Raw genomic sequence first — 57,671 nt, 5'->3', positions numbered from 1 at the left:
AACGCTTGGGGATCGCTGTGTGGGCCAGCTGGGAACTCACACCCTTCTGGGCAGCCTGGGCCAGCGCTGGCACTGGCGGTGTGCCCTTGCCCTGCAGCTTCTGTTGCTCGGCGCGGACGGCGGGCCACAGCAGGGCTGCGTAGAGGAAGGCGGGGGTGACGCGTTTGTCCTCGCGGATGCGCAGATCGGTATTGCGTAGCGCCAGCCGGGTCAGCTCGAGTGCGGTCGGGTCTTTGAGGGCTGCGGCATTGTCCGGAAACAGGTGTTCCCACAGCCGGTACTGGCGCAGCAGCTCGAAAGTCCGCTCCCCGTGGCCGGCCATGAGCAGCTTGAGTATTTCGTCGAACAGGCGCGCCGGTGCAATGTTGCGCAGCAGCGGCGCCAGCTCCTGAAGCGGTGCGGCGGTGCGCTCCTCAATTTCGAAGTCCAGCTTGGCGGCAAAACGGACGGCGCGCAGCATGCGAACCGGGTCTTCCTTATAGCGGGTGGCGGGGTCGCCGATCATGCGGATCAGGCGGTCGTGGATATCCTTTACCCCACCGGTATAGTCGTGGACCTCAAAACCCTTGATGGTGTAGTAGAGGGCGTTGACGGTGAAGTCGCGGCGAGCGGCATCGCTGGCCAGGTCGCCATAGACGTTATCCCGCAGCAGCATGCCGTGTTCCGACTGCTGGGCCTCGTGCTCCTCACCCTCGCTGTGGTGACCGCGGAAAGTGGTGACCTCAATGATCTCGCGACCAATGCGGGCATGGAGGATGCGGAAGCGGCGGCCGACGATGCGTGCACCGCGGAATAGCTTTTTGGCCTCTTCCGGTGTGGCGTCTGTCGCAACGTCAAAATCCTTCGGGTGCCCGCCGAGCATCAGGTCGCGGACACCGCCACCAACTATATAGGCCTGGAAGCCCGCATCCTGAAGCCGCTTCATCACCGTGAGCGCGGCCCGGCTGATTTCTTTGCGGGAAATATTGTGGTCACCGCGCGGCACGATCCGGGGACCGCTCGGTTCTGCCGGCTTGCGCCAGCGTTTGATAGTACTGATCAGGGAGTTGAGCATACGGCTGTCTGTCTTGACTGCTGCCAGCGCGATGTGGCGTAGAGGTCCCAATGAGGGCGGATTCTACCACAGCTGTGGACAGAGTCAGATTTTGACAGCAGTTGCGAGGTCCCGATAGGGAAGAAAGAAGGAAGGGAGGGAATTATTCTTATTTGGATGAAGGCAGCGGCTTCCTTGCGCTCTCAATTTGCTTCTAGCAAACACCCTCTCCCAGGTACAAAACAGTCAGTTTGTAACGCGCTTGTTATTCTTGTTCTCTTCTTGCTCTTATTGTTATTTTTTATTGTTATTGTTCTTCTCGGCTTGGTCCCTGTTTGCTTTTATTTACGACCGCGCCGTCATTTTTATTCTTATTGTGTGTCGCCCGCTTATTGTTGAATGTTATTAGGGCGCAGGTTGCCATTTATTTTTATTCTTGGCTGTTCTTGTTGTTTGCACTAGAGATAAAGCACTAAGCGTGCCAACTTTTAAAAACCCCTTAAAATCAATAGGTTAGAATTTTAAAGAATTGTAAGGCGCCAAATAACAAGTCTCTGGCGTTACGGATAGCGCGTCAGTTGTTACTCGTGGTGAGACCCGGGTAACACTTTGGGTACCCCTCAAGTGGGGCTGCCAATCACAGGTGCTAGGAGTAAAGTCAGTTTGGGCGTGTGGGGCATGGTGCCGTCATCCAAGCCGCAGGCGGCGGCAATAGGCGGTGACAGGAGTTGTGGTGACCGTAGCCACGGTGACCGTAGTCGTGGGAAGAGCCGGAGGTTGCCACCGGCAGGGACTGCCGATGGCCTCTGGGCTGGAGTCGGAGTGGCGGATCAGGCCTCGGCGGCGGTGCGACTCTTTTTCTTGCGTGGAATGCCCAGTTTCTGGCGACGCTCCCACAGACACTTGCGGCTGACACCCAGTTTCTTGGCCAGCTCGGTTTCGCTCATGGTGTCCTGGTGTTCCAGAACAAAGCGGGCGAAGTAGTCCTCCAGGGAGAGGTCTTCGCGGGGATCGGTGTGCAGGCTGCGCGGGCGGCGCTCGGGGTCCGCCTCGTCTACCGGTACCAGGTCCAGGTCGATATCCAGAGTGCGGTGATCGATTTCGGTGCAGTCGTCTTCGGTGAGAATGACGGAGCGCTGGATGGCATTTTCCAGTTCGCGCACGTTACCTGGCCAGGTGTAGGTGGTCACTGCCTGGATGGCTTCCGGCGACAGTTTCAGCGTTGGGCGTTCGACGCGGGCGCAGAACTTTTCCAGCAGGTGCTCGGCGATGGAAAGGACGTCCTTGCCGCGTTCGCGCAATGGCGGCAGGGTCATCTGCACCACATTGATGCGGTAATAAAGGTCTTCACGGAACTTATGCTCGCTGGCCAGCTGGCGCAGGTTGCGATGGGTCGCCGCCACCAGGCGCACATCCACCTTGCGGGATTCCACTGCACCAATGGGGCGCACTTCGCCCTCCTGCAGCACCCGCAGCAGCCGGGCCTGCGCCTCCAGCGGCAATTCGCCGATTTCGTCGAGGAACAGGGTGCCGCCATCGGCGGCGGCCACCAGGCCTTCCCGGGCGGTCTGGGCACCGGTAAAGGCGCCTTTCTCATGGCCGAAAAGCTCCGCTTCGATCAGCGTCTCCGGGATGGCAGCGCAGTTGACCGAAATCAGGGGTTTGCCGGCGCGCCGGCTCTGCTCGTGAATGGCCCGGGCAACAAGCTCCTTACCGGTACCGGTTTCACCATGGACCAGTACGGTGGCATCCGTGGGAGCCACCTTCTTGATGCGGGCATAGAGTTCCCGCATGACAGGGCTGTCACCGATCATACCGGCAATAGCGCCCCCCTGCTGACGAGCGGTGGGCGCCTGGGCGCGACTCTGTTCAGCCTTGCCGATAACACGCCGTACGGTGGCAATCATCTCGTCGTGATCAAAGGGTTTGGCGATATAGTCGGCGGCGCCCATGCGCATGGAGTCCACCGCGGAGCGCAGGCTGGCGTAACTGGTCATGATCAGCACTGGCACATCCCCTGCGAGCTTCAGCAGGTCGGTGCCGGGCGCGCCGGGCAGGCGCAGGTCGGAGATGATCAGATCCATGTCGCTGAGACGGTACTTGGTGGTCGCCTCGCGCACAGAACCAGCCTCGCTGACCCGGTAGCGGTGCCGCTCGAGGAGCTTGCGCAGCGCCGTCCGGATAATGGCTTCATCTTCGACGATCAGGATGTGGCTCATGTGTTACGCCTGGTTACAAAACACTCAATGAACGCCTAGTTTTACCTGCCGGGCGTTTCGATGCAACCCGTTTGGCGGACTGAAACCCCTGCACCGTGTCACCAGATTTCTCTGCAGGCGCCATGGGGCGGGGGCTGTCGGCAGGTCACTGGCCAGTCACAGAGGCAGCTGCACCACGAATTTGGCACCGCGACCGGTTTCCGGGTTGGCCGGACTGACCAGTTCCAGCTGGCCACCGTGCTCCTCCACGATGCTGTATACCATCGCCAGGCCCAGTCCGGTGCCCTCGCCGGGTTCCTTGGTGGTAAAGAAGGGCTCCAGGATCCGCTCCCGGTGCTGCGGCGAGATGCCGGGGCCATCGTCGATGACGGCGACGCAGGCGCAGCCTGCAAACCGGTAGCCATCAATCTGGATGTTGCCGCCGTCGGGGCTGGCATCGCGGGCGTTGCTGAGCAGGTTGATAAACACCTGGATCAGGCGCTGGTTGTCCCCCGGGGCGATCAGGTCCTCAGGCACCGCATTGGTGAAGGTGACCTGGGTCTTGTCCCGCTGCAGCGAGAGCAATTGCACCGCTTCCTCGACACAGGAGTAGAGATCGACCGGGGCGCGCTCGCTCTCCTGGCTGCCGCTGTGGGAGAAGTTCACCAGCGAATGCACGATGCGGCTGATGCGCTGGGTCTGGCTGAGGATCTGGTCCGCCGTTTCTCGCACTTCCTCTGGTTCGGATTCAAAGTGCAGGTTCTGCGCCAGGCAGGCGATGCCGGTGACCGGATTGCCTACCTCGTGGGCGACACCGGCGGCCAGTCGACCCACCGAGGCGAGGCGCTCGCTGTGCATGAGCTCCTGCTCCAGGATCTGGGTTTCGGTGATGTCCTCAATCAGCAGCATCTGGCCGTCGCCGCGTTCGCCCCGATTGCGGCCGCCGCGGGTGCTCTTCATGCGGGTCTTGTGCAGGTTGAGCCAGTGGCTGTTGCCTTCGAGGTTTACTTGACGCTTGAACAGGCTGTCTTCCATTGAGCCGGCAAACTCCGTCAACAATCCACGCCAGGGTTCCGCCAGGTAGTCCAGCTTCGAGCCGATGACCTCACTGCCGGCGACACCGGTGAGATCCTGCATGGCGTAATTCCACAGCAGAATCTCGCCATCGCGGCCCAGTGAGCAGGCAGCCATGGGCAGTTCTTCCAGCATCTGCCGGTGGTAGAGGCGCAGGTTGTTGAGTTCCGCCGCCAGGCCGGTGAGCTGGTTTTTGTACCGGCTGAGACGCGACTCGATCAGGTGGATATCCTTGTGTGCCGGCTGGCCGCTGTCCTTGAAGGGGAAGTGGCGGTCGATGATCTGGCCTGCCAGCACCCGTCCCAGCAGGCCCGAGAGGTTGGCCTCCAGCTTGTCCCGCAGCTGGCGCAGTGCCAGCGGGCGCCGCTCGTCCGCCGGCAGGCTGAGCTGGCGCAGGGCGCGGTTCACTTCCTGGCTGGCGGTGGTGGCGCCGAGGCTTTCCGCGAGGCGCAGGCGAAAATCCGCAGCGGAAGTCACATCCAGCTGCAGGCGCAAGGCCTGGCTGAGGCTGTCGTCACTGCAGAGATCAGCTGCGTATTGTTCCAGGCTGCTGGTTTCCGTGGTCAGTGAGATACCTACAAACAGCAGGACATTGACGGCTAGCGAGAGCGTGGTGATCTGGGTCCAGATGGCCATGCCCAGCGGAATCTGGATTTCCGTGCCCGGCAGTGTGAATCCGCTCAAGCCGAGGATCGACGGCAGCAGTAGACCGCAGGCCCAGATCACCATGCCCGCGACCAGGCCGGCAATGAACCCGCGCCGGTTGCCCGGTGGCCAGTGAATGACCGCGAAAATTCCCGGCAGAAACTGCAGTGAGGCGATAAAGGCCAGCAGAGCCAGGTCGGACAGGGACAGGCGGTTGTTCAGCAACAGGTAGAAGGCGAATCCGGCCAAGAACAGCGCTGCTACCAGAGCGCGGCGCAGCCACACCAGCTGCCGGTACATGTTGTCCTCTGAATGCCAGCGGGTGCCGGGCAGCAACCAGTGGTTCATCACCATGGTGGACAGCGCCAGGGTCATCATGATCAGTGCCCCCGTGGCGGCGGACAGGCCGCCCACAAAGGCGATCGTGGTCAGCAGGGCGGAGCCGCTGGCGCGGGGCACGGCCAGGGCAAAGTATTGCACCGGCTCGGCCACATCCAGTGCGAAGCCAGCCCACATGATGGGGAAGATGGGCAGAGCCATCAGCAGCAGGAACAGTGGAAAGCCCCAGCTGGCCACCCGCAGGTTTTTGGATGCCGGCTGCTCGGCGATGCTCAGATAGAAGATGTGTGGCATGGCCACCGCCGTGGCGATAAACACCAGCAGCAGGGTGTGGGAGGAACCCTGCTGGATGGGGGCGTACAGCAGTTGCTGCATGTCGGGGTTTTCCCGCAGCCACTGATCGAGTCCCCCGAAGCCGTCAAACACCCCGTAAATGGCGTAGCCGCCGACCGCCAGCAGAGCCACCAGTTTGACCAGGGATTCCAGGGCCATTGCGCTGGCCAGACCGGCCCGGCGCTTGCGGGTGGCGCCGTACATGCTGGTGAACAGCGCAAGCAGCACGCAGTAGAAGAAGGCGATCAGGTTTTTGCTGTTGATGCCCGCCTCGGGCAGTCCCAGTGCCGCCACACTGTCCCGGGACAGCAACGCCAGTGTCTCCGCAACCGCCTGAATCTGCAGGGCGATCAGGGGTAACAGGCCCAGCAGCATGAACAGTGTGGCCAGGGTGCCCGCCTGACGGCTGTGGTAGCGGAACACCAGCAGGTCCGCCGGTGAGGTCAGCTGGTAACGCTGCGCCAGCCTCGCCAGGGGTTCCAGTGCCACCGGGGCAAACAGGAACATGGCCCCGGTGCCCAGGTAGTAGGCGAGGACGCCGTAACCGTATTGCCAGGCCAGGTCGACGATGCCGTAAAAGGTCCATGCCGACAGGGACACACCGAGGGAGAGTACAAACACCAGCGGGTGGCGCACCCAGCGGGACGGCAGCCACCCCTTGGAGGTGGCAAAGGCGACGAAGAACAGCGCGGCAATATAAGCCACGCCGATCAGGGCGATTTGCGCGATCTCAAAGCTCATCGTTCTTCCGCCGCATCTGCACAATGACCGCCAACAGGATCAGGGCGATCCACAAGATGAAGGGCCGGTACCAGGCGCCAGCGGGATTGATCATCCAGGTAAAAACAGTGGGGGAGAATACATAGCCCACCAGTACCAGCAGAATCAGAAGGGTGCGATTGCTCATAGGGTCACTCGGGACCCGGTCGAATTTCACCGTGCACAAGCGCGATGGTGAAGCTGATCCGGGTGAAGGTCGCGCCAGGCGACAGTTGTCGCCGGCGCCGAGATGTTAACGGCCGCGCCGGGTCACTGCAATTGCCGGTCCCGGCGATCCACCTGGTGGCGCTGCCAGCGGGCAGTGGCCCAGTGCAGGATGGCGGCGGTGGATTCACCTTCGAGTTCGGAGGGCACACGAAAGCCGAGAAAGCGCAGTGCCGTGCAGAGGTTTTCCGACGGCCGGCGGTCGTCGATGGCCGGGGCGTGATTCTGTTTGCTGAGCTTTTGCCCGGCGGGACCCATGACCAGGGGCAGGTGCCCGAATAGCGGAGGCTCTGTACCGAGCAGGCGGAACAGTCGTTGCTGGGCACCAGTGGTTTCCAGCAGGTCGGCACCGCGCACAACATGGGTCACTCCCTGATCGATATCGTCCACCACCACGGCCAGTTGGTAGGCGTAGAGGCCGTCGCGACGCTTGAGAATGGTGTCTTCGTGGATCTGCTGGTGCTGCTGGCCCTGCCAGATATCGTCGAACGATTCGGTTCCACCGGCGCAGCGCAAGCGCAGGGCGTTTGGCTGCTCGGGGTTGAGTCGCTCCCGGGGGGTGTCGCGGCAGCCCTCGTTGTCATGGCCACCGCGTTTGCGAATCTGTGCCCGGGAGCACTGGCACGGATAGAGCAGGCCCTGCCCGGCGAGTGTGTCCAGGGTCTCTTCATACAGGGCGTGTCGGTGACTCTGCCATTCCAGCGGGCCATGCCAGTGCAGGCCGTGGGCCTCGAGGGATCTGATGATGCGATCAGCGGCACCTGGTTCTTCCCGTGGTGGATCCAGGTTTTCCATCCGTACCAGCCAGCGGCCGCGGTGGGCGATGGCATCGAGATAGCTACCCAGTGCACAGACGAGTGAACCAAAGTGCAGGGGGCCGGTGGGAGAGGGCGCGAATCGGCCGATGTAAGGAGTGACGTTACTCAATGGTACTGAGCGGGTCTGGTGGCGGTTTCGTTCCAGGAGCCTTCTTTATGCAGTGGGGCCCCGGCAATCGTCCCAGGAGTGGCGCCCGGCCCGGCCTTCCCTGGCCGGGCGTGAGCCCGAGTAGCGAGCGGTGCTCGCCAGACACCCGGTCTCAACCGGAAATCTGCTTTTCCTTGATTTCCGCCAGGGTCTTGCAGTCTACACACAGCGTGGCGGTGGGGCGGGCTTCCAGTCGGCGGATGCCGATTTCAACACCGCAGGCCTCGCAGTAGCCATAGTCGTCCTGGTCGATCAGCTCGAGAGTCGCATCGATTTTTTTGATCAGCTTGCGCTCGCGGTCGCGGGTGCGCAGTTCCAGGCTGAATTCCTCTTCCTGGCTGGCACGGTCTGCCGGGTCCGGGAAGTTCGCTGCCTCATCCTTCATGTGGGAAACGGTGCGGTCCACTTCCGCCATTAGCTCGGCCTTCCAGGCCAGCAGCAAGTTGCGGAAATGCTCCTGCTGCTTCTCATTCATGTACTCTTCGCCCTTCTTCTCCTTGTAGGGCTCCAAGCCGTGCAGAGATTCGGTGCTCGCAGCAGTTTTGGGCATAGTCGTTGCCTCTCTTTACTAATCGGGCCCCCGAATATGGGGCCGCTACCACCAAAATCAACGTGTGCTATTCAAACCACGTGAATCAGCACACTAGCCTAGACCGGATTTTTCCGGCGCGGTACGTTTTCTGACCGGTATCGGCGGAAAACCGCAACAGGCTCTTCCCTCCCCGGCGCCAAACCCCCTGGCGACCGAGAGCGAGGAAGCTATCAAATCTCTGCGGTTCGCGCCACAAAATGTTGTCTGGTATGTTCTGGCGCTCAAATTATCCGCAAAGGTTGCGCTGTGAAGTTTAATCCTCCACTGCAGCAGGGGACTCTGCTGCGCCGCTACAAGCGTTTTCTCGCCGATATCGAGACTGCCACTGGTGAATTATTGACCATCCACTGTCCAAACACCGGCTCCATGAAGAATTGCTGGGCAGAGTCCACGCCCTGCTGGTATTCGGATTCCGGTAATCCAAAAAGAAAATACCGCCACACCCTGGAGGTTACCACCACCCCCGAGTCGGCCCTGGCGGGTGTGAATACCGGACGCGCCAACGCACTGGTTGAAGAGGCCATCGCAAGCGGGATTATCAGCGAGCTGCAGGGTTACGAAAACGTGCGCCGGGAGGTGCGTTACGGCGAGGAAAACAGTCGCATCGACCTGTTGCTGAGTGGCGAGCCGGGCGACTGTTACGTGGAAGTCAAAAACGTGACGCTGGCTGAGGGCGCGCGGGGACTGTTCCCTGACGCCGTCAGCGCAAGAGGTTCAAAGCACCTGCGGGAATTACAGAAAATGGCCGGGAGCGGCGCGCGGGCCGTGTTGTTCTATTGCGTGCAGCACTCGGGCATCGAGACCGTCGAGGCGGCGCGGGATATTGACCCCGCCTATGCCGCGGCCCTGGACGAGGCCGTCGCCGCCGGGGTTGAGGTGCTGGCCTATCGGGCGGCGATCAGTGCCGGGGAGATCCGGCTGGAGCGGGCGCTGCCATTTCTCGGCGGCGCCTGAACCTTTCTGGCCCGGCGCTCACTCCGCCAAGAGAACGTAAAGCCCTTCTTGCGTATGTTCGATGGGGACCGGGGTCAGGGCCTCACCGGCACAGGGCCCCGCAATGCATTCACCGGACTCAATGACGAACAGGGCGCCGTGGGACGCGCACTGGATCAGGGCGCCGTCCGGGTCCAGAAACTGGTCTTCCTGCCAGTCCAGGTTGATGCCCCGGTGCGGGCAGGAGTTCTTGTAGGCGTAAATCTCACCATCTTTCATTACCGCGAACACATTGTCCGTGCCCGCTGCAGTGTCGCCGAGGGAGAAGCCCCTGGATTGCCCCTCGGTCAGTTCGTCATATCGGCAAAGAAAATATTTCTGCATAACTGCACCAGCTCTGGAATCGGTGTTACTTGGCGCCACCTGTTTCGGCGCGCATTTATTCCGGAGCGGCGAGTGTAATGGAAGTTTCCCGCGTTTGCCCATCGCGGACGTAGCTGAGGCTGACTTCATCCCCGGCGCGGTGGTTCTCCAGCGCATTGAGCAGATCGTCGTAATTGCGCACTGGCTGACGGCCGATGCCGACAATCACGTCGCCCAGCTGCCAGCCCCCATTGGGTGCGCGGTAGATGCCGCGCAGCCCGGCTTGTTCTGCCGGCATACCCGGCGCGGTTCGCAGCACCGCCACACCCTCGAACCCATAGCGGCTGGCCCACTGGTCCGGCGCGGACTCGATACCCAGTACCGGCCGCACCAGGCGGCCGTGGGCAATGAGCTCTGGCACGATCTTCTTCACGGTATCCACGGGGATGGCAAAACCAATGCCGACACTGGCGCCGCTGGGGCTGTAGATGGCGGTGTTGACGCCGATCAACCGTCCGCGGCTGTCCAGCAGCGGACCACCGGAGTTGCCGGGGTTGATGGCCGCATCCGTCTGGATCACGTTGCGAATGGTGCGGTTATTGGCCGCCTGGATCTCCCGGCCGAGGGCGCTGACCACACCGGTGGTCAGGGTGGTATCGAGGCCGAAGGGGTTGCCGATCGCCAGCACCTTGCGGCCTACCGCCAGGTCGCGGGAGGAGCCAGCGACCAGTGGTTTCAGCAGTTCAATCGGAGCGTCGATACGCAACACGGCCAGGTCTTTTTCCGGGGCCGTGCCCACCAGCAGCGCGGGCCACTCGCTGCGATCCTGCAGGGTGATAGTGACCTGACGCGCGCCCTCGATGACATGGAAGTTGGTGACAACATGGCCCTGTTCGTCCCAGATAAAACCGCTGCCGGCGCCGCGGGGCACCGATTGCACACGCAGGCTCCAGCGGTCCCGCACCAGCGTCTCATTGGTAACGTACACCACCGACGGACTGGCGAAATTGAACACCTCCATGGTGTTGCGTTCGTCGTCAGTGGAAAAGTCCGGCAGGGGGCTGGCGTCGGCTCTGGCGGATAGCGCCACGAGCAACAGGATCAGCAGCAGGGGGGAGAAAGCGAGGCGCAGGATTTTCAGTCTGTTCATGGTCGGACAGGTCAGCTTGTTAGTACGAGATGGGCCCTGGTTGCCCGATGCCAGCCTGTGAGGTCAGCGTGGGCGCACGGGCCCACGCTCACTTTTATGTCGGTCGCGAATTAGCCGCGGGGGTTCTGCAGGGCGAGGATGCGATCCTCCAGCGGCGGATGGCTGGCGAGCAGTGCACCCATGTTGCCATAGATGCCAAATGCCTTCATGTTGCTGGGCAGGGGTTCCTCGCGGCCCACTTCGGACTCCGCCTTGATTCGAGCCAGTGCGGCGGCCATGCCCTCGCGGCTGGCGAGATGGGCGCCGGCGGCGTCCGCACGAAATTCGCGTCGGCGGCTGAACCAGGCCACCACCATCATCGCCAGCACGCCGAAGATCATGTCCATGATGATGGAGGTGATGAAGTAGCCGATCCCCAGCCCCTGCTCGTTTTTCAGCAGTACCCGATCCACAAAGAAACCGACCAGGCGCGCGAAGAACATTACGAAGGTGTTGAGCACACCCTGGATCAGCGCCAGCGTGACCATGTCACCGTTGGCCACGTGGCCGATCTCGTGCCCGATGACCGCGCGGGCCTCCTCGCGGGGAAAGCGCTGCAGCAGGCCGGCGCTTACGGACACGAGCGCGCTGTTACGGTTCCAGCCTGTGGCAAAGGCGTTGGCCTGGGGCATGGGGAAGATACCCACATCCGGCATGCCGATACCGGCCTTGTCTGCCAGTTCGCGCACGGTGTCCACCAGCCACTTTTCATCCGCGTTCTGCGGTTGCGTGATCACTCGGGTGCGGGTGCTCATCCGGGCGATTGTCTTGGAAAGCAGCAGGGATATGAGGGCGCCGCCAAAACCGAAGATGGCGCACATCAGCAGTAATGCGGACATATTGAGATCGACGCCGTTGGCGGCGAGGATTCCGGGAATGCCCAGCAGGTTGAAAACAATACCAACCAGAACCAGAACGGCCAGGTTAGTCATCAGAAACAGACCAATGCGCAACATCGGCACTCTCCATTGTGTGTTCTATCAGAGAGAGTGTAGATAGGGCCGCCCGGCCCGGTTTCAAGCCCGGCGGCAAAAGGCGGCGGGTAGTTTTTGCCTCGGGTTAGCGCCTGCCCATGGAAGACAGGTGGCGGTCGGCCTCACTGGCCAGCCTGGCCTTCAGGTCCGGATCCAGGTCATTCCAGTGCACGTCCAGCAGGGCGCCTTGAAGGGCGTAGAGGAGCACCCGGGAGGCGTTGATGCCGCGGCTGCGGATACTGATAAATGCTTCCACCGGCCCGACGCGGTGCAGGTCATCGCGGGAGCGTATCCCGACCGAATGCAGAATATTGACGGAGGCGAGGCCCAGGTTCTTGAGCTGCAGGAGTTCAGACTGGTTCGTGTGCATGAGTGATATCCCTATCCTGATTCCACGGGCAACCGGTTGCACGGTTTCGCTCGGTCACATCCTGTGTCCGGCGAGCCAACATAACATACTTGTTTGAAAGGCTAAAACTCCACCGTTTTTGCAATTAAAAAACATTCTCAAATCGATTTAGGGTTCGGCTCCTGCGGCATTTCCGGCGCGCCGGGGTGATTGATTTGTTACAGTAAACGGCATTGAGCCTGTGTACTGAAGAATAGGTTTTACCCTACATCTGGCAAGTCTGGAGCCGCTGATGTTAACCGCACCCCTTGAACGCATGTTGTTCGGACTCAGCGACGATCATGTGATCCTGGAGCCCGGCTCAGGCCAGCTGATGCACCCGGAAGCTCTGGTCGCCTTTCAGCGGCTCGGTGAAGATGCGCGCGATGTCGGCTTTGATCCACAGGTGGTGTCGGGTTTTCGCAGTTTTGATCGCCAGCAGACCATCTGGAATCGCAAGGCGCGCGGCGAGCGGCCGCTGCTGGACAGTGCCGGGGAGCCTCTCGATTTCGAAAAACTCGCTGCCGAGGACGTGGTGTTTGCCATTCTGCGCTGGTCGGCGCTGCCCGGTGGTTCACGGCACCACTGGGGAACGGACTTTGATGTGGTCGATGTCGCCGCCATGCCGGATAATTACCAGCCTCAGCTGACACCACAGGAAGTCTGCGACGAGGGACTTTTTGGTCCTTTCCACTGCTGGCTCGACGAACGTATCGCCGCCGGCGAAAGCTACGGCCTGTTCCGACCCTACGCAGAGGATCGCGGCGGTGTGGCACCGGAGCGCTGGCACCTGAGTTACGCACCGGCGGCGCTGGAACTGCAGGCGCTGCTGACTGTGGAGCGACTGGGAGAACGGGTTCGCAAGAGCAGCCTGGAGCTGGGCGAAACCGTCCTTGAGCATCTGGATGCTATCTTTGAGCGTTTCGTGCAGGTGCCGCTACAGTGCTATCCACCACAGAATTCATAGAGCGAGGATCGCTTATCAACGGCGATATTGAACAGCGGGATATCTGGAATGCCATGCGTGCCGAGGCCAGCGAGGTGGCCGCGGGTGAGCCGGTGCTGGCCAGCTATTTCCACAACACTATCCTGCGCCACAAGTCCCTGAATGACGCGCTCGCCTATCAGCTGGCGTCGGTTCTGGACCACAACGCCCTGACGGCGACGGCGCTGCAGGAGGTGATCGCCGAGGCGCTGTCGCAGGATGTCAGTATCGGCCGCTGCATGCAGGCGGATATCTGTGCCTGGTACGACCGGGACCCGGCCTGCGACCAGTACATAACGCCCTTTCTTTACTTCAAAGGCTTCCACGCGCTGCAGTCGCACCGCATCGCCCACTGGCTCTGGCAGCAGGGCCGGCGCACGCTGGCGCTGTATTTCCAGAGTCGTGTATCGGAGCAGTTTGCCGTTGATATCCACCCGGCCGCCCGTTTTGGTTGCGGTATCATGATCGACCACGCGACCGGCCTGGTGGTGGGGGAGACCTGTGTCGTGGAGGATGACGTGTCGATCCTGCACTCCGTGACCCTGGGTGGCAGTGGCAGTGGTGGTGGCGACCGCCATCCGAAAATTGGACGCGGGGTGATGATCGGTGCCGGTGCCAAGATTCTGGGGCCGGTGCGCATCGGCACTGGAGTGAAAGTTGCCGCAGGCAGCCTGGTGCTGTCGGATGTGGCGGAACACAGCACCGTGGCCGGTGTGCCCGCCCGCCAGGTGGGCGGACTCACGGCCGCCGCCCCCGCTTACACCATGGACCAGACACTGGATGCCAGCGATTCGGATGAAAGCACTGATGAGCACCGCTGAGCGCTGGGCAGCGCTCACGGATAGGCCGAAAAATTACGAGAACAATAAAACGCCCCACCAGGGGTAAGGAGAGGAGAGCCCATGTCGGAGCTTCGCTACAGCGTGATCTTTCGCGGGGACCTGGAACCGGGTTATACCGCAACTGATGTTCGAGCCAACCTCGCCCGCCTGTTCAAGGCCGGGCCGGAGACTATCGAAAAACTGTTCAGCGGCCGCCCGCTGGCGATCAAGAAAAACCTCACTGACAGCCAGGCCCGGCAGCTCCAGGCGACGCTGGCAAAAAACGGTGCCCAGTCGACCCTGAAACCAGAAGGGCAGCCCGCCACAGCGGCTGCCTCCCAGCCCGCGGCGCCCGCACCCCAGTCTGAGCCGCCAGCGGCACCGGCAGAGCCAGCGCCGGCTGCGGCCAGTGGGCCCGACTGGTCCATCGCGCCAATGGAGGGCAATCTGGTGAAGGATCATGAGCGGGAGAAAAAGGAGGCGGTGCAAGTCGAGGTGAACCACCTGAGCCTGAAGCCCGCCGAAGGGGACCTGCTGGAAGAAGGGGAGCGGGAGCGCAAGCCTGCAGCGGCGGTTGCTGTGCCGGACTGGCAGCTGGACTGAACGACGGGCGGGCTCGTCCAGATCATCACCCATAAAAAAACCGGCCTCAGGCCGGTTTTTTTATGGGTTGGCTGACAGTTGCGATCAGCCTTCCTCTTTCAGGTAGCGCTCGCGGGAGGCCATCACTTCCTTGCGTGCCGCTTCAGCATCGGCCCAGCCGTCTACTTTCACCCACTTGCCTGCTTCCAGGGCTTTGTAGTTCTCGAAGTAGTGCTCGATCTGCTTGACCAGCAGCTCCGGCAGGTCGCCGATTTCCTGTACGTGGTCGTACAGTTTGGTCAGCTTGGTGTGCGGTACCGCCAGCAGCTTGGCGTCAACGCCTGATTCGTCGGTCATGTTCAGGACACCGATCACGCGGGAGCGGATCACGGAGCCGACCATTACCGGGTAGGGCGCAACAACCAGCACGTCCAGGGGGTCGCCGTCTTCAGACAGGGTCTGCGGCACGTAGCCGTAGTTGGCCGGGTAGAACATGGGGGTGGCGACGAAACGGTCTACGAATACAGCGTCGGAATCCTTGTCCACCTCGTACTTGATCGGGTCGTGGTTGGCCGGGATTTCGATGATGACGTTGATGTCGCTGGGCAGGTCGTTACCTGCGGGGATCTTGTCGAAGCTCATTGCTGGTCCTGACTGAAAGGGTGGTCGAAATTTGGGAGCGCGGATTATAAACCCTGCGCCGCGCCCCGGAAAGCCGCCCCATTGACGGGAGTTCATTCACTCAAACGCGGTTTTGGCGGCAGTTTGTTGTCTTTTGGTGTCTCTTCGCGCATTGCCGCGGGTGGTCGCGTCTATCCTGTACCGGGTCGATAACAACAAAAGAGGCACGGACGGCCATGCTCGATCCGCGATCCATCCGCACTGCCAGTGAGGCCCGCGCCATCGTCGAGGAGCGCAACCTCACCCACATCAAGGTGGGGCTGTTTGATAACGACGGCGTCATGCGCGGCAAATATATGAGCCGCGAGAAGTTCTTCTCCTCCCTGGAGCACGGCTTTTCCTTCTGCGATGTGGTGTTGGGCTGGGATGTAAAGGACCAGCTCTACGACAATACCCAGTACACCGGTTGGCACACCGGCTATCCGGATGCCCCGGTTCGTATCCTGCCGGAGACCTGTCGCGATGTGCCCTTTGAAGGCGGCATGCTGCTGTTTCTGGCAGAGTTCGACCTGCAGGCTGAGGCTGTGTGCCCCCGGGCGACGCTGCGCCGCATCATCGAACGCTGCCAGAGCGCCGGCTTCGAGCCCTTCGGCGCACTGGAATATGAGTTCTTCCTGTTCGATGAAACCCCGGACAGCGCCCGTGAGAAAGGTTTCCGCAACCTGAAGCCCTTCACGCCGGACTGGTTCGGCTACTCGATGATCCGCAATTCTGTCCACGCAGAGCTCTACCGGCAGATCCTCGATGTGGCGGAGCGCATGGATTTCCCCATCGAGGGCCTGCACACCGAGACGGGCCCCGGGGTGCTGGAGGCGGCGATTGCCGTGGATGGCGCTGCCGCAGCCGCGGACAAAGCGGCGCTGTTCAAGACCTTTATCAAGGTGCTGGCGCAGCGCAACGGCTTGATGGCCACGTTTATGGCCAAGTGGTCCGGGGACTATCCCGGCCAGAGCGGGCACATCCACCTGTCCCTGCGAGATCGCGACAGCGGCCACTCCGCCTTCTTCGACCCAGAACATCCGCAGAACATGAGCGCCGTGCAGCGGCATTTCGTTGCCGGGCAGCAGCGCCTGATGCCGGAGTTCCTCAGCATGATGGCCCCAACGGTCAACAGCTATCGCCGCCTGGTGCCGGGGTTCTGGGCGCCAACAGACGCCACCTGGGGTATCGAAAACCGCACCACCGCCCTGCGGGTCATTCCGGGCAGCGACAAGTCACAAAGGGTGGAATACCGCCTCGGCGCCGCCGATGCCAACCCTTACCTGGCGCTGGCGGCCGCACTGGGCTCCGGTCTTTACGGCGTATTACAGCAGTGGGAGCCGGCAGAGCCGGTGGCTGGTAACGCCTATGCCCTGGAGCAACCGGAAGAGATTGCACTTCCGCGCACGCTGTGGGAATCCGCCCAGGCATTGCGTGGCTCCGATGCCGCCCGCGAGCTGTTTGGGGGCGCCTTCGTCGACCACTTCGCGGCCAGCCGCGAGTGGGAAGAGCGGGAGTATCGCCGTCATGTGAGCGATTGGGAGCTGGATCGCTACTTCGAGATTATCTGATCACCCGCGAGGCCCCTCCATGACCACCCTGCAATGCCTGTCGCCGGTTGATGGTTCCCTTTACGTCGAGCGCCCCCTGGCTGCGGAGGGGGATATCCGCCAGGCACTGGATGCTGCCGTCCGTGCCCAGCCTTTCTGGCGTAACACGCCGCTGGCGGATCGGGTGGCACTGGTGCGCAGGGCGGTGGAAATTTTTGTCGACCGCAAGGAAGAGCTGGGGCCGGAACTCACCTGGATGATGGGGCGGCCGATTCGGTTTGCCAGTGGCGAGATACTCGGCTTTGCCGAGCGCGCTCACTATATGGCGGACATTGCCGAAGCTGCGCTGGCGGATATCCGGCTGCCGGAAAAAGAGGGCTTCGAGCGCTTTATCCGCCGCGAACCACTGGGCATTTCGCTGGTGATTGCACCGTGGAATTACCCCTACCTGACTGCAGTGAATGCGGTGGTGCCCGCTCTGCTGGCCGGTAATGCGGTGATACTCAAGCACTCGGCCCAGACGCCGCTTTGTGCCGAGCGGATGGTGGAAGCGTTCATCGAGGCCGGTTTGCCAGCCGGGGTTATCCAGTATTTACACCTGAGTCACGGCAACACAGAACGCCTTATCAGTGCGCCGGAAATCAACCACGTCGCTTTTACTGGCTCGGTGCCCGGCGGTGCCATGGTTGAGCGTGTAGCTGCCGGGCGTTTCATCCATGTGGGGCTCGAACTGGGAGGCAAGGATCCCGCCTACGTTCGCGCGGATGCTGATCTGGAGGCTTCCGTGGCCAGTGTGGTGGATGGGGCCTATTTCAATTCCGGGCAGTCCTGCTGCGGCATCGAGCGGCTCTATGTGCACGAGAGCCTTTTTGACGACTTCGTGCAACGGGCCGTGGCGCTGGTAAAGGATTATCGTCTTGGCCGCCCGGATGAAGCGGATACCACACTGGGGCCGCTAGTGCGCACTGCCGCCGCAGACTTTGTGCGCGGGCAGATCGACGAGGCGCTTTCCGCCGGCGCACGCGCCCATATCGATCCGGTGGCTTTTCCCGCGGATCGCCCGGGTACGCCCTACCTGGCGCCGCAGCTTCTGACCGAAGTGAATCACGAGATGCGGGTGATGCGGGAGGAATCCTTTGGCCCGGTGCTGGGGGTGCAGCCGGTGCGAGATGATGAAGAGGCGATTGCACTGATGAATGACAGTGACTTCGGCCTTACCAGCGCCATCTACAGTCGGGACATCGATGCTGCGAGGACCATCGGTGAGCGCTTGCAAACCGGTACCGTGTTACTGAACCGCTGCGACTATCTGGACCCGGCTCTGGCCTGGACGGGCGTCAAACAGTCCGGCCGCGGTTGCACACTTTCCACTGTTGGTTACGAACATCTGACCCGTCCCAAATCTTTCCACCTGAAGAAGCGGCCCTAGGCCTCTGATAGCTATGGATACTCAACGTTTTCACAATAACTGGAACTACCCGACGGCGATGCGCGTCGGGCCGGGCCGCATCACCGACCTCGCCGATACCTGTGTGGCGCTGGGTATTCGCGCCCCCCTGTTGGTGACGGACCCGGGGCTCGCAGATCTGCCGATGGTGGAACGGGCGATGGGGCTCTGCTCAGCGGCTGGCCTGAAGGTGGGGCTTTTCAGCAGTGTCAAAGGTAATCCCAACGGGAAAAATGTCGCGGATGGTGTCGAGGCGCTGCGGGTCGGGTGGCACGATGGCGTCATTGCCATGGGCGGTGGCTCGGCACTGGATGCGGGCAAGGCCATCGCGCTGATGGTGGGGCAGCGTCGGCCCATCTGGGACTTTGAGGATGTGGGGGACAATTTCCTGCGAGTTGACGAGTCCGGCATGGTGCCGGTGGTCGCCGTGCCAACGACAGCAGGCACCGGATCCGAGGTGGGGCGCTCGTCCGTGATCACCGATGAGGAAGCGCAGCTCAAGCGCATCATCTTTCATCCCAAGATGCTCCCGGCCACCGTGATCCTGGACCCGGAGCTGACGCTGGGACTTCCCTCTGCCATCACTGCCGCTACTGGCATGGATGCCCTGTCACACAACCTGGAGGCCTTCTGCGCACCCGCATTTCACCCCATGGCGGAAGGTATCGCCCTCGAGGGTATCCGGTTGGTCAAGGAATACCTGCCGAGGGCTGTGGCGGATGGCAGTGACCTGGAGGCTCGGCAGCAAATGCTGGTGGCCTCGAGTATGGGCGCTACTGCTTTCCAGCGCGGCCTCGGTGCAATGCACGCACTGGCCCATCCGATCGGCGCCCTGTACGACAAGCATCACGGCACCATCAACGCGATATTGATGCCCTATGTGCTGCAGGCCAATCGTGAAGTTATCGGTGAGCCCATGGTGCGTCTGGCCCGTTACCTGGATCTGGACGGATCGGGGGTGGATGCCGTTCTGCACTGGGTGCTGGCGTTGCGGGAGATGATCGGTATTCCCAACAGCCTCGGGGAAATCGACATCGATAGTGCGCAGGCGCAAAGAGTGGGGGAGATGGCGGCAGTCGATCCCTCCGCTGGCAGTAACCCGATCCCTTTCGATGCCGCGGCTTATCGGGATATCTTTTCCCGTGCCTGCAGTGGCGCACTGAACCTGTAACAATTCTGCGCGTATACAGACAAACAGGAAAAGAGCGAACTGGAGGTGAAGATGCGCAGGCTGATTGCAATTGGGCTGCTAACCATGGCGGCGCTGGTCAGTGCCCAGGAGTCGGACGGGAATATTCAGACCGCCGTTTTTGCCGGCGGCTGTTTCTGGTGCATGGAACCGCCCTACGACAAACTCGATGGTGTGCTCAAGACTACCTCTGGCTACAGCGGCGGCAAGGTGCCTAACCCAACCTATGAGCAGGTCTCCGGTGGTGGTACCGGTCACGCCGAGGTGGTGCAGATCACCTATGACGCCGACAAAATCAGTTACCAGCAGTTGCTGGATGTGTTCTGGAAAAATGTGGATCCGCTGGATGGCGGCGGCCAGTTCTGTGATCGCGGTGACCATTACCGGAGTGCGGTTTTTTACGGCAATGCCGAAGAGAAGCGGCTGGCGGAGGCGAGCAAGCAGCGAGTAGCACAGCAGCTGGGCAAGTCCATCGCCACTCAGGTCGTGCCAGAGGCGACCTTCTATCCGGCAGAGCGCTATCACCAGGATTACTACCAGCGCAATCCGGTCCGTTACAAGTACTACCGGTACCGCTGTGGGCGGGACCAGAGGTTAGAGGAAGTATGGGGCAGTCAGGACTCGTAACCTCCGATCTCACCGAAAGTACGAAAACGAGTCAACAGGCTCGTTTTTTTTACGTGCCCTGTTGTGGGGAGTGGCATTCCGATAGGTGGCTCTTTTTCTGAAAGCCCGCGGTTGGGTTCCCTGGCGGTGTGTTTTCCGTTGTCTTTGAAATTGAGGTGCCCGGCAAGTTAGCCTGTATTGCCCGCTTTATCTGCCTTCAGGGATTCTCTTCAAGCCGCCGGGAGCTCTTGTGCAAACTTATTCCCTCCTCGATCTGTCCCCAATCACCGAAGATGGAGATGCGAGTCGCGCTCTGCGCAATTCCCTCGAGCTGGCACAGCATGCAGAGCGCTTCGGCTATCGGCGCTTCTGGATGGCGGAGCACCACAATATGGCGGGTGTTGCCAGTGCGGCTACGGCGGTGGCGCTGGGTTATATCGCGGCGGGCACAGAGAGAATTCGTGTCGCTGCCGGCGGTGTGATGTTGCCCAATCACGCACCGCTGGTGATCGCCGAGCAGTTCGGGACCCTCGCCGCTGTCTATCCGGGTCGGGTGGACCTTGGTCTGGGTCGGGCACCCGGTACTGACGGTGCCACCATGATGGCGCTTCGGCGCGATCCCACTACCGCTGCCGATCATTTTCCCGAGGATGTGCAGGAGCTGCTGCACTATTTTGCGCCCGCACAACCCGGGCAAAAGGTGCAGGCAGTACCCGGTGAAGGATTGAAAGTACCGGTCTGGCTATTGGGTTCCAGTCTTTACAGTGCCCAATTGGCAGCGGCACTGGGCCTGCCGTTCGCATTTGCCTCGCATTTTGCCCCGGCGATGCTGGATCAGGCCCTGCACCTGTACCGCGAGCGTTTCGAACCCTCGGAATATCTGCAGAAACCCTACGCGGCGGCGGCGATCAATGTGTTTGCCGCGGAAACGGGTGCAGAAGCGCGGCGGCTGATGACATCTATCGAGCAGCAGTTTATCGCCCTGCGTCGCGGTACTCCGGGGCCGCTCAAGCCGCCAGTGGATGACCCGGAAAGCATCGGTCCGGCAATGGAGCGAAAGCAGGTGGCACAGGCCCTGGCAGAGACTGCGGTGGGGGATCGGGAGAGCGTGGCGGCGTGGATCGATCGATTTCTCGCGCGGACCGGGGTCGACGAGCTTATCGTGACCGGGGCCATGTACGATCACGCCGCGCGGTTAAAATCGTTCCGTATCGCCGGGGAAATCCTGGCAGAGCGCGTGGGCGAGGAGCGCTAAAGTTAAAAGAAATCGCAGAGAGCACAATGTTGTTGGGTCAGTTGAACCTCCCGCGAAGGTGGCGATGCCGGGTATAGCTTTGTGAGACCTTCACCGCCACGGATGGCGGTGCAGAGCCCCCAGGGAGGGGTTTACGGCGTGTCTCACAAAGCTATACCCGGTAGCGGCACCGCCCACCAGGTTCGTTAGGCGGGCAACGGTACGCGACGGCAGCTTTTGAAAGATCGAGAGGACCTGTCGCTTAACCCTTGAAGGTGTCTTGCAGTTTCTTGTCCACCAGCACCTTCTTCAACTTCGCATACTGCGGCACACCATTCTTGAATGGCGGGTAGTCCTCGCCCTGGATCAGCGGCAGCAAGTAGTCGCGGCCAGCCTGGGTGATGCCGAATCCATCTTCGCTGATGTATTCCTTCGGCATCATCTTTTCCACATTGGCCACCTCGGACAGCGGTGCTTCGCCCACTGACCAGCCGTATTCCGGCCCCTGGTCGCGGACGATACAGGGCATGATGGCATTTTTGCCATCTAGGGCCATTTCGACTGCGGCGCGGCCAACGGCATAGGCCTGGGAGACGTCAGTGGCGGAGGCAATATGGCGGGCGGCGCGCTGCAGGTAGTCGGCCAGTGCCCAGTGATATTTCAGACCCAGCTCATCCTTGACCATGTTGGCCAGGGTCGGGGCAACGCCACCCAGCTGCTTGTGACCGAAGGCGTCGGTGGTGCCGGCGTCGGCCAGGAAAGTGCCGTCGGCGTACTGGGCACCCTCCGAAGCCACGATCACGCAATAGCCCTTTTCGGCCACGGTGTCCTGTACTTTCTTCAGGAACTTCTCTTTGTCGAACGCCACTTCCGGGAACAGGATGATGTGGGGCGCATCCCCTTCCTGCTGCTGGGCCAGTGCGCCCGCGGCCGCGATCCAGCCGGCATGGCGACCCATGACCTCGAGAATGAATACCTTGGTGGAGGTGGCGCACATGGAGGCCACGTCCAGTGCTGCTTCCATGGTGGAGACCGCCACATACTTGGCCACGGAGCCAAAGCCCGGGCAGTTGTCGGTGTGGGGCAGGTCATTATCGACGGTCTTGGGGATGTGGATCGCCTGGATCGGGTAGCCCATGGTTTCGGAGAGCTGGGAAACCTTCAGGCAGGTGTCGGCGGAGTCGCCGCCGCCGTTATAGAAGAAATAGCCGATATCGTGGGCCTTGAACACCTCGATCAGGCGCTCGTATTCTGCGCGGTTTTCTTCAAGGCTTTTCAGCTTGTAGCGGCAGGAACCAAATGCGCCGGAAGGGGTGTGGCGCAGGGCCGCAATGGTCTCGACGTCCTCCTGGTTCACATCGATCAGCTCTTCGTGCAGGGCGCCCAGGATACCGTTGCGCCCGGCATACACGTGACCGATTTTGTCGCTGTGTTCGCGAGCTGCTTCGATCACGCCACAGGCAGAGGCGTTGATAACGGCGGTAACGCCGCCGGATTGGGCGTAAAAGGCGTTCTTTTTCGACATGGTCATCCTGCAGGGGGGTTGAGGCTGGCAATTTCGGGGGCGGAGTCTAATGGAATCAGGGCGTAAATGCACCGACTCTGCACGCTCGGGGTGTGCCTGTTCCGGGTCTAATATGTGGCCACATGGTAAGCTTGCGGCCATTGAGAGGAGCTTTCGACACCCCTATGCATATTCACATTCTAGGTATCTGCGGCACTTTTATGGGCAGTCTCGCCCAGTTGGCGGTCGCGGAGGGCCACAAGGTCACCGGCAGCGACGCCAATGTCTATCCGCCCATGAGCACCCAGCTGGAACAGGCGGGTATCGCGCTGACCGAGGGTTACGACCCCACGCAGCTGGAGCCGGCCCCGGACCTGGTGATCATCGGCAATGCCCTGTCGCGGGGGAACCCGGCAGTGGAGGCGGTCTTGGAGCAGGGCCTGCCGTACACTTCTGGTGCCCAGTGGCTGTGCGACCACTTCCTGGGCGGGCGCTGGGTGCTGGCGGTCTCCGGTACCCACGGCAAGACCACCACGGCCAGCATGCTGGCCTGGGTTCTCGAGCATGCCGGCATGAAACCCGGCTTCCTGATCGGCGGCGTGCCGCGCAATTTCGACGTCTCGGCCCGCCTTGGGGAAAGCTCCTTTTTCGTAGTGGAGGCGGACGAATACGACACCGCCTTCTTCGACAAGCGCTCCAAGTTTGTCCACTACCGGCCGCGGACCCTGGTTATCAACAACCTGGAGTTCGATCACGCGGACATTTTCCCCGACCTTGCTGCGATCCAGCGGCAGTTCCACCACCTGGTGCGCACGGTACCGGGCAATGGCCTGATCGTCGCCGCTGCCGAAGACAACGTGGAGCAGGTGCTGGAGCAGGGCTGCTGGACCGAAGTGCAGCGTTTCGCTACCGAGGCGGAGGATGGCGTGCGCCTGGGTGACTGGTGTGCGGTGGATGTGGCCGCTGATGGCAGTTCCTTTGCGGTGCAGTTCCGCGGCGCGGAGATCGCGCGTGTCCAGTGGGCGCACACGGGTATGCACAATGTGCGCAATGGCCTGGCCGCCATGGCGGCGGCCCGCCACGTGGGGGTGGACCCGGAGGTGGCGGCCGAGGCGCTGGCCAGCTTTGAGGGAGTCAAGCGGCGGATGGAATGCCTGGGAGAGGTCGGTGGCGTGCGGGTCTATGACGATTTTGCCCACCACCCCACCGCCATCGAGTCCACCCTCAACGGCCTGCGGGCTAGGGTGGGGCAGGACAAGATCATTGCCCTGATTGAACCGCGCTCCAACACCATGCGTATGGGTATCCACCAGAATCAGCTGTCACGGGCCTGTGCCGGCGCCGACCTGGTGCTCTGGTATCAGCCGGAGGGCATGAACTGGTCCCTCGGCGATGTGGTTAACCATTCCAGTGTACCGGCAAAGATTTTCGACAACATCGACGCTGGGGTAGAATCCGCGGTCAATCTGGCCGAGCCCGGTACCCATATCGTTGTTATGAGTAACGGCGGCTTTGGCGGAATCCACCAGCGGCTGCTGGCCGTGCTGGAGCAGAAGCGCGATCCGTCCGGGGCCTGATGAGCCCGGGGAGGCTGTTATAAACCCCGGGTTGTAATACCAGGGCTTTTGATTGAGGGGCACAACAGGCTCCCGGGTAGAGACAGAATTGGCCGAAGCAGCTTTTTCCAAGACCGTCACACTCGCCATGACCGGCGCCTCCGGGGCTCAGTACGGCCTGCGCCTGCTGCAGTGTCTGCTGGCTGCCGATGTGCGTGTGTGGCTGTTGTTATCCGATGCCGCGCGGGTGGTGATCGACACCGAGACGGACTGCCAGTTGCCACAGCACGATGACGACACTGCGGTCGTGGCTTTCCTGGCGGACCGCTTCAATGCGAAAGAAGGCCAGCTGAAACTATTCGGCAAGCGGGACTGGTTCTCGCCGGTGGCCTCCGGCACGGGCAGTCCGGCCAGCATGGTGATCTGCCCCGCGAGCGGTGGCACCCTGTCCGCGATTGCCTGTGGGGCCTCCAACAACCTGATCGAGCGGGCCGCTGACGTGGCCCTGAAAGAGCGCCGCCAGCTGATACTGGTCCCCCGTGAGGCTCCTTATTCAGAGATTCACCTGGAGAACATGCTCAAGTTGACCCGTATGGGTGCAATGGTACTGCCGGCAAGCCCCGGGTTTTACCAGCGGCCGCGGACCCTGGAGGACCTGGTGGATTTCGTGGTCGCACGGCTGCTGGATCAGCTGGGTGTCGAACAGGGCCTGCTGCCCCGCTGGGGTGAGCCGGGCTCGGTTGGTGAGGCACCGCAGCGGTGAAACCCTCGGTCACCATCCGCTACTGCAGCCAGTGCAACTGGATGCTGCGGGCGACCTGGATGGCCCAGGAGCTGCTGCATACGTTTGCCGGGGATCTCCGCGGTGTGACCCTGGAGCCCGTGACCGGCGGAGCCTTCGAGATTCTCGTCAATGACGAGTTGCTGTGGGAGCGCAAACGGGATGGTGGATTTCCATCCGCAAAGGAACTAAAACGCCGCCTGCGGGATCTGTTGTTCCCGGATCGCGAGTTGGGGCACCTGGACAGGCCCTGATACCTTGACCCATTGGAGACCGGCGGCCAGTTTGCCGCGATTGCACCTTTCTGCCTGCCCGGCGGGACGGTGATAAGAATTCTTACCGTAAGCGAATCTTTATGCTGTCTGCTTTCAAGACCACCTATGAGAACCTGGTCACCCGGCACCCGAAAGGCGTGCTGGTGTTCGTTGCGCTGCTGACCATTGCAGCGGCTTTCGGCCTGCCGCGGTTCAAAATCGACGCTTCCGCCGACTCCCTCACGCTGGAGGCGGATGAGGCCCTGGATTACTACCGTGAGATCGCCGAGCGGTACGCCAGTGGCGATTTCCTGGTAGTGACATACCGCTACAAGCAGGGCGACCTGTTCGATGAGGCTTCCCTCAACACCCTGCGCAAGTTGCGCGATGAGCTGGCCCAGGTGCAGGGGGTCGAGAGTGTTCAGACCATCCTCGATGTGCCGCTACTGTACAGCCCGAAACCGGAAATCTCCGAGCTGGCCGATGGTATCCGCACGCTCTCCACGCCCGGAACCGACAAAGACGAAGCCAGGCAGGAGTTTCTCTCCAGCCCCATTTACCGGGACCTGATCCTGAGCCCGGATGGCCAGACCACCGCCCTGCTGGTGAACCTGGAGCTGGATCGTCGTGGCCTGGAACTGGTGCGCGAACGGGATGCCCTGCGCCGCCAGCGCGACAGCGAGGGGCTGACTGAATCCGAGGCTGCGCGACTCGAGGAGGTGAGCGCAACCTACCTTAAGCACCGCACCGAGCAGGACCTGATCTCCCGGGAGCGGGTGGAAGTGGTGCGCGGTATCCTCGACAGCTACAAGGGCGAAGCAGAACTCTTCCTCGGCGGTGTGTCCATGATCACCGCCGACATGATTGCCTTCATCAAGAGCGACCTGGTGGTGTTCGGAGCGGGTATTCTGCTGTTTATCATCATCACGTTGCTGATTATCTTCCGGCAGGTACGCTGGGTTCTGCTGCCGCTCAGTACCTGTATCGTTACCGCGGTGGTGATGTTGGGGCTGTTGAGCTGGCTGGACTGGCGCCTGACGGTCATCTCTGCCAACTTCGTGGCGCTGCTGCTGATTATCACCCTGGCGATCACCATTCACCTTTCGGTACGTTACCGGGAGTTCGCCGCCCAGAACCCCGAGTGGGATCGGCGTCGCCTGGCGCTGGAGGCAGTGCGCTTCATGGCCAAGCCGTGCCTGTACACAGCGCTGACCACGATTGTGGCTTTCGCTTCCCTGGTGGTGAGCGGTATCCGGCCGGTAATCGACTTCGGCTGGATGATGACCATCGGTGTGGCGCTGGCGCTGGTGTTGTCGTTCCTGATTATCCCGACGGTTCTGATGCTGCTGCCCAAGCGTACCGAGGGGCTCGGCCAGGACAATTCCCACGCGTTTACCCTGTTGTTTTCCCGTGTTGCCGAGCGCCGTCGTGCGCTGGTGTTGCTGGTGGCCGCAGCTGCCGCCGTCATCGGAGCCGTGGGTGCGACGCAACTCAAGGTGGAAAACCGCTTCATCGATTACTTCGACAGTTCCACGGAAATTTACCAGGGCATGCTGGTGATTGACCGGCGCCTGGGCGGAACCGTAACCCTGGACATCATTCTCGATAAGCCCCAGGTGGACGAGCCCGCTTTTGAAGGGGAAGAGGATCCGTTCGCCATGGATGCCGAAGGCGAGGGCGGAGAAGCGGGAGATCCGTTTGCGGCTGAAGATCCCTTTGCGTCTGATGACCCCTTCGCCGCGGAATCCGAAACCGTGGAACCCAGCTACTGGTTCACCGTCGCCGGTCTGTCAAAGATTGAGCGGTTGCACAATTTCCTCGAGCGCCAGCCGGAAATTGGCAAGGTGCAGTCGCTGGCGACTCTGTACAAGGTGGCCCGCGACCTGAATGGCGGTGCGCTCAATGATTTCGAGCTGGCCGTTGCCCGCACCGGCCTGCCGGCAGAAATTAATGAAGTGCTGGTGGAGCCGTACCTCTCCATTGAACACAGCCAGGCCCGAATTACCCTGCGGGTGATGGAGACTGACCCCAATCTGCGCCGGGATGAGTTGATCCAGCGCATCTACGATTACGCCCACGACGACATGGGCATTGCGCCGGAAAATATCCGTCAAACCGGTCTGCTGGTGCTGTACAACAACATGCTGCAGAGCCTGTTCAAGTCGCAGATCCTGACTCTGGGGGCTGTGTTTGTCGGTATCCTGCTGATGTTCCTGGTGCTGTTCCGCTCGCTGTCGATCGCGATCATCGCCCTGGTTCCCAATATGCTGGCGGCGGCAGTGGTGCTTGGGGGCATGGGGCTGGCCGGTATTCCGCTGGATATGATGACCATCACCATTGCGGCTATTACCGTAGGCATCGGCGTGGACCATGCGATTCACTACCTGTACCGGTTCCGCAGTGAATTTGCCAAGGACGGGGACTACGTGGCGACCATGCATCGCAGTCATGCGACGATCGGCCGCGCGATGTTTTACACCGCCATTACGATTATTGCCGGCTTCTCCATTCTGGCGCTGTCCAAGTTCGTGCCGTCGATTTATTTCGGTCTGCTGACAGCCCTGGCCATGTCCGCAGCGCTGCTGGGTTCACTGACCCTGCTGCCGCTACTACTGCTGATCTTCAAGCCTCTGAGATCCCCGGAGGCGCCGGGAAAGCCTGAACTGGTGGGCGAGGGGCTCGCCAGAGCCTGATCGCCCGAGCCTTTTCTTCGGGGAACTGAAGGACGGCGGCTGCGGGGCACAGGAAGGCGCCCCTCAACGCAGCTCTGTCTCCCTCAAGCTAAGCGGGCTCGGCTTCTTGCCGTGCCAGCGACAGCTGATCCAGCTGCGCCTGATGTGAACGGAATCGGTTCAGGTTGCCGGTGCAGAAGCGCCGCACCTCCTCGCTTTCCTGCTGAAGGCCTGTGTCGGCCCGGCGCAGATTTTTCGGAAAGCGCCCCATCCCGGCCAGCAGCGAATACCAGCTGGCCCTCGAGTACACCAGCTCCTCCCCTGCTTGATCCAGCATGTGGTCGACATCGCTGTTTTTGTCCCAGCAATCGATCAGCGCCCGGAGCCGGTCAGAGATCACAATCTCTTCGCGGGCGGCACGCCAGTAGGGCGTATCGTCACGGCTGTTGAGTTTGTAGTGCCCGGCCACGTAATCGAGCACACCGTCAAAGAGGCGGTTGATGCGCTGGTTGAAGACCTTTTCCCGAGACGCATGATCGACCTCGGGCCTCCCCGGGCTGAATGCCTCCAGAAAATGCTCGATGGTGAACTGCACCAGCATCAGTGCAGTGGCTTCCAGCGGCTCGATAAAACCCTGTGAAAGCCCGACACCGAGGCAGTTACCTTGCCAGTGCTCTTCCACCCGGCCCACTTTCATTCGCAGGTGATTGACCTGTGCTGAGTCGGGCAAGGCGAGGGTTTTACGCAGTTCGCTTTCGGCGCCATCGGCGGACAGGAACCGGTCGCTGTAGACATAACCACAGCCAGTGCGATTCTGCAGCGGGATACGCCACATCCAGCCACTGGATAGCCCCTCTGAGATCGTTTCCGAGAGCAGGGGTGCGTGGTCATCCCGCGGGATCTGAACCGTGACAGCCGCATTATTGAATAGCGTTTCGTGGAATGGGCGGAACTGGTAGCCGGGTGCGCTCCCGAGAAGCAGGGCACGAAAACCGGAACAGTCGACAAAGAAGTCGGCGGGGTGGCGGCCGGTATCCTCTGCTGTAACGGCTTCAATCGTTTCGCCTTTTCTTTCCACGCTGGAGATGGTGTCGACGATATGTCTTACGCCCGCGGACTTGGCCCTGTCGCGCAGAAAGCGTCCCAGCAATCCGGCATCAAAGTGGTAGCCATAGTCCAGTTCAAACGGTAGTGGCTGCTCCGGCAGCGGGGCGTAAGCATTTGATGACAAAAATGGCGCATGGAAAAAATCTGTTGGGTTGGCGGGAGCATCGAGGCCACTCCGCCGCAGGCTGGCATTGTTGAAAAACACCTGTCCGATTTCGCGATCCAGTGGCGAAAAGAAGGGGTGATAGTAAGACTCATAGCCAGGAACCGTCGACCAGTGTGGAAAGCGGATACCACACTTGTAAGTCGCATTGCAGGCGGGCATCCACTCCGACTCGGCAATACCCAGCGTCTTGAAAAAGCCCTTCAGGTAGGGGGTGCTGCCCTCACCGACGCCGATTGTGCCAATGGCGTCCGACTCCAGCAGGGTAATGGAGACTTTCCGGTCACCCCATTTATGGGCCATCAGGTTTGCAGCCATCCAGCCCGCGGTTCCGCCCCCGACGATCAAAATAGAAAATGGCTTTTTCAACTCGGTTTCCCCCGGGGAGCGACGGTTCCCACTGTTGCGTAACAGTGGCAAACTTAACAACGAAAGTAGGGCTTTCCTGGGTGCAGTGCCCGACAACAAGAACAAATTACAACACCAGTTTGTTGCTGGTACAACGCCACATCGGGGGCAGTTTTGGACACAATAAGAAATATAGTCATTGTCGGCGGTGGAACGGCCGGCTGGCTGGTGGCGGCCTCCCTGGCGAAGCAGCTCAATATCCTTGCAGACCCCGAGACCACGATTACATTGGTAGAGTCGCCGGATACGCCGACAATTGGCGTTGGCGAGGGCACCTGGCCCACCATGCGCAATACACTGAAGCGCATCGGAATCGACGAAACGGATTTTATTCGCGAGTGCGACGTGTCTTTCAAACAGGGCACCCAGTTTGTGAATTGGCACAAGCTGAATCGGGATGGCTCCGATGCAGCCTACTATCATTCTTTCGAACTGCCACATACGCAGTGGCGTACCGCACCGGGGCCCTACTGGCACTATCTGCAGTCAGAGATCGGCCTGCCATATGCCGATGCCATTTCGGTGCAGCCAGAGGCCTGCCGCGGAAACTTCGCCCCCAAGACGATGGCAACACCGACCTATGAGGGTCTGCTCAATTACGCTTACCATCTGGACGCGGGGAAATTCGCCCGCATGTTGCAGCGCGTGGCCACCTCAGATCTCGGTGTGCAGCATGTCTCCGCGCATATAGAGCGCGCTAACCTCAGCAAAGATGGTTACATCGCGTCACTCTCGACCCGGGAAGCGGGGGATATCGATGGCGATTTCTTTGTGGATTGCAGCGGTTTTACCGCTTTATTGATAGATGGCACCTACGACATTCCCTTTCGCTCAGTGAGCGACAAGCTGTTCGTCAATAGTGCCATCGCCATACAGATGCCCTACCAATCAGCGGCAGAACCGATTGCCAGCCCCACGATTTCCACTGCCCAGCAGGCAGGATGGATCTGGGATATTGGCCTGCATTCGCGGCGTGGCACCGGTCATGTCTACAGTGATGATTTCATCAGTGATGACGAGGCGGAGGACCAACTCCGCCGTTACCTGGGGCCCGGAAGTGAGCAGCTGGATGCTAAACGGATCAAGATGCGCTTGGGTTACCGGGAGAAAGTCTTTCACAAGAACTGTGTGGCCGTTGGCCTGTCGGCAGCTTTTCTCGAGCCGTTGGAGGCGAGTGCGATCTTCCTGATCGAGGCCTCCTGCAATATGCTCGGTGAGCTGTTTCCCCGTAATCGAGCCATGCTGGAGTTACTGGAAAAGAGGTACAACGCCTCCTTTATCAGCCGCTGGAACAGCGTGGTCGATTTCATCAAACTGCACTACTTCCTGAGTGGGCGCACTGACTCCGAGTTCTGGATCGAAAACACCAGACCTGAAACCGCACCAGATTCCCTGAAAGAATACCTGGAGTTCTGGCGCTACTACCCACCGAGCCGTTTTGACCTATCGAGCAGTCTCGAGCCGTTTGTGCGGGAGAGCTATGAATTTATTCTGTTCGGTATGGGGTACGGCCACTACCAGCAGTCGAACCCCGCTCGCCTGCCGCATCTCGAATATGCCCGAGAGAACTTTGCCCGTATCGCGCAGATGCGCAGTGAGGTTCCCTCACAACTGGTGACCAATCGCCGGCTTCTGGACCAGCTCAAGGATTTCCGTTTCCAGAGTATCTGAAGTGGAAACGCAGCCATAAAAAAACCGGCGCTGTGCGCCGGTTTTTTTTGGCTGGAATCCGGCTCCGGTGAGGAGCCGGGAAATACCCCTTAGAACTTCATCGAGGCATTCATGAACCAGCGAGTGCCGCCGTCGTTGATCAGCTGGAAGATGCCGTCCCAGGAATCCTGCGAATTCTTGGTGCGGTACAGCTCACCGGTCAGGTTGACGCCTTGCAGGCTCAGTGTCACGTTGTCAGTGACATCTGCAGAGAAGGCCACGTCCACAGAGGTGAACGCTTCAGTCTCGGAGGCGGTACCGATGCGGAAACCATTAAAGAACTCACCGCGATGGTTGGCCATCAGGCGGGCACTGTAGCGGTCATTCTCCCAGTAACCGGTGACGTTCCACAGGTCTTCGGAGTTGCCCGGCAGGTTCAGACCATCCTGCCCCTGGTTATCGACAACTTCAGCGTCAGTGAAAGTGTAGTTGGCGCTGACACCGAAGCCGTAAGCGATCTCGGACTGAACCTGAAGCTCTAGACCCTGCAGCTTCGCCTCACCACCATTTTTGGTTCGGGAGACCTCGAGAGGGAAGTCTTCAACGATTTCGGTCGTGCCCTCGAGAACCACGTCTCGGGGTTCGATCTCTGAAACAGAGAACAGGAAGGAATCAATATCTTTGCGGAAGTAAGTGGCACTTGCCAGTGCACCTTCAGCGAAATACCACTCCACGCCTAAATCCAGTTGAGTTGCCAGCCACGGGTCTAGCAGTGGGTTACCCGCAGAGCCCTTACCTGTGGTGCTGTTATAGCTAAAGGTGTTACGAAGGTCCTGGTAATTGGGCAGAGACATAACCCGTGCAGCAGCACCACGAATCAGCAGGTCTTCCTGAAGCTCATAAACAACGTTCAAGCTGGGCAGGGCCTCAGCATAATCGTTGGTGACGGGGACATTTAGATTCCAGACATCCACGCCATCAATCTTACCAATGGACTGGTTGGCGATGGACTCCAGTTCATAATCGACATAGCGGACACCAAAGTTGCCGCTTAGTTTGTCATATTCGAACTCTGCCATGGCGTACAGCGCCAGCTTATCCTCGTTAATTTGGTAGAAATCGCCGAGGCTTTCGTCTTGACGTGTATTCCCAGGAGTCAGGCGAGCAGAGAGACTTCGAATCCCATCAAGGTCCAGGGTTGGGAGGCAAGTCAGAGTGTTACTCTTAGCGGTCTCTTCATATTGGCCACAGCCAGTATTGACGGGAAGGTCTGCGTAGGTTGCATTGCCGAGCGCAAGATCCTGAGGAATCTGGGCGTCAAAGTTGTACAAGTGACGCTCGTTGGTGTGATCCTGATACTTTAAGCCAGTTTTTACAGAGGTAATATATCCGCCATTGTCGATCGGCACCGTCAGATCAAACTGTGCATAAGTTTCCTCGTCGGAGTCTTCAATGTGCGGGTTCCGGCCGCGAATCTCCAGTGGGTAGTTGCCCGGATTGCTCGGATCAAAGCCCTGGAAGTCGACGCCCAGCTTGTTGCCGGTCAGGTCGAGGGTCAGAACTTCGTCACCGGTCAGGCCGGCCACGTCGGCATTAGCGGCGTTGATCTTGCCGAAGTAACCAATGACGATAATGTCACCCTGTGCTTCGGTGTGGCCAACCTGCGCATGAGCTTCAAACAGGTCGTGGGTGTAGGTTACGTCCAAGTCGAACGCTTGGGCTTCCGGGTTAGTGTTACGGAAGAAAGAGTCGGGGCCGAACCAGTAATCATCACCAAGATCGCCCGATACGTTACCCAGCACGGAGTCATGCTTCAGGATGCCGTTGCCCGCGGGGAATTCTTTGGACGCAGTGACATTGTTGATGTCATTGGTGCGACCCGGGACCACCAGGTAGTTGGAGTTGACGTTGTCAGCAGAGAGCTCGAAGTTTAGGTAGTTGGCGACGATATTCAGCTGTTCGGTCGGCTGGTACTGTGCAGTGAAGTTGTAAGCGGTACGCTCACGCTGCTGCTGGAAGATCGCGTGACCGGCGCCCCAAGTGGCGTGAGTAAAGTTGCCGGCGGGTTCTACATTTTTCTCGGCTACACCCGTGCCATAGTAGTTTTCCATGGCGTCGTAAGTGGTGAAACGCTCCTGGTGGGAGGCGCTGACCAGCACGCCGAACTTCTCGTCATCAGATTTCCAGCTGTAGAGACCGGAGTAGGCCGGATCCCAGCGCTCTGCATTTTCAGAGTACTGGTACTCGACGGAACCGCGGGCGGTTCCGCTATCCAGGTCCAGCGGTCGGGCTGTCTTGATGTTCACGATACCGCCAACAGATCCATCGGGCAGGTCGGCGCGCGGTGACTTGTACACTTCCAGGCTGGAGACCAGCTCGGCGGCCAGCATATCGGAGCGGAAGCCACGGGTCGGGCGGTAGCCCTCGAACCACTGGGCGGTAGAGATGGACTGGCCGTTGAGATAAGTCAGGCTCAGGGCAGGGTCCAGGCCGCGGATGCTGACGCCGTCGGCTTCGCCGAAGCGACGCTCAATGCCCACACCCGGAATGCGCATCAGGGCATCACCGATGTTCTTGTCGGGGAACTTGCCGATATCCTCAGAGGTGATGCTGTCCATCACCATAGTGGCGTAGCGCTTGGCATCGATGGCTCTTTCCAGAGACGCCTTGAAGCCCACTACCTCGACTTCTTCAATCTGGGTGGATTTCTTTTCTTTTTTCTCTTCTTCCTGGGCGAATGCCAGGGGCGCAGCGGCGCCGGCGAGTGCCAGTGCGATACCGCTTGCCAGCAGTTTTTTGTGGAACACGTTTGATGACATAGGTTTTCCCCGGTCTTATCGTTATGCGATTTTCTATGCCCCGGCGCACCCCAAGTGTCAAAGCTGACACTAATGCCAAGACTCACTCTCCTTGCGCCTTGGTATCCTCAACGTGACATCGCTGTCATTTTTTGTCCAAGGCCCTGTCCATCTTAAAAGGTGTTCAGACACCGAACGGGAGGACGGTTTGAGTCTAATTTATAAATTCTGGCAAGGCTACAGCATGGGAATAAATTATTTCCCTTTGTCGCGATTTTGCAAAAATTCAAACAGGCGGAGTAGAAAAATGCGCCATTTGCTGTAGTCGAAAAAGGATTGGGCGCCACAACAGCCTGTCGGGGCCTCTCGGCGTGGGTGAAAACAGTGAGTCTAGTGAACTTCATCTGCGAGTGATGTTTAAAAACGCTCAAAGTTTGTGCATGAATGATTGGCGCCAGCAATAACGGGAACGGACCGACAGTGGATCTGCTGGGTGCGTGCGCAGATATGCAGGTAGGGGGGAAGGGGTTTTGGAGGCAGGGCGGCTACCGCGGTCTGTCACCGCGGCGCCACACATCACGGCATCATGAGGGGAAACCGTGATTCTTCTTCGGACTTTAGGCGCGGGCGCTAGTCACTACGGCTGGTGATTTCCAGCAGGTGGTAGCCAAATTGCGTTTTGATGGGCCCGTGCACTTTGTTGAGCTCATCTGAAAATACGACTTGGTCGAATTCCGGCACCATCTGGCCCTGGCTGAACTCGCCCAGATCGCCACCGTTGCGCCCGGACGGGCATTTGGAGTGTTCCTGGGCGATCACACCGAAGTCGGCTCCACCTTCAATTTCCTTTTTCAGTTCCTGACACTTCTCTTCGCTCTCTACCAGAATATGGCGTGCAGTCGCTTTTGGCATAAGGTTGTCTCCGTCAAAAATGCGGGGAAGTTTTAAGGCTGCTGCTTCATCTTAGAGGTTTTGCCTGCGGCTTGCAGTGCGCTGTCTCACTGCCCGGACAGCGCGGCAAAGGTGTTGCACTGGGTGACGTCGCCGCTCTCGAAGCCGCGGCGGAACCAGTAGGCACGCTGTTCTGCGCTGCCATGGGTGAAGCTGTCGGGTGATACCGCGCGGCCGGACTTTCGCTGCAGCCGGTCGTCACCGACGGCGGCTGCGGCGTTGATTCCTTCCTCTATATCGCCGGGCTCCAGAAGCTGCCGGTCGCGATGGGCATAGAAGGCCCAGACGCCAGCAAAGCAGTCCGCTTGCAGCTCCAGCATCACCGAGAGCCGGTTAGCGGTTACCTTATCCGACTGCATGCGGGCCTGCTGAACCTTTTGTGAAGTGCCCAGCAGGTTCTGAACATGGTGGCCCACTTCATGGGCGATAACATAGGCGAAAGCGAAGTCGCCGGGGGCGCCGAGGCGCTTCAGTTCATTGAGAAATCCCAGGTCCAGGTACACCTTGCCGTCTCCCGGGCAGTAAAACGGGCCCACCGCCGCACTGTTCAGGCCGCAGGCAGAGCGGATCATGTCGTCATACAGGACCAGTTTCGGCGGGGTGTACTGCGAGCCTGCGGTGGCAAACAGCTGGGTCCAGGTGTCCTCGGTGTCCGCCAGTACTACCGAGACGAAATCCGCGACAATATCGTCAGGCTGTGCGGGCTGGCGGCTTGCCGAGTCAGGTACCTGCGCCTGCTGCGTCCCGCTCTGGAACAGGTTGCCATTGCCAAAAAAAAGATAGAACGCCGCGATGGCTGCGAGGATCAGCCAGCCTTTCTTACTGCGTAGCAGAAAGGGAGCGATGGCGAGCAGGTTGCCCAGTCCGCCGAAACCGCCGCCGCCGGATTCTCCCCGGCGGTCCTCGATATTCTTGCTTCTGCGACCCTTTTTCCAGCGCATGGGTGTCTCCAAGAAATTGTCTCTGTAGAGCATAGACCAGCTGGCATGAAATTCTTTTTTCTGCCCTTTCGGCGGTAGGGTGTCGGCGATAGGTGTTATCTTTGGGGGTATCCCCCGGATGCGAGAAACCCTGTGTCCCAGATTCCAATCTTCCCACTGCGGGTAGCCCTGTTTCCTGGCGTTGCGATGCCACTGCGGATCTTCGAGCAGCGTTACCTGCGCCTGATCACCGATAGCCTGAAGGCCGACGATGGGTTCGGTATTGTTCTGATCCGCGCTGGCGGAGAGGTCGGGCGTTCGGATGTCTGGCCGGTCGGTGTTTTCGTCAACATCGTCGACTGGAGCCAGGGTGAGGAGGGGCTGCTGCACATTATGGTGCAGGGGCAGCGTCGCTTCCGCATAGAAAGTACCAGTCGCAATGAAGATGGTTTGATGATTGCGGAGGTCAACTGGCTACCCGAGCAGCCGCCGCGGCCCGTTCCGGCTGAATGCGATGGCCTGCTGGCGGTGCTCGATGAACTCAAGGAGCATGCCGCCATGCTGTCACTCCGGTTTGAGCCGGTTGAGACGGCTGATGCGCTCTCCTGGCAGCTGGCGCAACTGTTGCCGCTGGATGACAAGGTTCGCATCGATCTTCTGGCGACCGAGGACCCGCTGGAGCGGCTGGCGACGATCGCTTCCAGTCTGGATCAGTGGGCCAAGCAATAGTTGGCGAATTTCAATTGTCGGTAAAGTTGCCGGATTTTTCCGCGCTTTCCAACCGCGCCGGGGCTCTGCGGTATACTGCGCGGCCAATTGCCCAGCACGGAGAGCCTCAGTGACCACCACCAGCGCCGCAGATACCAGCGATCAGCAGTCCACCCAGCAGAAAATTGAGGCCATGGGGCGCCGTGCCCGCGAGGCTGCGCGCACCATTGCTCGCGCGGATACGAGCACCAAGAACAGTGCTTTGCAGGCCATCGGTCGTGAACTGGACCGGCGCCGGTCCGAAGTTCTGGAGGCCAACGGCAGGGACATGGATGCCGGGCGCAAAAACGGCCTGGATGCGGCGCTGCTGGATCGACTGGAGCTCAACGACGAGCGTATCGATGCCATGATCGAGGGGCTGCACCAGGTGGCGGAACTGCCGGACCCGGTGGGCGAGATCGACGATCTCAAGTTTCGGCCGAGTGGAATCCAGGTGGGCAAAATGCGTGTGCCCCTGGGGGTGGTGGGCATCATTTACGAGTCCCGCCCTAATGTGACCATCGATGCCGCCAGTCTCTGTCTGAAGTCCGGCAATGCCACCATTCTGCGCGGAGGCAGCGAGGCCCTGCATTCCAATGGCGCGATCGCCGCCTGTATTGCTGCCGGGCTCGAAGAGGCCGGTCTGCCGCAGTCTGCGGTTCAGGTAGTGGATACCACCGACCGTGCGGCGGTCGGTGCGCTGATCGCCATGCCGGACTATGTGGATGTGATCGTGCCACGGGGCGGCACCGGCCTGATCGAGCGCGTCAGCCGCGATGCGCGGGTGCCGGTGATCAAGCATCTGCACGGGGTATGCCATGTCTATCTCGATGACCGTGCCGACCGGGAAAAGGCCTTCAATATCGCCCTGAACGCAAAGACCCATCGGTTTGGTGTCTGTAATGCCATGGAGACCCTGCTGGTGGCAGAGGGGATTGCCGACGAGATTCTCCCGCGCCTCGCTGCCGCTTACCGGGAAAGAGAGGTTGAGCTTCGCGGCTGTGAGCGTACACTGCGCATCCTCTCCAACTGCGAGGCTGCGACGGACGCGGACTGGAGCGAGGAATACCTGGCGCCGGTGCTGGCGATCCGGGTGGTGGCCAACATGGATGCCGCCATGGATCACATCGCCCAGTATGGCTCCGGGCACACGGAATCCATTGTGACCGAGGATTACAGCCGGGCGCGGCGTTTTCTCGCCGAGGTGGATTCCAGTTCGGTGATGGTCAATGCATCCACGCGGTTTGCCGACGGGTTCGAGTATGGTCTCGGCGCGGAAATTGGCATCAGCACCGACAAGATCCATGCCCGCGGACCAGTGGGGCTGGAGGGACTGACGTCCCAGAAGTGGATCGTGCTGGGGGATGGGCACGTACGGCAGTAAAGCTTCTTGCTTCCGGGGGTTGTAAGGCTCGAAGTGCAGGGGCTATCAGTGATGACTGAAACCGGAAGTGTATGGAGTTTTGTGGGCGCAATCTGGTGCGGGGCGCTGTCAGCGGTGCTCCCAGCCGGGACACGCTGTGAATACTTCCCTGTACGCTCGTAATCGGCATCCATGCCTCATACGGTCCCGGCTGGGAGCACCCCTGACAGCTTGGCATTGGAAGTAAACAGCAAAGCCGACGCCTTGAAGCAGATGAATAGCTTGAGAAGAACCATCGCCCTGTTCGGCGGCACTTTTGATCCGGTGCACTTTGGCCATTTGCGGATGGCCCTGGAGCTGAAGGTGGCGCTGGAGTTTGACGAGATGCGGCTACTGCCCAGTCACCAGCCGCGCCACCGCCAGACCCCCGGGGTTTCCTCTGAACACCGGCGGCAGATGCTGGCGCTGGCAATTCGTGACTGTCCGCAACTGGCAATGGACGACCGGGAGTTGCGGCGCGGCGGCGCTACCTACACGGTGGATACCCTGGAGGAGTTGCGCGCGGAACTGGGCGATTCAGTCTCCATCAGCTTCTGCATGGGGCTCGACTCCCTGCTCACGCTGACCACCTGGCACCGCTGGCAGCGCCTGCTGGAACTCGCGCACCTGGTGGTGGTGACCCGTCCAGGGTGGCATCTGCCCGGGGAGGGCGAAGTGGCGGAATTGCTGAGCAAGCATAGCGGTGAGCAACACCATCTGCGGGAACAGGCGTCGGGACGGATTGTGGTGCGGGAACAGACCTTGCTTCCCATTTCTGCGACCCGTATCCGCGAGCTGATAGCGCGGGGCCATTCCCCCCGTTTTCTGCTGCCGGATGCGGTATTGGAATATATTGAAGACAAACGACTCTATCGGACGGCCGCTGAGGGCGGCTGCTAAACAAGGTGTTATGACAGATATCAAGAAAATCGCCATCGAGGCACTGGAAGACCTGAAGGGTAAGGACATCGTCTCCATGGACGTGTCGGAACTCAGTGATGTGATGGACACGCTCATCATCTGTACCGGTACTTCCAACCGGCAGGTAAAGTCCCTGGCCAACAATGTGGTCGAAGATGGCAAGAAGGCGGGCGTTCGCCCGATCGGAGTCGAGGGGCTCGACCAGGGCGAGTGGGTGCTGGTGGATTACGGCGACGTCGTTGTGCACGTGATGCTGGCCGATGTGCGCAGTTTCTACGATCTGGAAAAGCTCTGGTCCATGACCCCGGCGAGTCGGGAGGAGTAAGCCGCTTTGTGCGGTGGCCTTCGTGTACGCCTGCGCAGAGCATGATTCCCTATGAAGATTCGTATCCTTGCCGCCGGCGGGCGCATGCCCGGGTGGGTCCAAGAGGGCTATAACGAGTATGCCAAGCGGTTGCCCCGGGAGATCAGCCTGGAGATGGTCGAGATCCCCCTCGGGCAGCGCGGCCAGAAAAGCTCTCCCGCACTGGTGGAAAAGGCCCGCCAGAAAGAGGGCGAGGCGATGCTGTCGGCCCTGAATCCGCGGGACCATGTGGTCGCGCTGGATGTAAAGGGTAAGCCCTGGAGTACGGAGCAGCTCTCGCAACAGCTCGAAGGCTGGCAGATGCAGGGGGATAATGTGGCCCTGCTGATCGGTGGGCCCGATGGTCTGGCCCCGGACTGCCTGGCCCGGGCGCGCCAGCGCTGGTCCCTCTCGCCACTGACCCTGCCGCATCCACTGGTACGTGTGGTTTTGGCGGAGCAGCTCTACCGGGCCTGGACGCTGCTGGCGGGGCACCCCTACCATAAGTGACCAGTTGGCCGCGCGCTGTCCGGCTGTCAACAGCTGTGCCTACGCAGCTTCCCGCACAGGGCTCTGTAGTGCTCCAGTGACCTACCCCGGGGGGAACATCGGGCTGTCTGGGTGGTCTGATGGGACTTGATGCCGCGATGCGGTCAGCGAATGCGGCGTATTTCGCGAATCTCCATTAAATTTCGCTGTTTGCATTCATCAAAAGGCCGCCGAAGTGTACACTTCGTGGTCAATTTTCGCGCCAGCCCCAAGTGACCAATGGCCCACGACCTTCACCTGAAAGACCCCCTTCTCGAGCAGCGGCTGTTTCGCAACCGTATGCTGGTGGCGCTCGTGGGCGTAGTGGTGCTGCTGGGCGTGCTGGTGGCGCGCTTCTACAACCTTCAGGTGGTCAATCACGACGACTACCGCACCCAATCCGATGAAAACCGCATTCAGGTGCGGCCGGTGCCAGCCACCCGCGGCCTGATCTACGACCGCAACGGCGCTCTGCTGGCCGACAATCGCCCCAGTTACACCCTCTCTATTGTTCGGGAGCGGGTCCGGGATATGGATGGCACCCTGGAGCTGATCGGCCGCCTGGTGCAGCTGGACGACGCCGATGTGGAGAAATTCCGCCAGCGCCTGCAGCGCCGTCGACCGTTTGAACCGGTGCCACTGCGCTACCGGCTTAGCGAGAGGGAAATTGCCCGCGTCAGTGTCAACGAGTTCCGCCTGCCCGGGGTCTCGGTGGAGGCGGAGCTGGTGCGCTACTACCCGATGACGGACCTGTTTGCCCACAGTGTCGGCTATGTGGGCCGGATCAGCGAGCGGGAGCTGGCGGCGTTCTCCGAGGAGGACGTGCGTCGCTATCGGGGTATGCAGAGTATCGGCAAGGTGGGGCTGGAGAAGTCCTACGAGGAAGTGCTGCTGGGTGAAGTGGGATTTGAGAACGTGGAGACCAATGCCCGCGGCCGTGTTTTGCGGGTGCTGGAGCGGCATGATCCGCAACCCGGCTCCGAGCTGATGCTTCATATGGATGCCCGCCTGCAGAAGGTGGCGACCGAGGCGCTCGGGGACAATCGCGGTTCCGTGGTCGCCATCGATGTGAAGACTGGTGGTGTGCTGGCCTTTGTCAGCAAACCGTCGTTCGACCCGAATCTGTTTGTGACCGGCATCAGCTTCAAGGATTACAAGGCACTGCGGGATTCCATCGATGTCCCCCTGTTCAACCGCGCCGTCCAGGGCCAGTATCCGCCCGGTTCGACCCTCAAACCGCTGATGGGGCTTGGCGGCCTCGCCGCCGGCGTGATTGATCGCCAGACCAAGATCAAGGACCCGGGCTGGTACAAACTGCCCAACGACACTCGCCTGTACCGCGACTGGAAACGCTGGGGCCACGGCAAGAAAGTGGACCTGATCCAGGCGCTGGCCGAGAGCTGTGACGTGTATTTCTATGACATGGCGCACCGCTGGAGCATCGACGGCATGCACGACATTGCTACCCGCTTCGGCCTCGGTGCCAAGACCGGTATCGATCTGCCGGTCGAGCGTCCCGGCCTGTATCCCTCGCGGGCCTGGAAACGCGGTGCCCGCGGCATGCCCTGGTTCCCGGGGGACAACCTCAACGCGGTCCTCGGCCAGGGCTTCGTGCTCGCTACCCCGCTGCAGCTGGCGGTCATGACCGCGACCATCGCCAACCGCGGCACGCATTACAAGCCGCAGGTGGTGATGGCCATCGACGGCGTGGAGCAGCCACCGGAAGTGCTTCACCACATCGAAGCAAGGCCGGAGCACTGGGACCTGGTGTTCGAGGGGATGGAGGCGGTCGTCTACGACCTGAACGGCACCGGCAAAAAGGCCGGTGCCGATTTGGACTTTCGTGTTGCCGGCAAGACCGGCACCGCGCAGGTGGTAGGCATTGCCCAGGGTGAGGAGTACGACTCCGAGGCGCTGAAAGAGCGTCACCGGGATCACGCCCTGTTCGTGTCCTTCGCACCCATGGACGATCCACAGATCGCGGTGGCGGTGCTGGTGGAAAATGGTGAGAGTGGAGGTGGCGTAGCTGCGCCCGTGGCTCGCGAGGTGTTCGCTGAATGGCTCTCACGGCCGCTCGAAGAGACCGCCAGCGTTCTGCCGGGACCTGTCCAGATACAAGTAGGGGGTGCCCGTGGCTAGTCGCGATTACATGCACCGGTTGCCGGATTCAGGTGGCAGTCTCAGCCGCCCGGTGAGTTTTTCCCGGCGCTGGCATATTGACGTGCCGCTTCTGGCGCTATTGATTCTGCTCTGCGGCGTAGGGTTGACCGTGCTTTACAGTGCCTCCGGTGGCGAGACACATTACGTGCGCCGTCAGGCTGTTTTCCTCTGCATCGCCTTTGTCGCCATGTTCGTCGCCGCCCAGGTACCCCTGGATATGTACCGGCGCTGGTCGCCTTGGTTGTACGTGGCCGGGTGCGGGATGCTCGTGGCGGTATTGTTCGTCGGGGTGGGCGCCAAAGGCGCGCAGCGCTGGCTGGAAATCGGGGGTTTCCGGTTCCAGCCCTCTGAAGCCCTGAAGCTTGCGGTTCCCATGTCGGTGGCTGCCTTCCTGCACCGGCGCACCCTGCCGCCATCCTTTATTACGGTTGTCGGTGCCCTGGTGATTGTTGCCGTACCCGCAGCGCTCATCGTTCGCCAGCCGGACCTGGGCACCTCGATCCTGATTGCAGCTTCGGGGCTCTTCGCCCTGTATTTGGCCGGCCTCAGTTGGAAGATGATCGGCGGTGCGGCGGTGGCGCTAGTGGCTTCCGCCTGGCCAATCTGGGAGTGGGGACTGCGGGAATACCAGAAGCAGCGGATCCTGACTCTCTTCGACCCGGATGCCGACCGACTGGGTGCCGGCTGGAATATCTTCCAGTCCAAGGCCGCCATCGGTTCTGGTGGAGTTTATGGCAAGGGCTACATGCAGGGCACCCAGTCCCAGCTGGACTTTCTGCCCGAGAGCCACACTGACTTTATCATCGCCGTGCTCTCCGAAGAGTGGGGTATGCGCGGTGCGCTGTTACTGCTTTTGCTGTATGTGCTGATCATTGCACGAGGCATCTATATTAGTTTCATGGCCCAGCAAGTGTTCGGGCGGCTGTTGGCGGGGAGTATTACGCTGACTTTCTTTGTCTATGTGTTTGTGAATATCGGAATGGTCACCGGGCTTTTGCCTGTGGTGGGGGTTCCTCTGCCACTTGTCAGTCATGGTGGGACATCTGCCATTACTCTTATGGCTGGTTTCGGTATTCTCATGGCAATTGGCACAGAGCAGCGCCGTGTGACTTTCTAGAGCCCCTAGAGCCCGCGTGGCGTACAAAACTTCGATGTACTTGGATGTAGAGACGCACTATGAGAACAGGAGTGGTAGTTTTGAAGTGGACCACGGGACTATTGATGGGGCTGGGGATGATGCTCTCCGCCTGCGCGCAGGAACCCGGCCACGGCGACAATCCGGATGCGCAGGCATTCGTCAACTATATGGTGGAGAAGTACGACTTTGATCGTGAAGAAATGCTGGCCCTGATGCGCGAGGCCAAGCGCAAGGACTCCATTCTCAAGGCAATCCAGCGCCCCGCTGAGAAGGCCAAACCCTGGTACGAGTACCGCACCTTATTTGTCACGCCGCAGAGCATTGCCGGCGGTGTGGATTTCTGGGACAAAAACAAGAAAGCCCTGGAAGAGGCCGAGAAAAAGTATGGTGTGCCGGCAGAGCTGATCGTTGCCATCATCGGTGTCGAGACCCGCTACGGCGGCAACATGGGCAGCTTCCGGGTGCTGGATGCACTGGCAACCCTGGCTTTCAACTATCCCCGTCGTTCTGAGTTCTTTACCAAGGAGCTGGAGAACTTCCTTTTGCTGGCCCGGGATCAGGGCTTCCAGCCCACCGACCTGAAGGGTTCCTATGCCGGCGCCATGGGATTCGGCCAGTTCATGCCATCCAGTTATCGCGCTTACGCGGTGGATTTCAACAATGACGGCCGGGTGGATATCTGGGAGGACACTGAGGATGCCATCGGCAGTGTGGGCAACTACCTGGCCCGGCACGGCTGGTTGCCCCTGGACCCGGTTGTTGTGCTGGCCACTCCGCGCCCGAATGCCGACATGACCATCGTAAACGACTCGCTGAAGCCTCAGTGGACTGTGGGGCAGCTGGAAGAGAAGGGCTTTGCAACCACCGCGCAGGTTGATCCGGACATGACCGCCAATGTTTTCTCCCTGCAGACGCAGCAAGGTAAAGAATTCTGGATCGGTCTCAAGAATTTTTCCGTAATTACCAGTTACAATCGCAGCCGCCTGTACGCGATGGCGGTATACGACCTGGCGCAGGAAATCGTCAAAGCCCGCGGTGGCCGCTCGTAATCAGCCCGCTCTGGCGAAAAAATAGCGTGTATTGAGGGCACCTTCCGGGGAACCAACGGGGGTGCCGTTCATCAAAAATTCGAATGTAATAGTCAATACCAGATAAAAACGGTTTGGGTGTGCGGCCGGTTGACGCCACCCGTCGGGGGATCTCATGCTGACAAATAACAAGCGTCTGGCTGCCGCGGCAGCCGTTCTGTTGCTGGCTGCCTGCAGTAGCCAGCCCCAAAAGCCCGCTGAGCCCGCCTGGGACGAAATCAAAGACAGCGGTCCGGCGACGCCGGTGGACATGCTCGCCACACCAGAGCCGACGCCGGTGCGCGAACCCATTGGCAAGGCGGGAAACAAGTCCCCCTACGTCGTCAATGGCGTGAAATACAGCATTATGAAGGGAGTGAAGGGCTATAAGGACACTGGCTATGCCTCCTGGTATGGCACCAAGTTTCACGGCCGACGTACCGCAAATGGCGAGATTTACAACATGTACGCCATGTCCGCCGCTCACAAAACACTTCCACTGCCCAGCTACGCCAAGGTTACCAATCTGGACAATGGCCGCAGTGTTATCGTGCGGGTCAACGACCGCGGCCCCTTTGTGCCCGGGCGGATCATCGACCTGAGCTATACAGCGGCACAGAAGCTGGGCTATATCGATAAAGGGGTGGCCCGCGTAGAGGTAGTGGCGCTGGACCCGGACACGCTGCCATCGGCCACGGATACCCTGGTCGCTGAAAAAGATGTCACCGCGCGGGAAGCGCTGGCGCAGGATGCGAGCTTCAAGCTGCCCTCGAATACCTATCTGCAGGTGGGCGCCTTTAGCGATCGCAGTCAGGCGAACCGTGTGCGGGGGCAGGTCGCCTCAGTGGTCGACTATCCTGTATCCGTCAGTCCGGTGTTCAATGGCGCGAAGACCCTGTACCGCGTGAGGATTGGGCCGCTCGCCCAGCAGCGTTCCCTGGTGGCCGCGCGCGAGTCGGTGGAACAGAACCGCCTCGGCACCCCGCTTGTCGTCTACGACTGAGGGAAGCCAGCCGGTTGGCAAAGCCGGTTACGTGAAACTTTGCGCTCAGGAATCGACGAACACGAGGAATAAAGAGACAACAACCCATGATCAAACGCTTTCTTGCCTGCCTGGTTCTGCTGTCCAGCGCCGTTTCTGCCCAAGCCGAGCAGCCCCTGATCCCGGCGCCGCCGCAATTGTCGGCCACCGCCTATCTGCTGATGGACGCCCATACCGGTCAGATCCTGGTGGAAGAAAATGCTGACAAACAGGTGCCGCCGGCCAGCCTTACCAAAATGATGACTGCTTACATCGTCTCCGAGGAGATCGAAAAGGGCACCATCAAAGAAACTGATGAGGTACTCATCTCCGAAAAAGCCTGGCGCAAGGGCGGCTCGAAGATGTTCGTGAAGGTTGGTGAGAAAGTGCCGGTGATCGACCTGCTGCGCGGCGTCATTATCCAGTCCGGCAACGATGCCAGTATTGCCCTGGCAGAGTTTGTTTCCGGTAGCGAAGAGGTTTTTGCTGAGGTAATGAACCAGCAGGCCGAGCTGCTCGGCATGCATGATACCACCTTCAAGAATGCCACCGGCTGGCCTGCCGAGGGGCACCTGACCACCGCCCGCGACCTCGCCATACTGGGGCGCGCGGTTGTCATGGATCATCCACAGCATTACCCCATCCACGCCGAGAAGTATTTCAGCTTTGCCGGTATCAATCAGCCCAACCGAAACCGCCTGTTGTGGCGTGATCCTGCGGTGGACGGCATCAAGACCGGTCACACGGAAGAGGCGGGTTTCTGCCTGGTCGCATCCGCCCAGAAGCGTGGCATGCGCCTGATCTCTGTGGTGCTCGGTACCGAAAGTGATGAACAGCGCGCCGCGGAAAGCCAGAAACTCCTGGCTTACGGGTTCCGCTACTACCAGACCCACAAGGTCTATGGCCCTGACGATGTGCTACAGACCGAGCGTGTGTGGGGCGGCAAGGAGCCGGAAGTGGGTATCGCCGTGAAGGAAGAGGTGTTTGTCACGATTCCCCGTGGTGGTGAGGACAACATCAAGGCCGACCTGATCATCGATGGAGAGCTGGAAGCGCCGCTCGAGAAGGGGCAGCCGGTAGGTAAGGTGGTGGTTACCCTCGATGGCGAAACCGTCGCCGAGGTGAAAGCAGTCACCGCCGAGGGTGTCGAAGAGGCGGGCTTCTTCAAGCGCATGTGGGATGCCATCAAGCGTTTTGTGATGGGCTTTTTTAGCTAAAACCCCGCTCCGGCAGGGGTAGTGCTTGAATAGGGCCAATCGTCTGCCCTTTGGAGCTCGACGGAGACACCTGGGCGCTCCCGCCACCGGTAGTCGGTTGCGGGACACGCTGTGAATACATCCCTGTACGCTCGTCTGCGGCCGTCCATGGCCGCAGACGGTCCCGCAACCGACTACCGGCAACGGGGCTTCTCATCTCGAGTGCGTAATTCGGCGGACGCCGGAGGTGGCCAACCCACCCCGGGTGCCGGCCACAGTCCCCGGTCGTCACTGTCCACAAATCGCTCACCACTGTATAATCTCCGCCCGGCCGCGCTGTCCGTTCTGGTCCATTGTCTTCTGCGCGGTCCTGGAGAGCGGTATGAGCCAAGATCCCAAGCAAGAACCCCCAAAAATCGAATTCCCCTGCGAAGACTATCCGGTCAAGGTGGTTCGTGATGCCGATGAGGCCACCCACGAGTTCGTGCTCGAGGTTATGCGCCGCCACGCCCCGGATCTCGATGAAGAGCGCATTACCCTGCGGGACAGTCGTAACGGCAACTACACCTCGGTGACTTTCTTTATCGTCGCCACCGGTGAAGAGCAGTTGAGGGCCCTGTTTGAAGAGCTGAAGGCCCATCCATCCATCCACATGGTGCTTTGAGTGGCGATTATCCGAGATTTAGGGCGGCGCGAGTACGAGACCGTCTGGCGTGCCATGTCCCACTACACCGATAGCCGGGATGCCGACAGCCCCGACGAAATCTGGTGCGTCGAGCATGACCCGGTGTTCACTCAGGGGCAGGCCGGGAAGGCCGAGCACCTGCTGAATACCGGCGATATTCCCGTCGTCCAGGTGGATCGTGGCGGCCAGGTAACCTATCACGGCCCGGGGCAGCTGGTGGTCTACCCGCTGCTGGACCTGCGGCGGACCAAAATCGGCGTGCGCGACCTGGTTACGGCCCTGGAAAATGCCACGGTGGAGATGCTGGCGAGTTACGGCATCGAAGCTGCCCCCCGCGCCGATGCGCCGGGTGTTTACCTGACCGAGGGGCCGCGAGCCGGCAACAAGATTGCCTCCATCGGCCTCCGTGTCCGCCGCGGCTGCAGCTTCCACGGCATCGCCATCAATATCGACATGGATCTGGCCCCCTTCCTCCGCATCAATCCCTGCGGTTATGCGGGCATGCAGATGGTACAGATGGCAGAGCTGATCGCACCGGTGCCCTCCTGGAGCGAAGTGGCAGAGGTGTTCGTAGGAGCGCTGATGAGAGCGCTATCCCTGGACACTGCGGAATGGCACCCCGTCGACGAAACAATTTTTGCGCGTGCGCGCGCCGAGCAGGAACAGGAAACGACCAATGGCTGACAATACCTCGAGGCCAGAGCGGCCCGATCTCGTACCGGTAAAACGCACCCGCCGCCTGCAGCAGGGAGAAAAGCTCCGCGATGGCGAAAAGGTCGAGCGCATCCCGGTCAAGGTGATCGCCAGTGATCAGGTGCTGCGCAAGCCGGACTGGATTCGCGTCAAGGTCCCGGCCTCCAAAGAAGTGGACCGTATCAAAAGCATCCTGCGCTCGCAGAAGCTCGCCACCGTGTGTGAAGAGGCTAGCTGCCCGAACCTGGGGGAGTGCTTCAGTGGTGGTACCGCCACCTTCATGATCATGGGTGAGATCTGCACCCGTCGTTGTCCGTTCTGCGATGTGGGCCACGGCAAGCCGAATCCGCTGGACCCGCAGGAGCCACAGCACCTGGCCGAAGCCATCGCCGCCATGGGGCTGCGTTATGTGGTAATCACATCCGTCGATCGGGACGACCTGCGCGACGGCGGGGCCCAGCACTTTGCGGAATGTATCCGCACTGCGCGCGAGCACTCTCCCAATCTGCAGGTGGAGATCCTGACCCCGGACTTCCGCGGGCGTATGGACGTGGCGCTGGATATCCTTGAGGCCGAGGCCCCGGACGTATTCAACCACAACCTGGAAACCGTGCCGCGCCTGTACCGTGAATCCCGTCCCGGCGCCAACTACAAGTGGTCGCTGAAACTGCTGCAGGAATACAAGAAGCGTCGTCCGGATGTGCTGACCAAGTCCGGACTGATGGTGGGGCTGGGCGAGGAGAAAGAAGAGATCTTCGCCGTCCTGGACGACATGCGCGAGCATGATATCGATATGCTGACCATCGGCCAGTACCTGCAGCCGAGCAAGGAACACCTGCCGGTGCAGCGTTATGTCCACCCAGACGAGTTCGAGGAATACCGCCGCTACGCCGAGCAGATCGGCTTCAAGCACGCAGCCTGCGGCCCGCTGGTGCGCTCCTCCTACCACGCCGACAAGCAGGCGCACGGGGAGAAAGTCAGCTAAGCACGGTCACGCAGTATCCAGGGGACCAGGGAGCCAGGGAATCCCGACGCAAAGGCCTGCATTGATGCAGGCCTTTTTGTTTGCGCCCCATCCGTTGACCGCTGCTCGATGAGCCGAGCGGAATAGCCAGTCGGATTGCCTGACCTTCGGTTTTTCAGTAGCTTGGTCCCAACAATAACGATAGGGATCAGGCCATGACAAAGTCTCTTCTGGCTGCCGCGGCGGCCGCTCTTATCTCTTGCGGCGCGATCGCCAAGACCACCATTATTCACGCCGGCCAGCTGCTAGCCGTGCCCGGCGAAAAGCCCCTGACAGAGCGCAGTATTTTTATCGAGGACGGCGTCATCACCGATGTGCGGGAAGGGTATGTGCAGGAAGGCACCGCCAGCGTCATCGACCTCAGGGACAGCTTCGTAATGCCGGGCCTGATGGATATGCACGTGCACCTGCAGGGGGAATTGGGTCCCGGCAACGACTCCGATGCCCTGAAAATGTCCAAGCCACTGATGCAGATGCGCTCACTGATGTTTGCCATGCGCACCCTGAGAGCGGGCTTCACCACCGTGCGTGATGTGGGCTCCAGCCCGCAGGAGATGTACGCCATGCGTGATGCCATCAACAACGGCTGGATCGATGGTCCGCGCATCATCGCCGCCGGCGGCGTTGGCATTACCGGGGGCATGCCGACATCAGTGGCGTCAGCCCCGAGCTGATGGCCTTTCACGACCAGGAGAACAAGACGGTTTGTGATGGCCCCTACGACTGCCGCCGGGCGACACGTCACGCCATCAAGTACGGCGCTGACCTGATCAAGATCACCTCCACCGGCGGTGTGCTCACAGACCGCGCGACCGGCACCGGCCAGCAGATGGAAATGGACGAACTGAAGGAGGTCGTACAGTCGGCAAAACGAATGGGCCGCAAGGTGGCCAGCCATGCGCATCAGGAAGCCGGCATCATCGCCGCGCTGGAAGCGGGGGTCGATAGCATTGAGCACGGGTCTTACGCCGGTCCGGCCTCGCACCGGCTGTTCAAGCGCTCCGGTGCCTACCTGGTACCGACCCTGCTCGCTGGCGACACCGTGGTGCAGATGGCGAAGAACACCGAGATCCTCAGTGAAGCCCAGAAAGAAAAGGCCATCCGTGTAGGCAACGATATGAAAGGCAACTTCGCCAAGGCGGTGGATGCCGGGGTGAACATTGCCTTCGGTACCGACAGCGGTGTATCCAAACACGGTGAAAATGCCCGCGAGGCGGTGCTGATGCACGAAGCCGGCATGGACACCATGTCCATCCTCAAGTCCGCCACAATCAATGCCGCCGACCTGATCGGTATGGGCGACAGCCTCGGTAGACTGGAGGTCGGCAAGCAGGCGGACATCATCGCCACCGACGGCTCACCGCTGGCGGATATCGAGGAGTTGTTGGAGGTGGATTTCGTGATGAAGGGTGGTGAGATCGTTGTTCGCTAGCCATCCTTTCTGCGGTCGCCCTTTCTGCAGCTAGCGAAAACTTCTTGGAGAATTTCTGGATTTCCGATCAGTGAGACTTTCTTTAGCTCATAATCCTGTTGCTTTAAGCCTTTTCAGTTGGATATTCTGATTTTGTTTGAGAGTTTAATGAAAGCCTCTGCAGTGACATGCTCGTGAGCAGAGTGCAATTTTTTTGCGTATAAAGGTCTCCTACAGCAGTTGCCCCGACGGCACCTCCTTTGCAGAGAGACTCTGCTGAGACATTTGATAAGAACACGCAAGAGATTGAGTCATGAGAAAGCTTACCTCCCTCGCTGTAGTGGGCATGCTGGCTGCCTGCTCCGGAGAGTCCCCGAACAACGATACGGCGGCTGCGGCAGAAACGCCGGTTGCCAGTATCACCTACCCGGAAACCCGAAAGGATGGCGTTGTGGATACCTACTTCGGAACGGAAGTGGCCGATCCCTACCGCTGGTTGGAGGACGACCGCAGTGAGGAGACCGGGGACTGGGTGAAGGCCCAGAACGAGGTGACTTTCGGCTACCTGGAGGGCATTCCCTACCGGCAAACCCTGAAAGAGCGCCTGGAATCCCTGTGGAATTATGAAAAAGTGAGTCGTCCCTTTACCGAGGGGGAGTACACCTATTTCTATCGCAATGACGGCCTGCAGGATCAGTCGGTCGTTTGGCGGAAGAAGGGTGAGGGAGAGCCGGAGGTATTCCTCGATCCGAACAAGTTCAGCGAAGATGGCACCACTTCTCTCGCTAGCCTGAGTTTCTCCAAAGACGGTTCTATCGCGGCTTACTCGATTTCCGAGGGCGGTAGTGACTGGCGCAAGATCATTGTGATCGATGCGGAGTCCAAGGAAGTGCTGGAGGAGCCGCTGGTGGACGTAAAGTTCTCCGGTATTTCCTGGAAAGGCAACGAGGGCTTCTACTATTCCAGCTATGATAAGCCGGAAGGTAGTGAACTCTCCGCAAAGACCGACCAGCACAAGCTCTATTATCATGAGCTCGGTCAGCCCCAATCCAAGGACGAACTGGTATTTGGTGGTACGCCAGAGGAGAAGCGTCGTTACGTACAGGGTTACGTTACCGAGGATGACCGCTATCTGGTAATTTCCGGAGCGAAATCCACTTCCGGTAATGACCTGTTTATCCGCGACCTCTCTGAAGAAAATGCGCCCCTGATCCCGGTGCTGACAGATTTTGAGTCCGATACCTATGTTATCGATAATGTCGACAGCAAGCTGTACCTGGTAACCGACCGCGGTGCCCCGAACAAGAAAGTGGTCACTGTTGACGCGGCGAATCCCGAACCGGAAAACTGGGCCGATTTCATCCCGGAAACCGAAAATGTCCTGACGGCCTCCACTGGCGGTGGCTACTTCTTCGCTGAGTACATGGTGGATGCGCTCTCAAAAATTTACCAGTACGACTACGAGGGGAATCGCATCCGGGAGATTGCCCTGCCGGGGCCGGGTAGCGCGACTTCCATCAGCGGCAAGAAAGAAGACGAAGTCCTTTACTACTCTTTCACCAACTACAAGACGCCTTCCACCATTTTCTCTTTCGACGTAAAAGAAGGTGAGTCTTCCATCTACCGGGAATCCGGTGCTGACTTTGAAGCGGATCGCTACGAGTCGAAGCAGGTGTTCTATACCTCTCGCGATGGCACCCGTGTCCCGATGATGATTACCTACAAGAAGGGTCTGGAGCTGGATGGCAAGAACCCGACCATTCTCTATGGTTATGGTGGTTTCAATATCAGCCTGACTCCCTCGTTCAGCATTGCCAATGCAGCCTGGTTGGAGCTGGGTGGCGTTTACGCGGTGCCGAACCTGAGGGGCGGTGGTGAGTATGGTAAGGAGTGGCACAAGGCCGGTACCAAGCTGCAAAAGCAGAATGTGTTTGATGACTTCATCACGGCTGCCGAATACCTGATCGACAACAAGTATACCTCCAGCGACTTCCTCGCAATTCGTGGTGGCTCCAATGGTGGCTTGCTGGTGGGCGCTTCTATGACGCAGCGGCCGGACCTGTTCAAGGTTGCCCTGCCCGCCGTGGGTGTGATGGATATGCTGCGCTACCACACCTTCACCGCGGGTGCTGGCTGGGCATACGACTACGGTACCGCCGAAGAGAGCGAGGAAATGTTTGAGTATCTCAAGGGATACTCACCGGTGCACAACGTGAAGCCGGATGTACAGTACCCGGCGACGCTGGTGACTACTGCCGATCACGATGATCGTGTGGTGCCGGCGCATTCGTTCAAGTTCGCCGCGCACTTGCAGGACAAGCAGGCGGGTCCGGCGCCGACGTTGATTCGCATCGAGACCAAGGCCGGTCACGGTGCCGGCACACCGGTCTCCAAGAGCATCGAGCAGTACGCCGATATCTTCAGCTTCACCCTGTACAATATGGGTTTTGAAGCTCTGCCTGAATAAATTCAGCCTGTAACTGAATTGACCTGAGCCCGGCCTTGCCGGGCTTTTTATTATCTGTGCCGTTCTCCCTGGCCTCGTATTCCTGCCGTTAGCGAACCTTTCCCTTAATCCAGTCACGACGCCCGAGCCAGAGTGGGTGAAAAGCGCGCCAAAACCTGCCGTTCAACTGGTCTGCCTGTAAATAGAACGAGTACTCTGTAAGTGGCCTGCAGCGGTTTCGCGGCGAATCAGGATCAAGGTCGAACCGGATAATAAAAGCAAGCGCGAGGCGAATATCATGACCCCAGAGCAAAAGTACCAGCTGGTGGCTGGCAAGCAGCCACTGGAACTTCTCTATCAGCGGGAGCGCGAGCAGGCTGGGGAGGTTTACCTGCGCCAGATGTGGAACCGCGAGTGGCGCGAGTACACCTGGAGTGAAGTCATGGATCGCGCGCGGCGGATCGCCAGCTTTTTGCGGGAGCGGTTCGAGCCGGGCGATCGTATCGCGATTCATGCCAAGAACTGCGCAGACTGGATTATCGTGGATATCGGCATCATGCTCGCCGGGATGGTGAGTGTGCCCCTGTATCCGGGCCAGTCGGCGAGCTCGATGGAATATGTGCTTCAGCACTCCGACAGCAAGTTGCTCTTCTGCGGTGCCAGTGATGACAACGAATCCCTGAAGCAGGTCGCGGGCCGCTTGCCATCCGTCGCCATCCAGCGCTGTGAAATAGAGTGTGACAGCACCCTCGAGGAGCTTCTGGAAACCCACAGGCCCTATCCAGAAAGCCCGCTGTTCGGTGAAGACGAAGTGTTCACCATCATGTACACCTCCGGTACCACCGGCAACCCCAAGGGGGTGATGCACACCTGGTCCGCTCTCAGCTTTGCGGTTCCAAACATGGTGCGCGGCTTCGGCTACGATGAAAGAGACCGATTTTTTTCCTACCTGCCGCTGGCCCATGCGGCTGAGCGGATCGTCATTGAGTTCCATAGTCTGTATTCCGGCACCCCGGTTCATTTTCCGGAATCCCTCGACACCTTTCTCGAGGATCTGAAGCGCGCACGCCCGACCATGTTCTTCTCGGTGCCGCGCTTGTGGGCCAAGTTCAAAGAGGGGATTGATGCAAAGCTGCCGCCTTCGTTGCAGAAGTTTCTGCTCAGGGTTCCCGGTTTGCGTGGTTGGTTGCGCCGCAAGATCCAGGGCGGTCTCGGCCTTGACCGCGCCCGCATGCTGGTAACGGGGGCGTCTCCCATCTCGATCGATTTGCTGCGCTGGTATCACCAGATGGGCATGATGGTCACGGACGGCTATGGCATGACGGAAAACTTTATTTATGGCTGCATCACCCATATGGGAGATACGCCAGTACCGGGCACCGTGGGCAAGCCCTTCTGGGACTGTGAGGTAAAAATCTCCGACCAGGGCGAGATCCTGTTCAAGAGTCGTGCGTTGATGAAGGGGTATTACCGGGAGCCGGACAAGACCGCCGAGGTGTTGCGCGATGGTTATTATCACACCGGGGATGCAGGCTTTATTGATGAGGCGGGATTGCTGCACGTCACCGGTCGTATCTCCGATACCTTCAAAACCAGCAAGGGCAAGTTTGTGCAACCGCCGCAGCTGGAAGGGTTGTTTGGTGACGAACCGTTGCTGGGGCAGGTGTGCGTGCTCGGACATGGCATGAAGCAACCTGTGATGCTGGCAACCTTGTCCGAACTCGCCCGCAGCATGGCCAAGAACGATGTGGCCAACCAGCTGGAGAAAACCCTTGGTGACGTCAATGCGCGGCTTCAATATCACGAGAGAATCGGGGGTATCTTCATTACGGAGGAGGAGTGGACACCGCAAAATGAACTGCTAACCCCCACCATGAAAATCAAACGTAAATTGCTTGAGCAGCGCTACCGCCCCTGGCTGGAGAGCCATCTGGATGCGGGCCCGATTATTTGGGAGTCTCCTGCTGGCACAGGTGCGCCCGCCGACAGTCGCCCCGCTTTCAAGCCGGGCCAGCCCGATATCGAAGGCAGTGCCTGATTGCATTGGTGAATATTCGCTCCCGCTGCCTGCCAGCCGCAGCTGGCGACTGGTGGTCGCAGTCCCGTAAGGTAGGGGGTGATTCAGCGGTAAAAAAAGGCCGGCAAGCGGTGCAGCTTGCCGGCCTTTTGTGTTGATGGTGACGGCTAGTTGCAGCTACAGGTCATGCATCTAACCTCGCCACCCTGTTCGCCGACATTGATACTGTCGGCGCAGCATTCGAAGTCCTCATTGTGATCGCACGCCGAGACTTTACAGGCCCCGACCCCGGCAGAGCGGTTACTGCGGGTATGCTTGGAATTATTGAAGTAGGTATCACAGCCGGGAATGTCACCATGTCCAATGGTGATGGCTCGGGCATGGCAGTTATTGTCGGTGTTGTAGGCGCACTGGGAAATTGCGCACTGTGCGACTTCCGGCATATCGGTGGCGATGATCATCTTGAGCCTCACTCTCTTTTTCGCTCCCTCAAGCCTAGTTCAGGGCGATCCGTTCAGTCTGCTCTTTGCTGAATTTTGCGCCAGTGGAGGCGCAGATCTGGCGCCTCGATTCACATCTCTCCTGGTTATGGATGCTGCTTGCTTATACCGAGATCGAATCGATGTGCCCTTTAAAAATGACGTTGGCGATCGCAGGTCTAGAGGTGAAGGCAACGGAAACGCAAAAATGGAGGTTTTATGATTCCGCACAAGACACACAGGCTGGCAACTGGCATCCGCAGCACTCTCGGGAGTATGGCTGTGGGGGCTGCTGGGCTGGCGTTGTCTGCGGCAGCGATGGCAGTGGATCCCTACGCCAAGTCCGACGATAGCTGGATCAGCATCAGCGGCAAAGTGGTGGCCGCCCAGGACGATCGCTTTGCCCTGGACTTCGGTGAAGGGGTGATCTCGGTGGAAATGGACGACTGGGACTGGTACCAGGAGGGGCGAGCACTGCTCGAAGGGCAGGAAGTCATTGTCTACGGTCGAATCGACGATGACTTGTACGAGATTCGCTCCATTGAGGCGGCCAGTGTCCATGTGGACAGCCTCAACAGCACTTTCTTCGCCAGTCCGGTGGATGAGGAAGATATCACCAATATCTATGTCGGCAGTTACTTTGCGTTCCCTCGCACAGAGGGGCAGGAGGTCAGTGTGACCGGTATGGTGAAGGATATCGAAGGCCGCGAGTTTACCCTGGACACCGGCGTGCGTGAGATGCGAATCGATACCATCGGCCTCGGCTACAACCCACTGGATGACGAAGGTTATCAGCAGATCGATGCCGGGGATTTTGTCAGCGTATCCGGCGAGCTGGACCTCGATTTCTTTGAACAGCGGGAGATCCGTGCCGACCGGGTGCTGACTCTGTCTCCCGAATCACGCACCAGGCCAGCGCCCGGAACCATGCACTGAAAAGCCATTGACAGAACAGCGCTCAGCCTGAGGGAGCGCCTTAACAACAAATCTCAGGGAGGAGAGTCAGGGAGGAAATAAAAACAGAACGGATTATCAGGAAGGATAAAAAGTCAGCGCCCGTCATGGGCGCTTTTTTTTGCCCACAGCTGCAGGGATGAACTAGTGGGCTGCGCTGTAGGTGAGACAGTTGACGGCATTACCGTTCTGGCCCACCTGGATGGCGTCCGCACTGCACTCGAAATCTTCGTTGTGGGCGCAGTCTGTCATCTTGCAGGCACCGACACCGGCAGTGCGGTCGCTGTCGGTGTGTTTGGAACTGTCGAAGTAGGTATCGCAGTCTGGATCTGGACCGTCACCAATGGTGATGGCGCGGGCGTGACAGGCCTCGTCAGCATTGTAGGCGCAGTGGCTGATGACGCATTTGGCGACTTCGGGCATATCGGTGGCGATGATCATGGTGTTGGTCTCGTAAAAACGTCGCTTGGCAAGGACAACGGATAGAAGGTGTCAAGCAGAAAATAGTTCAGCCCATTGGCTTGTCAACGCCGCCCGGATGACCGGGCGAGTACCTGGCGTCTCCATTTGCGACCATCCGCTAATAGCCACCTGCAGGGCGCTTCAGTTATCTTCGGTGGAATAATAAGTAGCACCGGAGTTAGTCGATGATAGGCAAGCCCTTTTTGCTCTTCTTTGCCCTGGTTTATGTGGCGCTGTTGTTTGCGGTGGCCTGGTGGGCTGAGCGTCGCGGTGCCTGGAGTCAGCGCTACCGGCCGGTGGTCTACGCGCTGGCGCTGGCGGTCTACTGCAGCTCCTGGACCTTTTTTGGTGGCGTGGGTCAGGCGGTGGCCAGCACCTGGAGTTACCTGCCCATTTACCTGGGTCCCATTCTCCTGTTTCTGTTGGGTGGTTCGCTGCTGGGCAAGCTGGTCACGGTGGGGGAGCGACAGAAAGTCACTTCCATCGCCGACTTTATCGGCTCTCGCTATGGCAAGAGCCGCGGGCTGTCTGCGCTGGTCACGGTTCTGGCGATTGTGGGTACGCTACCCTATATCGCCCTGCAGCTGCGGGCAGTGACCATGGCGTGGGATGCCGTTGGTCCGAGCGATGTGGGTGCCGGTCTCTGGAATCTGGATACGGCGCTGGCCACAGCCCTGCTCATGGGGCTGTTTGCGGTGCTGTTCGGCACCCGTCACCTGGAGGGGCGGGAACGCAATCGCGGCGTGGTGAGCGCCATCGCGCTGGAAAGCCTGGTGAAGTTGCTGGCTTTTGCGGCCGTGGCCGGGCTCGCCTGCTGGCTGCTGGTGACAGAAGCACTGGTTAGCGGTGAGGCTCTTGCCCGGCGCTGGGACCCCCTTACCCTGGACGCGAATTTCCTCACCCAGACGCTCCTCGCCGCTGCTGCCATCCTGTGTCTGCCGCGGCAGTTCCATATGGCCGTGGTGGAGTACCAGGGTCCAAAGGACCTGCATACCGCACGCTGGATGTTCCCGCTCTACCTGCTGCTGTTTGCGGTGTTGATCCTGCCGATCGCCATGGCTGGCCAACCTCTTGCCACCGGTGGGGCGCTCTCGCCGGACAGCCTGGTACTGTCGCTGCCGATGGCGG

At 60.1% G+C, this 57,671-nt stretch carries 51 protein-coding genes (2 of these 51 cut by a window edge); 33 read left to right on the top strand and 18 right to left on the bottom strand.

Annotated elements, in window-relative coordinates; translation table 11 throughout:
* The 6 genes from pcnB to dksA form a co-directional block, all read right to left on the bottom strand.
* On the bottom strand, window positions 1-1,054 hold the 5' portion of the coding sequence (gene pcnB / locus AWR36_RS11925; RefSeq protein ID WP_067085228.1) for a polynucleotide adenylyltransferase PcnB. Its footprint begins 293 nt before the window's first position; the window shows 1,054 of its 1,347 coding nt (coding positions 1-1,054); the start codon lies at window positions 1,052-1,054; its stop codon lies beyond the left edge, outside the window.
* An 809-nt stretch (window positions 1,055-1,863) separates the two neighbouring features.
* On the bottom strand, window positions 1,864-3,252 hold the full coding sequence (locus AWR36_RS11920) for a sigma-54-dependent transcriptional regulator (protein ID WP_067085226.1): 1,389 nt from the start codon (window positions 3,250-3,252) through the stop codon (window positions 1,864-1,866).
* A 156-nt stretch (window positions 3,253-3,408) separates the two neighbouring features.
* Entirely contained in the window at window positions 3,409-6,363 is a 2,955-nt protein-coding gene (locus tag AWR36_RS11915) for an ATP-binding protein (RefSeq protein WP_067085224.1), read from the bottom strand.
* Window positions 6,353-6,529 (bottom strand): hypothetical protein, encoded by a 177-nt coding sequence (locus tag AWR36_RS16240; protein WP_176491138.1) that lies wholly within the window; start codon window positions 6,527-6,529, stop codon window positions 6,353-6,355. Before AWR36_RS16240 ends, AWR36_RS11915 begins: the two co-directional genes overlap by 11 nt.
* Before the next feature lie 122 nt (window positions 6,530-6,651).
* Entirely contained in the window at window positions 6,652-7,533 is an 882-nt protein-coding gene (gene gluQRS / locus AWR36_RS11910) for a tRNA glutamyl-Q(34) synthetase GluQRS (RefSeq protein WP_067085222.1), read from the bottom strand.
* 151 nt (window positions 7,534-7,684) lie between these two features.
* Window positions 7,685-8,122, bottom strand: a complete 438-nt coding sequence (gene dksA / locus AWR36_RS11905; RefSeq protein ID WP_067085220.1) for an RNA polymerase-binding protein DksA — start codon at window positions 8,120-8,122, stop codon at window positions 7,685-7,687.
* A gap of 288 nt (window positions 8,123-8,410) precedes the next feature.
* Here dksA and sfsA point away from each other — a divergent pair, with 288 nt between their 5' ends.
* Window positions 8,411-9,118, top strand: a complete 708-nt coding sequence (gene sfsA, locus AWR36_RS11900; RefSeq protein WP_067085218.1) for a DNA/RNA nuclease SfsA — start codon at window positions 8,411-8,413, stop codon at window positions 9,116-9,118.
* An 18-nt stretch (window positions 9,119-9,136) separates the two neighbouring features.
* Here sfsA and AWR36_RS11895 read toward each other — a convergent pair whose 3' ends face one another.
* The 4 genes from AWR36_RS11895 to AWR36_RS11880 all read right to left on the bottom strand — a co-directional run bounded on the left by AWR36_RS11895 (window position 9,137) and on the right by AWR36_RS11880 (window position 11,993).
* Window positions 9,137-9,481: a Rieske (2Fe-2S) protein gene (locus tag AWR36_RS11895; RefSeq protein WP_067085216.1), complete on the bottom strand. Its 345-nt coding sequence runs from the start codon at window positions 9,479-9,481 to the stop codon at window positions 9,137-9,139.
* Window positions 9,482-9,536: 55 nt separating this feature from the next.
* Window positions 9,537-10,610, bottom strand: a complete 1,074-nt coding sequence (locus tag AWR36_RS11890; RefSeq protein ID WP_067085214.1) for a S1C family serine protease — start codon at window positions 10,608-10,610, stop codon at window positions 9,537-9,539.
* Between the two features lie 110 nt (window positions 10,611-10,720).
* On the bottom strand, window positions 10,721-11,605 hold the full coding sequence (gene htpX / locus AWR36_RS11885; RefSeq protein ID WP_067085211.1) for a protease HtpX: 885 nt from the start codon (window positions 11,603-11,605) through the stop codon (window positions 10,721-10,723).
* 103 nt (window positions 11,606-11,708) lie between these two features.
* On the bottom strand, window positions 11,709-11,993 hold the full coding sequence (locus AWR36_RS11880) for a TfoX/Sxy family protein (protein WP_067085209.1): 285 nt from the start codon (window positions 11,991-11,993) through the stop codon (window positions 11,709-11,711).
* Between the two features lie 271 nt (window positions 11,994-12,264).
* Here AWR36_RS11880 and AWR36_RS11875 point away from each other — a divergent pair, with 271 nt between their 5' ends.
* The 3 genes from AWR36_RS11875 (at window position 12,265) to AWR36_RS11865 (ending at window position 14,420) form a co-directional block, all read left to right on the top strand.
* Window positions 12,265-12,978: a M15 family metallopeptidase gene (locus AWR36_RS11875; protein WP_067104687.1), complete on the top strand. Its 714-nt coding sequence runs from the start codon at window positions 12,265-12,267 to the stop codon at window positions 12,976-12,978.
* Entirely contained in the window at window positions 12,954-13,817 is an 864-nt protein-coding gene (gene cysE, locus AWR36_RS11870) for a serine O-acetyltransferase (RefSeq protein ID WP_456299178.1), read from the top strand. The genes AWR36_RS11875 and cysE overlap by 25 nt, the downstream gene beginning before the upstream one ends.
* Window positions 13,818-13,898: 81 nt before the next feature.
* Window positions 13,899-14,420: a hypothetical protein gene (locus AWR36_RS11865; protein WP_067085202.1), complete on the top strand. Its 522-nt coding sequence runs from the start codon at window positions 13,899-13,901 to the stop codon at window positions 14,418-14,420.
* A gap of 84 nt (window positions 14,421-14,504) precedes the next feature.
* On the opposite strand, the gene ppa is transcribed toward AWR36_RS11865, so the two are convergent.
* Window positions 14,505-15,041, bottom strand: coding sequence for an inorganic diphosphatase (gene ppa, locus AWR36_RS11860; RefSeq protein WP_067085200.1), 537 nt, complete (start codon window positions 15,039-15,041; stop codon window positions 14,505-14,507).
* A gap of 215 nt (window positions 15,042-15,256) precedes the next feature.
* Here ppa and AWR36_RS11855 point away from each other — a divergent pair, with 215 nt between their 5' ends.
* The 5 genes from AWR36_RS11855 (at window position 15,257) to AWR36_RS11835 (ending at window position 21,106) form a co-directional block, all read left to right on the top strand.
* On the top strand, window positions 15,257-16,630 hold the full coding sequence (locus tag AWR36_RS11855) for a glutamine synthetase family protein (RefSeq protein WP_067085197.1): 1,374 nt from the start codon (window positions 15,257-15,259) through the stop codon (window positions 16,628-16,630).
* A gap of 19 nt (window positions 16,631-16,649) precedes the next feature.
* Window positions 16,650-18,038, top strand: a complete 1,389-nt coding sequence (locus AWR36_RS11850; RefSeq protein WP_067085195.1) for an aldehyde dehydrogenase family protein — start codon at window positions 16,650-16,652, stop codon at window positions 18,036-18,038.
* A 13-nt stretch (window positions 18,039-18,051) separates the two neighbouring features.
* On the top strand, window positions 18,052-19,227 hold the full coding sequence (locus AWR36_RS11845; protein WP_067085193.1) for an iron-containing alcohol dehydrogenase: 1,176 nt from the start codon (window positions 18,052-18,054) through the stop codon (window positions 19,225-19,227).
* 51 nt (window positions 19,228-19,278) lie between these two features.
* A complete protein-coding gene (gene msrA / locus AWR36_RS11840; RefSeq protein WP_067085190.1) occupies window positions 19,279-19,872 on the top strand; it encodes a peptide-methionine (S)-S-oxide reductase MsrA in 594 nt (197 codons plus the stop codon).
* Window positions 19,873-20,101: 229 nt separating this feature from the next.
* On the top strand, window positions 20,102-21,106 hold the full coding sequence (locus tag AWR36_RS11835; RefSeq protein ID WP_067085187.1) for an LLM class flavin-dependent oxidoreductase: 1,005 nt from the start codon (window positions 20,102-20,104) through the stop codon (window positions 21,104-21,106).
* A 241-nt stretch (window positions 21,107-21,347) separates the two neighbouring features.
* Here the strand turns inward: AWR36_RS11835 and AWR36_RS11830 are convergent, their stop codons facing one another.
* On the bottom strand, window positions 21,348-22,610 hold the full coding sequence (locus tag AWR36_RS11830; protein ID WP_067085185.1) for a 6-phosphofructokinase: 1,263 nt from the start codon (window positions 22,608-22,610) through the stop codon (window positions 21,348-21,350).
* A gap of 164 nt (window positions 22,611-22,774) precedes the next feature.
* On the opposite strand from AWR36_RS11830, the gene mpl reads away from it, so the two are divergent.
* From mpl to AWR36_RS11810, 4 genes are all read left to right on the top strand, one after another.
* Window positions 22,775-24,166 (top strand): UDP-N-acetylmuramate:L-alanyl-gamma-D-glutamyl-meso-diaminopimelate ligase, encoded by a 1,392-nt coding sequence (gene mpl, locus AWR36_RS11825; RefSeq protein ID WP_067085182.1) that lies wholly within the window; start codon window positions 22,775-22,777, stop codon window positions 24,164-24,166.
* A 127-nt stretch (window positions 24,167-24,293) separates the two neighbouring features.
* Entirely contained in the window at window positions 24,294-24,908 is a 615-nt protein-coding gene (locus AWR36_RS11820) for a flavin prenyltransferase UbiX (protein ID WP_067085593.1), read from the top strand.
* On the top strand, window positions 24,905-25,180 hold the full coding sequence (locus tag AWR36_RS11815) for a SelT/SelW/SelH family protein (RefSeq protein WP_197409267.1): 276 nt from the start codon (window positions 24,905-24,907) through the stop codon (window positions 25,178-25,180). The genes AWR36_RS11820 and AWR36_RS11815 overlap by 4 nt, the downstream gene beginning before the upstream one ends.
* A 101-nt stretch (window positions 25,181-25,281) precedes the next feature.
* Window positions 25,282-27,873 carry an efflux RND transporter permease subunit gene (locus tag AWR36_RS11810; RefSeq protein ID WP_067085180.1) on the top strand — a complete coding sequence of 864 codons (2,592 nt, stop codon included), beginning with the start codon at window positions 25,282-25,284 and terminating at the stop codon, window positions 27,871-27,873.
* Window positions 27,874-27,961: 88 nt separating this feature from the next.
* Here AWR36_RS11810 and AWR36_RS11805 read toward each other — a convergent pair whose 3' ends face one another.
* Window positions 27,962-29,491: a tryptophan halogenase family protein gene (locus AWR36_RS11805; RefSeq protein ID WP_096866655.1), complete on the bottom strand. Its 1,530-nt coding sequence runs from the start codon at window positions 29,489-29,491 to the stop codon at window positions 27,962-27,964.
* A 153-nt stretch (window positions 29,492-29,644) separates the two neighbouring features.
* Here AWR36_RS11805 and AWR36_RS11800 point away from each other — a divergent pair, with 153 nt between their 5' ends.
* A complete protein-coding gene (locus tag AWR36_RS11800; protein WP_067085178.1) occupies window positions 29,645-31,201 on the top strand; it encodes a tryptophan halogenase family protein in 1,557 nt (518 codons plus the stop codon).
* 89 nt (window positions 31,202-31,290) lie between these two features.
* Here AWR36_RS11800 and AWR36_RS11795 read toward each other — a convergent pair whose 3' ends face one another.
* The 3 genes from AWR36_RS11795 to ypfJ all read right to left on the bottom strand — a co-directional run bounded on the left by AWR36_RS11795 (window position 31,291) and on the right by ypfJ (window position 35,870).
* Complete coding sequence (locus tag AWR36_RS11795) at window positions 31,291-33,999, bottom strand: TonB-dependent receptor (RefSeq protein ID WP_067085175.1); 2,709 nt, start codon at window positions 33,997-33,999, stop codon at window positions 31,291-31,293.
* 609 nt (window positions 34,000-34,608) lie between these two features.
* Entirely contained in the window at window positions 34,609-34,890 is a 282-nt protein-coding gene (locus AWR36_RS11790; RefSeq protein WP_067085173.1) for a peptidylprolyl isomerase, read from the bottom strand.
* Between the two features lie 86 nt (window positions 34,891-34,976).
* On the bottom strand, window positions 34,977-35,870 hold the full coding sequence (gene ypfJ / locus AWR36_RS11785) for a KPN_02809 family neutral zinc metallopeptidase (RefSeq protein ID WP_067085589.1): 894 nt from the start codon (window positions 35,868-35,870) through the stop codon (window positions 34,977-34,979).
* Window positions 35,871-36,002: 132 nt separating this feature from the next.
* Here ypfJ and AWR36_RS11780 point away from each other — a divergent pair, with 132 nt between their 5' ends.
* From AWR36_RS11780 to AWR36_RS11710, 17 genes are all read left to right on the top strand, one after another.
* Complete coding sequence (locus AWR36_RS11780; protein ID WP_067085170.1) at window positions 36,003-36,578, top strand: LON peptidase substrate-binding domain-containing protein; 576 nt, start codon at window positions 36,003-36,005, stop codon at window positions 36,576-36,578.
* A gap of 109 nt (window positions 36,579-36,687) precedes the next feature.
* Window positions 36,688-37,980 carry a glutamate-5-semialdehyde dehydrogenase gene (locus tag AWR36_RS11775; protein ID WP_255353984.1) on the top strand — a complete coding sequence of 431 codons (1,293 nt, stop codon included), beginning with the start codon at window positions 36,688-36,690 and terminating at the stop codon, window positions 37,978-37,980.
* Between the two features lie 252 nt (window positions 37,981-38,232).
* On the top strand, window positions 38,233-38,898 hold the full coding sequence (gene nadD, locus AWR36_RS11770) for a nicotinate-nucleotide adenylyltransferase (RefSeq protein ID WP_067085585.1): 666 nt from the start codon (window positions 38,233-38,235) through the stop codon (window positions 38,896-38,898).
* A gap of 10 nt (window positions 38,899-38,908) precedes the next feature.
* Window positions 38,909-39,244, top strand: a complete 336-nt coding sequence (gene rsfS / locus AWR36_RS11765; RefSeq protein WP_067085168.1) for a ribosome silencing factor — start codon at window positions 38,909-38,911, stop codon at window positions 39,242-39,244.
* A gap of 51 nt (window positions 39,245-39,295) precedes the next feature.
* Window positions 39,296-39,772 (top strand): 23S rRNA (pseudouridine(1915)-N(3))-methyltransferase RlmH, encoded by a 477-nt coding sequence (rlmH, locus tag AWR36_RS11760; protein WP_067085166.1) that lies wholly within the window; start codon window positions 39,296-39,298, stop codon window positions 39,770-39,772.
* Between the two features lie 258 nt (window positions 39,773-40,030).
* Complete coding sequence (mrdA, locus tag AWR36_RS11755; protein ID WP_067085163.1) at window positions 40,031-41,929, top strand: penicillin-binding protein 2; 1,899 nt, start codon at window positions 40,031-40,033, stop codon at window positions 41,927-41,929.
* The gene (gene rodA / locus AWR36_RS11750) at window positions 41,922-43,067 is read left to right on the top strand and encodes a rod shape-determining protein RodA (protein WP_231745314.1); all 1,146 of its coding nucleotides are present in this window, start codon (window positions 41,922-41,924) and stop codon (window positions 43,065-43,067) included. Before mrdA ends, rodA begins: the two co-directional genes overlap by 8 nt.
* 71 nt (window positions 43,068-43,138) lie before the next feature.
* On the top strand, window positions 43,139-44,137 hold the full coding sequence (gene mltB, locus AWR36_RS11745) for a lytic murein transglycosylase B (RefSeq protein WP_231745313.1): 999 nt from the start codon (window positions 43,139-43,141) through the stop codon (window positions 44,135-44,137).
* 154 nt (window positions 44,138-44,291) lie between these two features.
* Window positions 44,292-45,158 carry a septal ring lytic transglycosylase RlpA family protein gene (locus tag AWR36_RS11740; protein WP_067085158.1) on the top strand — a complete coding sequence of 289 codons (867 nt, stop codon included), beginning with the start codon at window positions 44,292-44,294 and terminating at the stop codon, window positions 45,156-45,158.
* Window positions 45,159-45,244: 86 nt separating this feature from the next.
* Window positions 45,245-46,393, top strand: a complete 1,149-nt coding sequence (locus tag AWR36_RS11735; protein ID WP_067085155.1) for a D-alanyl-D-alanine carboxypeptidase family protein — start codon at window positions 45,245-45,247, stop codon at window positions 46,391-46,393.
* A 361-nt stretch (window positions 46,394-46,754) separates the two neighbouring features.
* Entirely contained in the window at window positions 46,755-47,036 is a 282-nt protein-coding gene (locus AWR36_RS16235; RefSeq protein ID WP_067085153.1) for an HP0495 family protein, read from the top strand.
* Entirely contained in the window at window positions 47,037-47,741 is a 705-nt protein-coding gene (gene lipB, locus AWR36_RS11730; RefSeq protein ID WP_067085150.1) for a lipoyl(octanoyl) transferase LipB, read from the top strand.
* Window positions 47,734-48,735 carry a lipoyl synthase gene (lipA, locus tag AWR36_RS11725; protein ID WP_067085147.1) on the top strand — a complete coding sequence of 334 codons (1,002 nt, stop codon included), beginning with the start codon at window positions 47,734-47,736 and terminating at the stop codon, window positions 48,733-48,735. Before lipB ends, lipA begins: the two co-directional genes overlap by 8 nt.
* 194 nt (window positions 48,736-48,929) lie before the next feature.
* Complete coding sequence (locus tag AWR36_RS16440) at window positions 48,930-49,448, top strand: amidohydrolase family protein (RefSeq protein ID WP_255353983.1); 519 nt, start codon at window positions 48,930-48,932, stop codon at window positions 49,446-49,448.
* Window positions 49,448-50,206, top strand: coding sequence for an amidohydrolase family protein (locus tag AWR36_RS11720; protein WP_255353982.1), 759 nt, complete (start codon window positions 49,448-49,450; stop codon window positions 50,204-50,206). Before AWR36_RS16440 ends, AWR36_RS11720 begins: the two co-directional genes overlap by 1 nt.
* A 292-nt stretch (window positions 50,207-50,498) precedes the next feature.
* On the top strand, window positions 50,499-52,652 hold the full coding sequence (locus AWR36_RS11715; protein WP_067085145.1) for a prolyl oligopeptidase family serine peptidase: 2,154 nt from the start codon (window positions 50,499-50,501) through the stop codon (window positions 52,650-52,652).
* Between the two features lie 277 nt (window positions 52,653-52,929).
* Entirely contained in the window at window positions 52,930-54,669 is a 1,740-nt protein-coding gene (locus AWR36_RS11710) for an AMP-binding protein (protein ID WP_067085143.1), read from the top strand.
* 146 nt (window positions 54,670-54,815) lie between these two features.
* Here the strand turns inward: AWR36_RS11710 and AWR36_RS11705 are convergent, their stop codons facing one another.
* Window positions 54,816-55,121, bottom strand: coding sequence for a DUF1540 domain-containing protein (locus AWR36_RS11705; RefSeq protein WP_231745312.1), 306 nt, complete (start codon window positions 55,119-55,121; stop codon window positions 54,816-54,818).
* A gap of 225 nt (window positions 55,122-55,346) precedes the next feature.
* On the opposite strand from AWR36_RS11705, the gene AWR36_RS11700 reads away from it, so the two are divergent.
* Complete coding sequence (locus AWR36_RS11700) at window positions 55,347-56,063, top strand: single stranded DNA-binding domain-containing protein (RefSeq protein ID WP_067085138.1); 717 nt, start codon at window positions 55,347-55,349, stop codon at window positions 56,061-56,063.
* Window positions 56,064-56,225: 162 nt separating this feature from the next.
* Here AWR36_RS11700 and AWR36_RS11695 read toward each other — a convergent pair whose 3' ends face one another.
* Window positions 56,226-56,522, bottom strand: a complete 297-nt coding sequence (locus AWR36_RS11695; RefSeq protein WP_176491137.1) for a DUF1540 domain-containing protein — start codon at window positions 56,520-56,522, stop codon at window positions 56,226-56,228.
* A gap of 206 nt (window positions 56,523-56,728) precedes the next feature.
* Here AWR36_RS11695 and AWR36_RS11690 point away from each other — a divergent pair, with 206 nt between their 5' ends.
* Window positions 56,729-57,671, top strand: the beginning of a protein-coding gene (locus AWR36_RS11690) for a NahK/ErcS family hybrid sensor histidine kinase/response regulator (protein ID WP_067085136.1). Its footprint extends 2,510 nt past the window's final position; 943 of the gene's 3,453 nt are visible here — the first part of the coding sequence; it begins with the start codon at window positions 56,729-56,731; its stop codon lies beyond the right edge, outside the window.

Source organism: Microbulbifer flavimaris (genome assembly GCF_001641755.2).
Taxonomy (GTDB): domain Bacteria; phylum Pseudomonadota; class Gammaproteobacteria; order Pseudomonadales; family Cellvibrionaceae; genus Microbulbifer; species Microbulbifer flavimaris.
Note: the sequence above shows the minus strand (reverse complement) of the source record. Positions and strands in the feature narration are given on the sequence as shown.

Excerpts from the sequence above, each read along its gene's own strand:
- AWR36_RS11920 (WP_067085226.1), bottom strand. The coding sequence starts at position 3,252 with ATGAGCCACATCCTGATCGTCGAAGATGAAGCCATTATCCGGACGGCG.
- AWR36_RS11915 (WP_067085224.1), bottom strand. The coding sequence starts at position 6,363 with ATGAGCTTTGAGATCGCGCAAATCGCCCTGATCGGCGTGGCTTATATT.
- AWR36_RS16240 (WP_176491138.1), bottom strand. The coding sequence starts at position 6,529 with ATGAGCAATCGCACCCTTCTGATTCTGCTGGTACTGGTGGGCTATGTA.
- dksA (WP_067085220.1), bottom strand. The coding sequence starts at position 8,122 with ATGCCCAAAACTGCTGCGAGCACCGAATCTCTGCACGGCTTGGAGCCC.
- AWR36_RS11895 (WP_067085216.1), bottom strand. The coding sequence starts at position 9,481 with ATGCAGAAATATTTTCTTTGCCGATATGACGAACTGACCGAGGGGCAA.
- AWR36_RS11890 (WP_067085214.1), bottom strand. The coding sequence starts at position 10,610 with ATGAACAGACTGAAAATCCTGCGCCTCGCTTTCTCCCCCCTGCTGCTG.
- htpX (WP_067085211.1), bottom strand. The coding sequence starts at position 11,605 with ATGTTGCGCATTGGTCTGTTTCTGATGACTAACCTGGCCGTTCTGGTT.
- AWR36_RS11880 (WP_067085209.1), bottom strand. The coding sequence starts at position 11,993 with ATGCACACGAACCAGTCTGAACTCCTGCAGCTCAAGAACCTGGGCCTC.
- AWR36_RS11875 (WP_067104687.1), top strand. The coding sequence starts at position 12,265 with ATGTTAACCGCACCCCTTGAACGCATGTTGTTCGGACTCAGCGACGAT.
- AWR36_RS11865 (WP_067085202.1), top strand. The coding sequence starts at position 13,899 with ATGTCGGAGCTTCGCTACAGCGTGATCTTTCGCGGGGACCTGGAACCG.
- ppa (WP_067085200.1), bottom strand. The coding sequence starts at position 15,041 with ATGAGCTTCGACAAGATCCCCGCAGGTAACGACCTGCCCAGCGACATC.
- AWR36_RS11855 (WP_067085197.1), top strand. The coding sequence starts at position 15,257 with ATGCTCGATCCGCGATCCATCCGCACTGCCAGTGAGGCCCGCGCCATC.
- AWR36_RS11850 (WP_067085195.1), top strand. The coding sequence starts at position 16,650 with ATGACCACCCTGCAATGCCTGTCGCCGGTTGATGGTTCCCTTTACGTC.
- AWR36_RS11845 (WP_067085193.1), top strand. The coding sequence starts at position 18,052 with ATGGATACTCAACGTTTTCACAATAACTGGAACTACCCGACGGCGATG.
- msrA (WP_067085190.1), top strand. The coding sequence starts at position 19,279 with ATGCGCAGGCTGATTGCAATTGGGCTGCTAACCATGGCGGCGCTGGTC.
- AWR36_RS11830 (WP_067085185.1), bottom strand. The coding sequence starts at position 22,610 with ATGTCGAAAAAGAACGCCTTTTACGCCCAATCCGGCGGCGTTACCGCC.
- mpl (WP_067085182.1), top strand. The coding sequence starts at position 22,775 with ATGCATATTCACATTCTAGGTATCTGCGGCACTTTTATGGGCAGTCTC.
- AWR36_RS11820 (WP_067085593.1), top strand. The coding sequence starts at position 24,294 with ATGACCGGCGCCTCCGGGGCTCAGTACGGCCTGCGCCTGCTGCAGTGT.
- AWR36_RS11810 (WP_067085180.1), top strand. The coding sequence starts at position 25,282 with ATGCTGTCTGCTTTCAAGACCACCTATGAGAACCTGGTCACCCGGCAC.
- AWR36_RS11795 (WP_067085175.1), bottom strand. The coding sequence starts at position 33,999 with ATGTCATCAAACGTGTTCCACAAAAAACTGCTGGCAAGCGGTATCGCA.
- AWR36_RS11790 (WP_067085173.1), bottom strand. The coding sequence starts at position 34,890 with ATGCCAAAAGCGACTGCACGCCATATTCTGGTAGAGAGCGAAGAGAAG.
- ypfJ (WP_067085589.1), bottom strand. The coding sequence starts at position 35,870 with ATGCGCTGGAAAAAGGGTCGCAGAAGCAAGAATATCGAGGACCGCCGG.
- nadD (WP_067085585.1), top strand. The coding sequence starts at position 38,233 with ATGAATAGCTTGAGAAGAACCATCGCCCTGTTCGGCGGCACTTTTGAT.
- rsfS (WP_067085168.1), top strand. The coding sequence starts at position 38,909 with ATGACAGATATCAAGAAAATCGCCATCGAGGCACTGGAAGACCTGAAG.
- rlmH (WP_067085166.1), top strand. The coding sequence starts at position 39,296 with ATGAAGATTCGTATCCTTGCCGCCGGCGGGCGCATGCCCGGGTGGGTC.
- mrdA (WP_067085163.1), top strand. The coding sequence starts at position 40,031 with ATGGCCCACGACCTTCACCTGAAAGACCCCCTTCTCGAGCAGCGGCTG.
- AWR36_RS11740 (WP_067085158.1), top strand. The coding sequence starts at position 44,292 with ATGCTGACAAATAACAAGCGTCTGGCTGCCGCGGCAGCCGTTCTGTTG.
- AWR36_RS11735 (WP_067085155.1), top strand. The coding sequence starts at position 45,245 with ATGATCAAACGCTTTCTTGCCTGCCTGGTTCTGCTGTCCAGCGCCGTT.
- AWR36_RS16235 (WP_067085153.1), top strand. The coding sequence starts at position 46,755 with ATGAGCCAAGATCCCAAGCAAGAACCCCCAAAAATCGAATTCCCCTGC.
- lipA (WP_067085147.1), top strand. The coding sequence starts at position 47,734 with ATGGCTGACAATACCTCGAGGCCAGAGCGGCCCGATCTCGTACCGGTA.
- AWR36_RS16440 (WP_255353983.1), top strand. The coding sequence starts at position 48,930 with ATGACAAAGTCTCTTCTGGCTGCCGCGGCGGCCGCTCTTATCTCTTGC.
- AWR36_RS11720 (WP_255353982.1), top strand. The coding sequence starts at position 49,448 with ATGGCCTTTCACGACCAGGAGAACAAGACGGTTTGTGATGGCCCCTAC.
- AWR36_RS11715 (WP_067085145.1), top strand. The coding sequence starts at position 50,499 with ATGAGAAAGCTTACCTCCCTCGCTGTAGTGGGCATGCTGGCTGCCTGC.
- AWR36_RS11710 (WP_067085143.1), top strand. The coding sequence starts at position 52,930 with ATGACCCCAGAGCAAAAGTACCAGCTGGTGGCTGGCAAGCAGCCACTG.
- AWR36_RS11700 (WP_067085138.1), top strand. The coding sequence starts at position 55,347 with ATGATTCCGCACAAGACACACAGGCTGGCAACTGGCATCCGCAGCACT.
- AWR36_RS11695 (WP_176491137.1), bottom strand. The coding sequence starts at position 56,522 with ATGATCATCGCCACCGATATGCCCGAAGTCGCCAAATGCGTCATCAGC.